At 73.0% G+C, this 57671-nt stretch carries 43 protein-coding genes (1 of these 43 cut by a window edge); 14 read left to right on the forward strand and 29 right to left on the reverse strand.

Features of this window, described 5'->3' with window-relative positions; all coding sequences use genetic code 11:
* From ACH4D3_RS18270 to ACH4D3_RS18350, 17 genes are all read right to left on the reverse strand, one after another.
* Positions 1 to 953, reverse strand: the 5' portion of a protein-coding gene (locus ACH4D3_RS18270) for an NAD-dependent epimerase/dehydratase family protein (RefSeq protein WP_398323171.1). 73 nt of this gene lie to the left of the window's left edge; only the first 953 of its 1026 coding nucleotides appear in the window; the start codon lies at positions 951 to 953; its stop codon lies beyond the left edge, outside the window.
* A gap of 3 nt (positions 954 to 956) precedes the next feature.
* A complete protein-coding gene (locus tag ACH4D3_RS18275; protein ID WP_398323609.1) occupies positions 957 to 1604 on the reverse strand; it encodes a PIG-L deacetylase family protein in 648 nt (215 codons plus the stop codon).
* Positions 1601 to 2410, reverse strand: a complete 810-nt coding sequence (locus tag ACH4D3_RS18280; protein ID WP_398323173.1) for a glucose-1-phosphate cytidylyltransferase — start codon at positions 2408 to 2410, stop codon at positions 1601 to 1603. Before ACH4D3_RS18280 ends, ACH4D3_RS18275 begins: the two co-directional genes overlap by 4 nt.
* Positions 2407 to 3657 (reverse strand): methyltransferase domain-containing protein, encoded by a 1251-nt coding sequence (locus ACH4D3_RS18285; RefSeq protein ID WP_398323175.1) that lies wholly within the window; start codon positions 3655 to 3657, stop codon positions 2407 to 2409. The genes ACH4D3_RS18280 and ACH4D3_RS18285 overlap by 4 nt, the downstream gene beginning before the upstream one ends.
* A complete protein-coding gene (locus ACH4D3_RS18290) occupies positions 3654 to 4895 on the reverse strand; it encodes a glycosyltransferase (protein WP_398323176.1) in 1242 nt (413 codons plus the stop codon). Before ACH4D3_RS18290 ends, ACH4D3_RS18285 begins: the two co-directional genes overlap by 4 nt.
* Positions 4896 to 4897: 2 nt before the next feature.
* Positions 4898 to 6130 (reverse strand): O-antigen ligase domain-containing protein, encoded by a 1233-nt coding sequence (locus ACH4D3_RS18295; RefSeq protein ID WP_398323178.1) that lies wholly within the window; start codon positions 6128 to 6130, stop codon positions 4898 to 4900.
* 1 nt (position 6131) lies between these two features.
* A complete protein-coding gene (locus ACH4D3_RS18300; protein WP_398323180.1) occupies positions 6132 to 7676 on the reverse strand; it encodes a right-handed parallel beta-helix repeat-containing protein in 1545 nt (514 codons plus the stop codon).
* A 21-nt stretch (positions 7677 to 7697) separates the two neighbouring features.
* Positions 7698 to 9665, reverse strand: coding sequence for an alginate lyase family protein (locus ACH4D3_RS18305; protein ID WP_398323182.1), 1968 nt, complete (start codon positions 9663 to 9665; stop codon positions 7698 to 7700).
* Positions 9662 to 11857 carry a bi-domain-containing oxidoreductase gene (locus ACH4D3_RS18310; RefSeq protein WP_398323184.1) on the reverse strand — a complete coding sequence of 732 codons (2196 nt, stop codon included), beginning with the start codon at positions 11855 to 11857 and terminating at the stop codon, positions 9662 to 9664. Before ACH4D3_RS18310 ends, ACH4D3_RS18305 begins: the two co-directional genes overlap by 4 nt.
* Positions 11854 to 13791, reverse strand: a complete 1938-nt coding sequence (gene asnB, locus ACH4D3_RS18315; RefSeq protein WP_398323186.1) for an asparagine synthase (glutamine-hydrolyzing) — start codon at positions 13789 to 13791, stop codon at positions 11854 to 11856. Before asnB ends, ACH4D3_RS18310 begins: the two co-directional genes overlap by 4 nt.
* A gap of 3 nt (positions 13792 to 13794) precedes the next feature.
* Complete coding sequence (locus tag ACH4D3_RS18320) at positions 13795 to 15357, reverse strand: Wzz/FepE/Etk N-terminal domain-containing protein (RefSeq protein WP_398323188.1); 1563 nt, start codon at positions 15355 to 15357, stop codon at positions 13795 to 13797.
* Positions 15354 to 16721: a Wzz/FepE/Etk N-terminal domain-containing protein gene (locus tag ACH4D3_RS18325; protein ID WP_398323190.1), complete on the reverse strand. Its 1368-nt coding sequence runs from the start codon at positions 16719 to 16721 to the stop codon at positions 15354 to 15356. The genes ACH4D3_RS18320 and ACH4D3_RS18325 overlap by 4 nt, the downstream gene beginning before the upstream one ends.
* Positions 16718 to 18022, reverse strand: a complete 1305-nt coding sequence (locus ACH4D3_RS18330) for a glycosyltransferase family 4 protein (protein ID WP_398323191.1) — start codon at positions 18020 to 18022, stop codon at positions 16718 to 16720. Before ACH4D3_RS18330 ends, ACH4D3_RS18325 begins: the two co-directional genes overlap by 4 nt.
* Positions 18012 to 19337, reverse strand: a complete 1326-nt coding sequence (locus ACH4D3_RS18335) for a nucleotide sugar dehydrogenase (RefSeq protein ID WP_398323193.1) — start codon at positions 19335 to 19337, stop codon at positions 18012 to 18014. The genes ACH4D3_RS18330 and ACH4D3_RS18335 overlap by 11 nt, the downstream gene beginning before the upstream one ends.
* A 70-nt stretch (positions 19338 to 19407) precedes the next feature.
* Positions 19408 to 20883 (reverse strand): sugar transferase, encoded by a 1476-nt coding sequence (locus tag ACH4D3_RS18340; RefSeq protein WP_398323195.1) that lies wholly within the window; start codon positions 20881 to 20883, stop codon positions 19408 to 19410.
* 488 nt (positions 20884 to 21371) lie between these two features.
* The gene (locus tag ACH4D3_RS18345; protein ID WP_398323197.1) at positions 21372 to 21767 is read right to left on the reverse strand and encodes an ankyrin repeat domain-containing protein; all 396 of its coding nucleotides are present in this window, start codon (positions 21765 to 21767) and stop codon (positions 21372 to 21374) included.
* Between the two features lie 103 nt (positions 21768 to 21870).
* Positions 21871 to 23334 carry a catalase gene (locus ACH4D3_RS18350; protein WP_398323199.1) on the reverse strand — a complete coding sequence of 488 codons (1464 nt, stop codon included), beginning with the start codon at positions 23332 to 23334 and terminating at the stop codon, positions 21871 to 21873.
* A 307-nt stretch (positions 23335 to 23641) separates the two neighbouring features.
* Between ACH4D3_RS18350 and ACH4D3_RS18355 the strand changes: the two genes are divergently transcribed.
* Positions 23642 to 24370, forward strand: coding sequence for an SDR family oxidoreductase (locus ACH4D3_RS18355; RefSeq protein WP_398323611.1), 729 nt, complete (start codon positions 23642 to 23644; stop codon positions 24368 to 24370).
* Positions 24371 to 24904 carry a hypothetical protein gene (locus tag ACH4D3_RS18360; protein ID WP_398323200.1) on the forward strand — a complete coding sequence of 178 codons (534 nt, stop codon included), beginning with the start codon at positions 24371 to 24373 and terminating at the stop codon, positions 24902 to 24904.
* A gap of 48 nt (positions 24905 to 24952) precedes the next feature.
* Here the strand turns inward: ACH4D3_RS18360 and ACH4D3_RS18365 are convergent, their stop codons facing one another.
* A complete protein-coding gene (locus tag ACH4D3_RS18365; RefSeq protein WP_398323613.1) occupies positions 24953 to 25555 on the reverse strand; it encodes a helix-turn-helix domain-containing protein in 603 nt (200 codons plus the stop codon).
* Between the two features lie 109 nt (positions 25556 to 25664).
* Here ACH4D3_RS18365 and ACH4D3_RS18370 point away from each other — a divergent pair, with 109 nt between their 5' ends.
* Entirely contained in the window at positions 25665 to 27257 is a 1593-nt protein-coding gene (locus ACH4D3_RS18370) for an MFS transporter (RefSeq protein WP_398323202.1), read from the forward strand.
* 11 nt (positions 27258 to 27268) lie between these two features.
* On the opposite strand, the gene ACH4D3_RS18375 is transcribed toward ACH4D3_RS18370, so the two are convergent.
* Complete coding sequence (locus tag ACH4D3_RS18375; RefSeq protein ID WP_398323204.1) at positions 27269 to 29158, reverse strand: ABC transporter ATP-binding protein; 1890 nt, start codon at positions 29156 to 29158, stop codon at positions 27269 to 27271.
* Between the two features lie 429 nt (positions 29159 to 29587).
* Between ACH4D3_RS18375 and ACH4D3_RS18380 the strand changes: the two genes are divergently transcribed.
* The 3 genes from ACH4D3_RS18380 to ACH4D3_RS18390 all read left to right on the forward strand — a co-directional run bounded on the left by ACH4D3_RS18380 (position 29588) and on the right by ACH4D3_RS18390 (position 32219).
* Positions 29588 to 30760: a fumarylacetoacetate hydrolase family protein gene (locus ACH4D3_RS18380; RefSeq protein ID WP_398323206.1), complete on the forward strand. Its 1173-nt coding sequence runs from the start codon at positions 29588 to 29590 to the stop codon at positions 30758 to 30760.
* A 76-nt stretch (positions 30761 to 30836) separates the two neighbouring features.
* Positions 30837 to 31412 carry a FadR/GntR family transcriptional regulator gene (locus ACH4D3_RS18385; protein WP_398323208.1) on the forward strand — a complete coding sequence of 192 codons (576 nt, stop codon included), beginning with the start codon at positions 30837 to 30839 and terminating at the stop codon, positions 31410 to 31412.
* Between the two features lie 228 nt (positions 31413 to 31640).
* Positions 31641 to 32219 (forward strand): hypothetical protein, encoded by a 579-nt coding sequence (locus ACH4D3_RS18390; protein WP_398323210.1) that lies wholly within the window; start codon positions 31641 to 31643, stop codon positions 32217 to 32219.
* Positions 32220 to 32270: 51 nt separating this feature from the next.
* Here the strand turns inward: ACH4D3_RS18390 and ACH4D3_RS18395 are convergent, their stop codons facing one another.
* The 5 genes from ACH4D3_RS18395 to ACH4D3_RS18415 all read right to left on the reverse strand — a co-directional run bounded on the left by ACH4D3_RS18395 (position 32271) and on the right by ACH4D3_RS18415 (position 40913).
* Positions 32271 to 35420 carry a discoidin domain-containing protein gene (locus ACH4D3_RS18395; RefSeq protein ID WP_398323212.1) on the reverse strand — a complete coding sequence of 1050 codons (3150 nt, stop codon included), beginning with the start codon at positions 35418 to 35420 and terminating at the stop codon, positions 32271 to 32273.
* Between the two features lie 78 nt (positions 35421 to 35498).
* Entirely contained in the window at positions 35499 to 37817 is a 2319-nt protein-coding gene (locus ACH4D3_RS18400; protein WP_398323214.1) for a beta-L-arabinofuranosidase domain-containing protein, read from the reverse strand.
* A gap of 185 nt (positions 37818 to 38002) precedes the next feature.
* Positions 38003 to 39118, reverse strand: a complete 1116-nt coding sequence (locus ACH4D3_RS18405; RefSeq protein ID WP_398323216.1) for a serine hydrolase domain-containing protein — start codon at positions 39116 to 39118, stop codon at positions 38003 to 38005.
* Between the two features lie 41 nt (positions 39119 to 39159).
* Positions 39160 to 40128: a DUF3500 domain-containing protein gene (locus ACH4D3_RS18410; protein ID WP_398323218.1), complete on the reverse strand. Its 969-nt coding sequence runs from the start codon at positions 40126 to 40128 to the stop codon at positions 39160 to 39162.
* Positions 40129 to 40178: 50 nt separating this feature from the next.
* Positions 40179 to 40913, reverse strand: coding sequence for a translation initiation factor IF-2 (locus tag ACH4D3_RS18415; protein WP_398323220.1), 735 nt, complete (start codon positions 40911 to 40913; stop codon positions 40179 to 40181).
* Between the two features lie 329 nt (positions 40914 to 41242).
* Between ACH4D3_RS18415 and ACH4D3_RS18420 the strand changes: the two genes are divergently transcribed.
* The gene (locus ACH4D3_RS18420; protein WP_398323222.1) at positions 41243 to 43627 is read left to right on the forward strand and encodes an esterase-like activity of phytase family protein; all 2385 of its coding nucleotides are present in this window, start codon (positions 41243 to 41245) and stop codon (positions 43625 to 43627) included.
* 121 nt (positions 43628 to 43748) lie between these two features.
* Here ACH4D3_RS18420 and ACH4D3_RS18425 read toward each other — a convergent pair whose 3' ends face one another.
* A complete protein-coding gene (locus tag ACH4D3_RS18425; RefSeq protein WP_398323224.1) occupies positions 43749 to 44036 on the reverse strand; it encodes a DUF6355 family natural product biosynthesis protein in 288 nt (95 codons plus the stop codon).
* 391 nt (positions 44037 to 44427) lie between these two features.
* Here ACH4D3_RS18425 and ACH4D3_RS18430 point away from each other — a divergent pair, with 391 nt between their 5' ends.
* Positions 44428 to 46083 (forward strand): TlrC/CarA/OleB/SrmB family ABC-F type ribosomal protection protein, encoded by a 1656-nt coding sequence (locus tag ACH4D3_RS18430; protein ID WP_398323225.1) that lies wholly within the window; start codon positions 44428 to 44430, stop codon positions 46081 to 46083.
* Here ACH4D3_RS18430 and ACH4D3_RS18435 read toward each other — a convergent pair.
* Together ACH4D3_RS18435 and ACH4D3_RS18440 are read right to left on the reverse strand one after the other, a co-directional pair.
* Positions 45995 to 46333, reverse strand: a complete 339-nt coding sequence (locus tag ACH4D3_RS18435) for a carboxylesterase family protein (protein ID WP_398323227.1) — start codon at positions 46331 to 46333, stop codon at positions 45995 to 45997. The genes ACH4D3_RS18430 and ACH4D3_RS18435 overlap by 89 nt on opposite strands.
* 97 nt (positions 46334 to 46430) lie before the next feature.
* The gene (locus ACH4D3_RS18440) at positions 46431 to 47402 is read right to left on the reverse strand and encodes a zinc-binding dehydrogenase (RefSeq protein WP_398323229.1); all 972 of its coding nucleotides are present in this window, start codon (positions 47400 to 47402) and stop codon (positions 46431 to 46433) included.
* A gap of 251 nt (positions 47403 to 47653) precedes the next feature.
* Here ACH4D3_RS18440 and ACH4D3_RS18445 point away from each other — a divergent pair, with 251 nt between their 5' ends.
* The 4 genes from ACH4D3_RS18445 (at position 47654) to ACH4D3_RS18460 (ending at position 53338) form a co-directional block, all read left to right on the forward strand.
* Complete coding sequence (locus ACH4D3_RS18445) at positions 47654 to 48610, forward strand: SDR family NAD(P)-dependent oxidoreductase (RefSeq protein WP_398323231.1); 957 nt, start codon at positions 47654 to 47656, stop codon at positions 48608 to 48610.
* 144 nt (positions 48611 to 48754) lie between these two features.
* Positions 48755 to 50038, forward strand: a complete 1284-nt coding sequence (locus ACH4D3_RS18450; RefSeq protein WP_398323233.1) for an MFS transporter — start codon at positions 48755 to 48757, stop codon at positions 50036 to 50038.
* A 73-nt stretch (positions 50039 to 50111) separates the two neighbouring features.
* On the forward strand, positions 50112 to 51779 hold the full coding sequence (locus ACH4D3_RS18455) for a PucR family transcriptional regulator (protein WP_398323235.1): 1668 nt from the start codon (positions 50112 to 50114) through the stop codon (positions 51777 to 51779).
* 197 nt (positions 51780 to 51976) lie between these two features.
* Positions 51977 to 53338: a diaminopimelate decarboxylase gene (locus ACH4D3_RS18460; RefSeq protein WP_398323237.1), complete on the forward strand. Its 1362-nt coding sequence runs from the start codon at positions 51977 to 51979 to the stop codon at positions 53336 to 53338.
* Here ACH4D3_RS18460 and ACH4D3_RS18465 read toward each other — a convergent pair.
* Both ACH4D3_RS18465 and ACH4D3_RS18470 read right to left on the reverse strand, forming a co-directional pair.
* Positions 53318 to 54646, reverse strand: a complete 1329-nt coding sequence (locus ACH4D3_RS18465; RefSeq protein WP_398323239.1) for a hypothetical protein — start codon at positions 54644 to 54646, stop codon at positions 53318 to 53320. The genes ACH4D3_RS18460 and ACH4D3_RS18465 overlap by 21 nt on opposite strands.
* Positions 54647 to 54775: 129 nt before the next feature.
* On the reverse strand, positions 54776 to 55606 hold the full coding sequence (locus tag ACH4D3_RS18470) for a helix-turn-helix domain-containing protein (protein WP_398323241.1): 831 nt from the start codon (positions 55604 to 55606) through the stop codon (positions 54776 to 54778).
* 90 nt (positions 55607 to 55696) lie between these two features.
* On the opposite strand from ACH4D3_RS18470, the gene ACH4D3_RS18475 reads away from it, so the two are divergent.
* Positions 55697 to 56638 carry an alpha/beta hydrolase gene (locus tag ACH4D3_RS18475; RefSeq protein ID WP_398323243.1) on the forward strand — a complete coding sequence of 314 codons (942 nt, stop codon included), beginning with the start codon at positions 55697 to 55699 and terminating at the stop codon, positions 56636 to 56638.
* 226 nt (positions 56639 to 56864) lie between these two features.
* Positions 56865 to 57635 carry a DUF2637 domain-containing protein gene (locus ACH4D3_RS18480; protein ID WP_398323245.1) on the forward strand — a complete coding sequence of 257 codons (771 nt, stop codon included), beginning with the start codon at positions 56865 to 56867 and terminating at the stop codon, positions 57633 to 57635.
* Positions 57636 to 57671 lie beyond the last annotated feature (36 nt).

Below are 57671 nucleotides of genomic sequence, written 5' to 3' on the forward strand. Positions count from 1 at the left end.
AAGCGCTGCTCGAAGTCCTCCCGGGTCAGCCCGTGCTTGCGGTAGGCCTCGGCGAGTTCGAGTGCGCCCTGCTGCACCGTCCACTCGCACTCGAAGCCCGGGACGGCGGCGCGGAAGCGGGAGAAGTCGACCCGGTAGGAGCGCGGATCGGCGCCGGTCTCCCCGGTGATGACCACCTTCGAGCCGGTCACCGCCGCGGCCACCTCCTCGGCGATCTCGGCGACTGTGACGTTGTTGACCTCGCTGCCGATGTTGAACGCCCGGTCGTGCACCGCCTCCCGCGGCGCCACCAGCGCGGCCGCGAAGGCCCGGGCGATGTCGGCGGCGTGCACCAGCGGGCGCCACGGGGTGCCGTCGGAGAGCACCAGCACCTCGCCGGACAGCAGCGCGTGGCCCACCAGGTTGTTCAGCACGATGTCCGCGCGCAGCCGGGGCGAGAAGCCGAAGGCGGTGGCGTTGCGCATGTACACCGGGCTGAAGTCGCCGTCGGACAGCGCGTGCAGGTCGTCCTCCACCCGCACCTTGGACTCCGCGTACGGCGTCACCGGCCGCAGCGGCGCGTCCTCGGTCACCAGCTCGCCACCGCCCGCGGCGCCGTAGACCGAGCAGGTGGACGCGTACAGGAAGCGCTGCACCCCGGCGTCGCGCGCCAGCCGGGCCAGCCGCACCGACGCGTGGTGGTTGATGTCGTAGGTCAGCTCCGGCGCCAGCGAGCCCAGCGGGTCGTTGGAGAGCGCGGCCAGGTGGATCACCGCGTCCACCCCCGCCACGTGCTCGGCCGTGAGGTCGCGCAGGTCGACCCGCTGCCCCGGCGGGTCGTCGGGCGCCGGACCCAGGACGCAGTCGGCGAACAGGCCGGCGTCGAGGCCGACGACCTCGTGTCCGGCGGCCGTGAGGACCGGGGCCATCACGGTGCCCAGGTAGCCCTGGTGTCCGGTGAGCAGTACGCGCAAGGTTCAACCCCCCAGGTTGAGAGTGAGTTTGGCGACGTCGAACGCCTCGGCGTAGCGGGCGTGGCATTCGATGCCGCGGATCCGGGCGAGGCCGAGGAAGGCCTCCCGGTCGTACCAGGGGCGGTGCCGCTGCGAGGGGTAGTGCTCCTGCAGCAGCCGCACCTTCTCTTCGGCGACGTCCTCCGACAGCGGCTGGTAGGCCGTCGGGCGGCCCAGGTCGCCGTCCCACTTGACGATCTCGTAGCGCAGCACCAGGTGGTCACGGAACGCGGTGGTCATCAGCTTCGCCAGACCGCGGTGGTCCTGGTGCGCGTCGTCGGTGCGCGGGGACAGCACGAGCTCCGGCTCGGTCCGCCCGCGCAGTTCCTCGACCGCGGCCTTGGCCTCCTCCCAGTGCGCCGGTATCCGGCCGTCCGGCAGCTTGAGCACCGTCAGCCGCAGGTCGGCGCCCGGGCAGAAGGCGGCGAGGGCGGCCCGCTCCTCCCGCTCCCGCTCGCCGCCGCCCCCGGAGAGCACCAGCGCGTCGACGCGCACCCCCGGCCGCGCCAGGCACACCGTCAGCAGCGTGCCGCCGGCGCCGATGGCGATGTCGTCGCAGTGCGCGCCCACCGCGACGATCCGGTCCGGGCGTCCGGCGCCCAGCGGCATCACGCGGTCCTCACCCCGGCCCTCGACGGTGCGCCGTCCCGTTCCCACACGGCCCACGGGCGCTCCCCCCGGGTGTAGGCGGCGTCGAGCGCGGCGCGCTCCTTCACCGTGTCGGTCGGCTTCCAGAAGCCCCGGTGCTGGTGCGCCACCAGCCGCCCCCGCTTGGCCAGTTGGGTGCATCCGTCGGCCACCAGGTCCCCGTTCTCCGGGATGTGGTCGAAGACCTCCTGGCGGAGCACGAAGTAGCCGCCGTTCTCCCACAGCGGCAGGTCGCTCACCGCGGTGATGCCGCCCACCAGACCGTCCTCGCCCAGGTCCACGCAGTGGAACGAGGACTGCGGCGGCACCACCATCATCGAGGCGCCGGCGTCCCGCCGGGCGAAGGAGTCGATCATCTCGGGCAGCGGCGCGTCGGTGAGCACGTCCGCGTAGTTGGCGAGGAACATCTCGTCGCCGTCCAGGTGGTGCCGCACCCGGCGCAGGCGCTCCCCGATCGGCGACTCGATCCCGGTCTGCGCGAACGTGACCGTCCAGTCGGCGATGTCGGTGGAGAGCAGCTCGGTCCGCCCGCCGCGCAGCACGAAGTCGTTGGAGGTCGTCTCCTCGTAGTTGAGGAAGAAGTCCTTGATGTGGTGGGCCCCGTAGCCGAGGCACAGGATGAACTCCTTGTGCCCGAAGTGCGCGTAGTAGCGCATGACGTGCCAGATCAGCGGCCGCGGGCCGACCATCGCCATGGGTTTGGGCACGTCGTCCAAGGCGCCCTCGCGCATCCGCATGCCGTAACCGCCGCAGAACAGTACGACCTTCATGCTGTGCCCTTCTCGGACGCGGGCTCGACCACGCTCAGTTCCGGTATGGGAAAGACCAGGCGGCCGCCCCACTCGTGCACGAAGGAGAGCTGCTCGACCAGCTCGTCGCGCAGGTTCCACGGCAGGACCAGGACGTAGTCCGGCCGGTCGGCGGCGATCCGCTCGGGCGACAGGATCGGAACGCGGGTGCCCGGGGTGAACCTGCCGTGCTTGTAGGGATTGCGGTCGACCGTGTACGCGAGCAGGTCGGGCCGGATGCCGCAGTGGTTGAGCAGCGTGTTGCCCTTGCCCGGGGCGCCGTAGCCGACCACCGTGTCGCCGCGCTCGGCCGCCTCGATCAGGAACCGCAGCAGGTCCCGGCGCACCTTGGCGACCCGGGCCGAGAACTCGGTGTACCCGGACAGCTCCCGCAGCCCGGCCGCCTTCTCCCGGTCCAGCACGTCGCTCACCCGCCGGCCCGGCTCACCCGCCACCTCGGCGGGCCGCGCCCACAGCCGGATCGAACCCCCGTGCGTGGGCAGCAGCTCGACGTCCACCAGCGTGAGGCCGCCGCTCGCCAGCGCCCGGATCGCGGACGCGACCGTGTAGTACTGGAAGTGCTCGTGGTAGATCGTGTCGTACTGGTTCTCCTCGATCAGCGTCAGCAGGTGCTGCACCTCGATCGAGACCCAGCCGTCGTCGGCGACCAGGGCACGCAGCCCCCGGGTGAAGCCGACCACGTCCGGGATGTGCGCGTACACGTTGTTGGCCACCACCAGGTCCGCCGGGCCGTGCTCGGCGGACACGGCCGCGCCGGTGTCCGGACTCAGAAACTCCGTGAGCGTGGGCACCCCCGCCTCCCGCGCCGCCGCACCGACGTTCACCGACGGCTCCACGCCCAGGCAGCGGATCCCGCGGTCCACCAGGTGCCTGAGCAGGTACCCGTCGTTGCTCGCCACCTCGACCACGAAGGAGTCCGGGCCGAGGCCCAGCCGCTCCACGGCGCCGGAGACGAACGTCCGCGCGTGCTCCACCCAGGAGGTCGAGTACGAGGAGAAGTACGCGTACTGCGTGAACGTCTCCTCGGGCGTGATCAGCGCGGGGATCTGCGCGAGCCAGCAGTCCGTGCACACCCGCAGGTGCAGCGGGTACGCCGGCTCCGGCCGGTCCAGTTGGTCCGCGGCGAGGAAACTCTCGCACGGCGGAGTCGCTCCGAGATCGACGACGCTCTCCATCGCCGCCGAACCGCAGAGTCGGCATCGTGTCATCTACTGCCCCCATCCCCCCTGCCCGCGCGGACGTCCCCGCCGCGAGCCAGTGCCGACCGCCCCGCGATCGCGGTGCGGTACCCCTCCAGCAGGCGCTCCAGGCCGACGGCCGGGCTGAAGCCCTGCTCGTACCGGCGCCGGGCCGCCCGGCCCATCTCCTGGTTGCGCTCCGGCTCCGCCACGACGGCGCGGATGCGGGACGCGAGCGATGCGACCTCGCCCGGCCGGTGCAGCAGCCCGGTCACCCCGTCGTCGACGAGCTCGGCGAAGGCGCCGTGCCCGGCGGCGACGGCCGGTACCCCCGCCGCCATCGCCTCCACGACCACCAGGCCGAACGCCTCCAGCCAGGTCGAGGGAGCCACCACGGCCACCGAGCGGGCAAGGGCCCGCCTGCACTGCTCCGGGTCGTACAGGCCGACGTAGCGCACGTCGTCCCGGCCCGCCGCCCAGGCGGTCACCTCGCCCTCCAGCGGCCCCGTACCGGCGACGACGAGCGGGACGCCCACCCCGCCGTCCGCGGCCAGCTCGTCCCACGCCTTCATGAGCAGCCGTACGCCCTTGGCCTCCGCGAGGCGGCCGAGGTACAGCAGGTGCTCGCCGGGGCCGGTACGGCGCGCCTTCGGGTCGGGCACGAAATTGTGCTTCACCGCCAGCCGTTCGGCCGGCAGCCCCGCCCCCACCAGGACCTCGCGCTGCGCCGCCGAGATGCAGAAGAACCGCTCCACACCGGACCACCAGCGCCGCCGGTTCACCGACAGGCCGACCGCGAGCGGCACCGTCGCCAGCCGCGAGTTCCGGTAGCAGCCGTGCCGCACGGCGGGCAGCGGCGCCGCCCCGACGCACTCGGTGCACGGCCGGCCGTCGCGCTGGAGCGTGCCGGGCGGGCAGACCTGCGTGTAGTTGTGCAGCGTGGCGACGGCCGGGACCCCGGCGTCGGCGCAGGCCGCCAGCACCGCCGGGGACAGGAGCGGGAAGACATTGTGCACGTGCACCACGTCCGGTCGCTCGGTGCGCAGCCGGTCGGCCAGCTCCCTGCGCACCGCCGGGTTCCACGGCACGAGGAGCGGCACGGCGACCTTGCCGAGCAGGGACCGCGAGGCGATGTCGTCGCTGCGCCGCTCGAACCGGCCCACCCGGTGTCCGGCCGCGCGCAGCAGCTCCACCTCCTGGTCGACGACGTTGTTCTCGCCGCTCGGCTGGGCCGAGTTGTAGCGGTTGTGCACCACGAGGACGTGCATGCTCAGGTCACCTCCGGGGTGCGGGCCCAGCGCGGCACGCGTCGGCGCGGGGGTTCGGGCGTCGCGAGGGGCGTGGCCGCGGCGGGCGAGGCCAGCAGCGAGGCGGCCACGGCGAGGTGCAGCAGATACGGCGAGGCGTCGCCCAGACCCGCCTCGGTGTACGACGCGAGGGCGCAGTAGCTGATCAGGAAGATCGCGCAGGCCCGCGCCGGGGACGGCGGCCGCAGCAACGCGACACCGCCCAGCACGAGGAGGACCGCCGCCACCAGGGCGACGCCGATCAGCCCCTGCTCGTGGTAGACGGCCAGCCAGCTGTTGTCGATCGGCAGCCCGTCGAACGACTTGTCGCCCAGGCCGATGCCGAACACCTTCTCACCGGCCGTCCTGGGGGCCGCCAGCAGGGCGTCCCAGACCTTGGCCCGGCCGGTGAGATTGCTGAAGTTCTCCTCGCTCTGGCCGCGCAGGAACCACGCGTGCAGCGCGGAGGCGAACGCCACCGCGGCCACCGCGGCGCACAGCACCGCCCAGGAGAAGAATCGGCGGGCGGCGGCGCTGGTGAGGGCGAGCGAACCGATCGCGAGCGTCAGGCCGACGAGCAGACCGAGGGTGGCCGTGCGGGTATGGGTCAGCACGAGCAGCAGCAGGGACGGAACGATCACCATCGCCGCGCTGCGCCGGTCGGTCTGGCGGCTCAGCACGAGCAGCAGCGAAAGACCGATGATCACCGCGGCATACTGGCCGATCTGGGGCGGGGTGAGCGGCCACAGGGCGCCGACCAGCCGCCCGCCGTACAGGTCGGGCATGGCCGCACCCGGCGAGACGAGCGCGCCCGCGGCCACCGTGCAGAGCACCACGAAGTACATCCGGATGTGGTGCCGGACAAACGTCGGGCCGCCGTCCCACCAGCGGCTGAGCAGCCACAGGGTGCCCACGAAGAGGGCCAGCCGGGCACAGCGGAACAGCGCGCCGAACCCGGACTCCAGGTCCACGCTGGAGATCACGCTCGGTACCAGCAGCAGGGTGAGCAGACACAGGAAGGCGCTGGCGCGCACGCGCAGCCGGAGATTGAGCGCGAGCGCCAGCGAGAACGCGACGGCCAGCGCTCCCATGGTGACCATCTGGATGAGCGAGCGGGGCAGCGGGACGACGGTCTCGGCCCCCGTGGAGCCGAGCGTGTTGAGGACCAGCAGCCCCCAGACCGTCCCGACCAGCTTCGGCGTGCGCCCGGTCTCCACCTCAATCACCGTCCCGGGCACGCAGGGTGCTGTCCGCGTCCTGCCGGTAGGGCGCGCCCCGCCACTGCGCGAAGTCCAGCACCCGGCTCGGGTCGTGGGCGACGAACTTCCACGGTCCGACGTAGACGTTGTCGTGCCAGCGGTTGTGCTGGCGGAGCGTGACGGCCTCGGCCACCCGCTCGCCCTGGTACGGCGACCAGTCCGGATAGGTGCCGTAGTTGGCCAGCAGCGCCATGCGGTCGCACTTGTCCGTGCACTCGACGACCGTCTTGTCCAGGGTGAAGCGGTTGTCGTGGATGTCCACCCGCTGGGTCTTCCACCGGCAGTCCGCGTACAGCGGCGCCTTCGCGATCGCCGGGCGCGCACAGCGCTCGACGTCCTCCACCAGCAACGTGCAGTCGCCGGACGAGGTGTTGGCCGGGCTGTTGCAGAACCGGTCCGCGTTCTCCCACAGGGTGATGCCGGACCAGTTGTCCTCCAGCACGTTCCGGTAGATCTCGATCTTGTCCGTGCGCGCCTCGACCCGAGGTTCGCCGCCCGACTCGGAGATGTACACGGTGGCGTACGGGAAGTCGTCGCCGCCCTCGGTGTTCTCGCGGCCCTCCACCCAGTTGTTGCGCCGGATGATGTTGTCCCGGACGACCGCGTTGTAGCTGGTCTCGTAGATCAGCGCGGCACCGTCGTTGCCCTCCAGCACGTTGTCCTCGATGAGGAAGTCGTTGTTGTTGGTGTCCGCCCACAGGCCGGTCCCGCGGTTGTGGTGCACCCAGTTGCCGCGCACGTCCGCGCCCTGGACGGCCCAGAACTTGACACCCCCCGTGCAGCCGCAGCCCGGCCGCTTGCGCTCCCAGTCCCCGGTGTTGTTGCCCGTGATCTCGTTGCCCTCGACCACGAGGTCGTTGATGACGCCGTTGCCCTTGTACGCGTTGATGCCGTACTGGCCGTTGTCGCGCAGACAGCTGGCGCGGACCTGCTGGCGGTCACCGGCCATCAGTCCGGCGCCGGAGTTCCGCCGGATCGTGGCGTGCTCGATCACCCAGCCGTCGGCCGAGTCGTGGTTGACCACACCCTCGTCGTGGGGCGCGACGAAACCCTGCACGGTGAGATGGCTGATGGTGACGTCCGGCGCGGTGCCGCCGAACGCGTACTGGTTGGTCTTCCGGCCGTCGAGCACCGCGCCCGGCGCGCCGAGGTAGCGGTTCCCCTCCTTGGGGACGACCTGGGAGTAGCGGTCGGACGCCAGCCGGTGCTTGCCCGGCCGGAGCCAGAAAGTCGTGCGGGCGGGGCTGTTCCGGGTCTTGTCGGCCAAGTCGCCGACCACCGCCGGATCGACGGTCACCGCACCCGCCGGCGCCTTCGCCGGACCGGCGGCGGGCTTCTCGCACACCCGGGCCACGTCCGGCGCCCCGGACGGGGAGGACGGCGCGGTCGGCGCGTTCGGCTTGGGTGCCTTGGCGTCCGGCGTACCGACACAGCCGGCCGCCAGCAGTGCCAGCGCCAGCGACGCCGCGGCCGACACGGCCCCGCCCCGGAACCTGATCCCCATGCGTCCTCCCTCCTTCCCCGCCTAGCCGTGAAAGCCGAGTACGGTCGTGAACTCCCGCACGCCGTCGGTGACACCGGTGCCGACCAGGGTGGTGGCCGGTTCCTTGCGCCCGAAGCCGGGGGAGTACCAGCCCAGCGGCGGGTCGGTCTCCCCGCGATGCGCCCGCCAGGACAGCGCGCCGGGCAGTTCGAGCACCGCGGAGCGTTCCTCGCCGTCCCGGGTCCAGGTGAGGGCGGCGCGGCTGCCCACCAGGTCCGCGGCGACCGCCGGGCCCAGGTGGAACGCCAGGCGTACGGACCGGCGCGGGCCGCGCACCTCGTCCACCACCCGCAGCTCCCGGCTCGCGGCCGTCAGCTCCACCCGGCGGCGGTGCACGGAGTCCCCGTACCCGTCGTGCTCGGCGCACCAGCGGGACACCTGCTCGTCGGAGGTGTCCACGGCCAGGACCCGGCTGCGGGCGTGCCGGGTCCACAGGAACGGGCCGCCGGAGACGGACTGGTCGGAGCCGTCCAGCTCCAGGGTGTTGTGACCGAGCGTCGAGCGGAAGTACCCCCGCCACGCGGGCTGCCCGTGGTAGCAGTACGTCCCCGGGTCACTGAGCACGTCGACCCCGTCGTGCCGGACCTCCACCGACAGCGCGTCCGCGTGGGCGTGCGCGGCGATGGACAGGAAGCCGTGCGGACCGCCGTCGCAGCGGCACCAGATCCCGCCGGGGCCGCGCAGCACCGTGAGCCCCGCGTCCGCGAAGTGGGCCGGCCTGCGCGCCGGGCGGGTCACGCCCCGGCCCGCGCCGTCCCCGCCGTACGGCCGGACCAGCGCCGCCAGCAGCGGGGTGCGCACATCCGTGCCGGTCACCGTCGGCCACCAGGGAAGCGACCCGAACACGGCGTCCCCGGTGGCGAGCAGCGAGCCCCAGCGGTCGGTGCCCGGGCCGTCCACCACCAGGCCGTGGCCGTCGTCCGCGTCCCCCTGCCGCGGCGGCCGCAGCCGGTCGTCCACGACGGCGGCGAGCGCGTCCGTCATCCGCAGCAGCACCAGCCGGACCGTCGGGGGAACCGGCACCCCGGCGGCGTCCGCCTCCGCCACCGCGGCCAGGCCGAGTTCCAGCACCAGCCCGTGGTACTCGGTGGCCAGCTCCCGGTTGAGGCCGGAGAGGAACGTGTTGCCGCGCAGATGCCGCTCCAGCGACCGCAGCGCGTCCTTGCGCCACCGTGCCGACTCGGGGAACCACCCGAAGGCGCAGGCCCCGGCCAACTGCCCCGCGGCCTCCGCCACGACGTGGTTGTTCGCCGACGAACCCCGGCTGGGGAAGGCGGCCAGCCAGCGCTGGTGGTGCCAGATCTGCTGCAGCGCCGCCGGGTTCTCCTCGAACAGCTCGGCCGCGCCCGGCCAGCCGTCGAGCAGCCGGCGGACCCACACCCAGGACAGCAGCCGGATCCCCAGCTCGATGCCGCTGACCCAGTGCACCCCGCGCAGCGGCGCGTTGGACGCCCACCACGACCGCAGGTGCCCGGCCACGCGCTCGGCGTACCGCTCGTCGCCGGTGACCGCGTAGGCGGCGGCGAGCACGGTGAGGTACTGGTGCCGGGACGGCTCCCAGATCTGCTTGATGTCCCCGACCGCGTCCTCGTCCCGGTAGGGCACGTCGAAGGCGTAGCCCCACGGCGCCCGGCGCCCGGTCTTCGGGTCGAAGCACCAGTCCGGATCGGCCAGGTCGTCGCGGAGCACGCCGAAGTACTCGACATGCCCGGCCAGCAGGCGGTCCGCCTCGGCGACGAGGCGCTTCGCGGCGTCCGGCGGCACCGCGGCGACCGTCCCGGCGGGCAGGACCGCGGTGAACCGGGCGCCGGTCACGCCCGGGGCGTTCGGCCGCACCGACCGCCACCGCCGCCTGCGCACGGTGTCGCCCACCCGGCCGGCCACCTCGCGCGGCCCCATCCGGGACAGCCGCCGCAGGTACCAGCCCGCACTCCCCGGGGTCCCGGTCATCGCGCCTCCGCCAGACCCACCGGAGCGCCGGCGGCCAGAGCGGTCCGCACGGCGAGGGTGGCCGTCGTGGTGGCGACCAGCGACTCCAGCGGCACCGGCATCGGCCCGCCGGTCCGCACCGCCCGGACGAACGCGGCCAGTTCGGCCGACTGGCCCTTGTCCCGGGCCTTGGGCAGCCGCGAACTGACCCACCGCTTGCGGCCGTCGTAGACCGAGCTGCGGACGAAGTCGTCGAGCTGCAGCACCTTGCCGTCCGCGACCAGGTCCAGCGTCTCCTTGGGGAAACCGGCCGCGCCGGTGGTGACATAGCTGAGGGTGGCGGTGGAGCCGTCCGGGTAGCCCAGCACGACCTGCAGGTCCTCGTTGCCCGCCGGGGCGAGCGCGTACACCGAGACCGGGTCGGCCCCGAGCAGCCAGCTCGCCGTGTCGACGAAGTGCCCGCCCTCACCGGCGAACCGCGAGCCCTCGGTGCCCTGCTGGAGGTACCAGCTGCCGTGGTCGAGCCGCCCCGCGTTGACGAGGTAGCGCAGGCTCGCCGGCCCGGTGCGGGCGCCGAACCGCTTCCTGGCCTCCTGGAGCAGCGGCGCGAACCGGCGGTTGAAGCCCACCTGCACCCGGTCGTTGCCGGACTCCTCCACCGCCGCGAGCACTCCGGTCAGCTCGTCCTCGGTCAGCGCCAGCGGCTTCTCCACGAACACGGCCTTGCCGGCCAGCAGCGCCCTGCGGGTCAGTTCGGCGTGCGAGCTGTGCCGGGTGACCACGAACACCGCGTCCACGGACGCGTCGCCGAGCACGGCGTCCAGATCCGTGGTCGCCTCCCCGAACCCGAACTTCCGCTGCGCGTTGGCCGCGGACAGCGCGGTCGTGGTGACCACCGTCGACAACTCGACGCCCTCGCGCCGGGCCAGGTGCGGCAGCAGCATCGACGTCGCGTAGTTCCCCGCACCGACGAAGGCCAGCCGCACGGGCTTCCGGGCGGCCCGCGCCGGGGCGGAGGCGCTGCCGCCGCGCCGTACCGCGGGCACGGTCACCGCCGGTGCCTCGGCCGGTGCCTCCGCGTCCGACGCCTGCCCGGGGTACCGGAACAGCACGGCGACGGCCTTGAGGGCGCCGTCCTGCAGACTCCGGTACGTGTCGACCGCGTCGTCGAAGTCGGCGGTACGGGTGATCAGCGGCGCCACGTCGACCCGGCCCCGGGCGACGAGGTCGAGGAAGCAGGCCAGATTGCGCCGCTCGGTCCAGCGCACGTAGCCGATCGGGTAGTCCCGCCCCTCCAGCTCGTACTCCGGGTCGTAGCGACCGGGGCCGTAGGAGCGGGAGAACCGGACGTCCAGCTCCTTCTCGTAGTACGCGTTCCACGGCAGGTCCAGGCGGCACTTGCCGATGTCGACGACCCGGCCGCGGTCCCGGCACAGCCGCGCGGCCAGCTCGACGGGCTGGTTGCTGCCGCCGCCGGCGGCCAGGTACGCCTGGTCCACGCCGTGGCCGTCGGTGAGTTCGGCGACGGCGCTCTCCACGGCCGGGGACCCGGGATCGCCGCAGGCGGCGGCGCCCAGCCGCTCGGCCAGCTCGCAGCGTTCCGCGTCGGGGTCGGCGCCGACCACCCGGACGCCCGAGGCGACGAGCAGCTGCACCACCAGCTGGCCGATCAGCCCGAGACCGATGACCAGCGCCGTCTCGCCGAGCCGCGACTCGCCCTGGCGGACGCCCTGCAGCGCGATCGAACCGACGGTGCCGAAGGCCGCGTCCCGCGGCGCGAGACCGTCCGGGACCGGGGCGTAGAGGTTCCGCGGCACCCAGTTCAACTCGGCGTGCAGCGCGTGCTCGTTGCCGGCGCAGGCCACCAGGTCGCCGGCCTTCACGTCGTCGATCCCCTCGCCGACCTGCTCGACCACCCCGCACAGCGAGTAGCCGAGCGGTGTGTAGGAGTCCAGCTTGCCCATCACCTTGCGATAGGTGGCGGGCACCCCGTTGGTGGCCACGCTCTGCACGACCTTGGCCACCTGGTCCGGCCGGGACCTTGCCTTGCCCAGCATCGACATGCCGGCCTCGGACACCTTCATCAGCTCGGTGCCGGTGGAGATCAGCGAGTAGGCGGTCCGCACCAGCACTCCGCCCGGCTTGCAGCCCGGCACCGGCACGTCGAGCAGCGCCAGCTCGCCGCTCTTGTAGTTCTGCACAACCTGTTTCACCGAAGGTCCTCTTGTCTCTCTGCCGGTCGTGGTGCGGTCGCGTCGCGGTACCAGTACTCGAGGGTCAGCACGTGCCACAGGTGTTTGGAGAAGTCCCGCTGCCCCGCGGCGTCTTCGGCGACGAGCCGCCGCAGTGCGTCCCGGCGCAGGAACCCGGACCGGACGAGTTCGCCGTCGTTCACCACATCGCGCACCAGCGGCGCCAGGTCCCGGCTCATCCAGGCCCGCAGCGGGGCGCTGAACAGGCCCTTGGGCCGGTACACGATCTCCCGGGGCAGCACCGAGGTGGCCGCCTCCTTCAGGACGGCCTTGCCCTGCCGCCCGACGATCTTGCGTTCACCGGGCACGGCGAACGCCGCCTTCACCACCTCGACGTCCACGTACGGCACCCGCACCTCGGTCGACGCGGCCATGCTGGAGCGGTCCGTGTAGGCGAGGTTCAGGCCCGGCAGGAACATCCGGGCGTCGGCCAGGCACATGCGGTTCACGAAGTCGTCGAGGTCGTTGTCCTCGTAGACGTCCGCATGCTCGGTCAGCACGTCCTCGACCGTGCCCGCCAGGTCCGGATCGATCAGGCCGAGCAGCTCCTGACGGTCGTACATCGTGTAGCTGCGCCGGAAGGCGGTCTCCGGCGGCAGATCGGCGAAGGACAGGAACCGCTTCGCGAAGCGCACCGACCGGTACCCCCGGCGGCTCGACGCGACCGGCAGCCGGCCCACGGCCGCGGACACCCCGCGCCGCAGCGGCCGCGGGACGCGCTGGTAGCGCAGCGCCAGCACGTTGGCCAGGTGCTTGCGGTAGCCGGCGAACAGCTCGTCGGCGCCCATCCCCGAGAGCATCACCTTGACCCCGGCCTCCCGGGCGGCCGAGCAGATCAGGAAGGTGTTGATCGCGGCGGGGTCACCGATCGGCTCGTCCAGGTGGTATGTCATCCGCGGCAGCAGGTCGAGCACGTCCGGAGCGATCTCGATCTCGTGCAGGTCGACGCCGAACCGCTCGGCCACCTGCCGGGCGTAGCGCAGGTCGTCGGGCATCGCTTCGAACCTGGCGTCCTCGGCGCGGAACCCGATCGTGTAGGCGGAGATCCCGGGCCGGTCGCGGGCCGCCAGCGCGGTCAGATAGCTGGAGTCCAGCCCGCCGGAGAGGAACGTCGCCACCGGCACGTCGGAGAGCAGGTGGCGCCGGGTCGACTCCTCGACGACGGCGGCGAGGTCCGGCCGCTCGCCGGCAAGGGCCCGCTCCCGGCCCTCGGCGGCGACGTCCCGCAGGTTCCAGAACCGGCCGCGCTCCACCCGGCCGTCGGGCCGGCACCGCAGCCAGCTGCCCGGCGGGAGCTTCTCCGCCTCGCGGAACGCGCAGCGCGAGTCCGGCACCCAGTAGTACAGCAGCGAGGCCACCAGCGCCGCGTGGTCCACCTCCAGCTTTCCGCCGGTCGCGGCGGCGAGCGCCTTGAGCTCGGAGGCGAACACCAGGCCCGCGCCGCGCCGGAGCAGGAACAGCGGCTTGATGCCGAGCTGGTCGCGGGCGAGCACCAGTTCACCGGTGCGCTCGTCGAAGACCGCGAACGCGAACATGCCGCGCAGCCGCGGCAGACAGTCCGTGCCCCAGCGCCGCCAGGCCTCCAGGACCACCTCCGTGTCCGAGGTGCCGCGGAAGCGGGCCCCGGCCGACTCCAGCTCGGTGCGCAGCTCGGGCGCGTTGTACAGCTCGCCGTTGTACGACAGGGCGAGCCCGTCCGAGACCATCGGCTGGGCGCCGGTCGTGGACAGGTCGATGATGGCCAGCCGACGGTGCCCGAGGTGCACCTCGCCCACGCCGGCCGGATGGCTGTAGCGGCCCGCCCCGTCCGGACCGCGGTGGGCGAGGACGTCGGTGAGCCGGTCGGTCACGGCCTTGCCGTCCGGCCAGTGGTACGTGCCTGCGATGCCGCACATGTGCTACCGCGCCTCCTGATCGCTGTCCGGGACCGTCGCGGCCGGCATCGACGGCCGTTCCGCCCGGAGGCGGCCTTCCCCCACTGCCTGGACGGCGTGGGAGGCACCCGCACCGTTGTGCCGCTTCGCCCGTTCGCCGGGGACGCGCCGCGCCGGGTGCGGACCGTCCCACAGGGTGCCGTCGGTCCGGTCACGCGGATCGGGGTCGATCAGGACCACGCCGATCACCGCGATGCGCTGGTCCGCGAGCTGCCGCGCCACGGTGTGCAGCCACGCGGTGCTGCCGTGCCCGGCCCGCACGACGAGCACCGTCCGGCTGCCGAGGTACCGCAGGTCGGTCCACGCCGTGCCGGGCGCCACCGAGCCGACGCCGAGCCTGCGCCCCTGGTGCCCTTCGGCCGTGGCCCGTTCGCCGCTCAGCACGGTCGGGCCGCCGGGCTTTCGGTGGGCGCCCGCGAGCCGCGTGCCGGGCAGAGCGTCGACGACGGCCACGGGCCCGTCCGCCTCCAGTGCCCCGGCGACGTCCAGGGCGATCAGACCGGTGCCGCGCGCACAGCCCAGTTCCAGCAGCGACACCGGTTCCGCGGAGCCGCGCACGAGGCGGGTCAGGGTGGTGGTGAGCCGTTCACGTGCCGCCCGGGTCCGCCGGCGCCGCCACGACCGGGCCGACCGGCGCGGCGCGCGGCGCAGCTCCGCGAGGACGGAGGCACCCAGGTTCGCCGCGATCTCCCGCCGCAGCACCGGGCGGTCCGCGACCACGGCGCCCACCGCGGAGAGCGCGAGCCCGAGGACGAGCCCGAGGGCGAGTCCGATGGCGGCGTCCATGCCCACGGCCCTGGGCAGCGAGTGCTCCACCGCGTGCGGGGCGTCCACGATCTGCGTGCCCGCGACGACCTCGGGCGTGCCGGTGAGTGCTTCCGCGGCCCGCTGGTCGAACTCGGCGATCCGCGAGTCGAGTTCGGCCCGGCGGGCGAACAGCGACTCGATGCTCGCCGACGCCTTCGGTTCGTCGTCCGGTGAGCGGTCCCCGATCGCGCTGTTGACCTCGGCGAGCTCCTCGCGCATACGGTCCCGCTGGTCCAGCAGGGACTTGGACTCGGCCTCGGCGGCCTCCCGCATCCGCCGCACGTGGTCCGCGACGAACGCGTCGGCCAGTGCCTTGGCCCGGGCGACCGCTTCCGCGTCGCTGTCGGCCGCCACGTCGATCTGCAGCAGGTTGTTGGTCAGCCCGGTGCCCCGGTAGTCCCGCATGAAGTCCTCCGGGTTCTCCCCGGAACCGAGGGACCGCAACGCGGCGGCGGCGATCCGCGTGGTGTCCAGCAGTTCGACATCCGTGCGGATCAGTGTCCCGGTGTCATTGGGCTGGTCGTCCTTGTGCGCGACCAGCACCTTGGTCACCGCGCTCGGCCGGGGCGGCAGCAGGACCGCCACCGCGGCGCCGAGCAGCAGGCCCAGCAGGGCCAGGCAGCCCCACAGGCGCCGCCGTCTGCGCACCGCCACGACCAGTGCCTGCAGGTCCAGCAGGGGAGCGGAGCCGGACGGCTGTGCAGCCGTGCCCGTCGTCATGCGACACCTCCCGTCGCGTGGTCGTGCACCGCAGCCCCTGCGGCGGTGTTCGCCCCGGACCCGCCGGCCGACGCCGTCGCACGGTCCCGGACCGCGCCGGCGACGACGACGCCGACGACCTCGTGCCCGCCGTCCGCGCACGCCTCGGCGACACCGGCGAGTTCCTCGGCGGTCCGGGCGCCCGCGCTGAGCACCACCAGGGCCCCGGACTCGGTGTCGCGGTCGGGCACCATCGGCCGGGCCACCGAGACCTCCACCACCCGCAGCCCCGGATCGTCCTCGGTGTCGGCGGCGAGCTGTCCGGCCGCCCGGCGGGCCACCTCGTCGTCGTCCGGCACGACGACCAGCAGCCGCCGGGCCGTGGGCACCCGCTCCCGCAGGCGGGCCCGGACCCGCCGGTAGCGGAGCCGCCGGCCGGCCTCGTCGACGGAGGACCGCGGGGTCGGCAGGTCCCACCGCACGTCGATGCCCAGCAGCCGCCGGAACCGTGCCCGCGCGCCGCGCGCCTTCGGCCGGTGGGCGCGCCGGTCACCGGGGACGTCCACGGTCCCCAGCAGCGCCGTTCCCAGCGCCGCGGCGATCTCGGGTTCGGAGCGCAGCCGCCGGTTCACCCGCGCCGCGGTGAGATGACCGACGACGGCGAGCACGAAGAACAGCAGCGCGCCGCCACCGATCAGCTGCAGCCGCGTCGGCGGAGCCTCGCCGTCCGGCCGGGCCGCCGGACCCATGACGACCATGCCGGCCCGGTTGTTCGCCGGGTCGGCCTCCTCCAGCTTCTGCATGGCGTCCTGCAGCGCGCTGCGCAGCTTCTCCAGCTCGGTGCGGGCCTGGACGCTCTCCACGGTCTGCCCCGGATCGGCCGCGTTGGCCAGGTCGGTGATGCGGCGGTTGGTCCGTGTCACCTGCTTGCGCAGTTCCTCCGGCCCGGCGGCCTCGTCGCCACCGGTGGTGCCGCTCGCGATCCGCGCCGCGTACGTCACGAACTGCTGGGCCACCTCGTCGGAGAGCCGCTGCGCACGCTCCGGGGTTTCGGCCGTCCCCGAGATCTTGACGATGTTCCCGTCGGCGGTCTCGGCACTCACCCGCTGGCGCAGCTCGCTCTTGCCCACCCCGTTCCAGCGCAGCTCGTCGGCCGCCCGGTCGACCACCGCCGAGCTGGTCGCGATCTCCACCTGGGTGACCAGCTCGCGCTGCTCCCACTGCCCCGGCAGCAGGACCGAGGCCGATGCCGTGTAGCGCGGCGGGAACAGCACCGAGACGCCGTAGCCGACGAGCGCGCCCAGCACGACGAGGACGGCGAGCAGCCGCCGGCGCCGCCGGAGAATTCGCCCGACCGTGACCAGGCGTATCGTGTCATCGCTCAACTGCGCGGCCTTCTCCCTGCCTTGAACCCTGTTCGGACCGGGGTGCCCGCCGACACCGGAGTGCGGTCACGGCAGGCCGCGGCGTACGCGGCCAGCAGCGCCGCCTGCGAGTTGCGCCAGGAGAGATGTCCGGTGACCCGCTCCTGGCCGATCTTGCCCATCCGGGCGCGCTCGTCCGGATCGTCCAGTAACCGTGCGACGAGCCGGGCGAACGCCGCCTCGTCGTTGGCGGGTGCGTAGAGGGCGGCCTCTCCGGCGGAGACCCGCGCCTCGCGGAGGTCGAACGAGACGATCGGCCGGCCCATCGCCATGTACTCCAGGACCTTGTTCATCGTCGACACGTCGTTGAGGGGATTGCGGGGGTCGGGGGAGAGGCACACGTCCGCGGTGGACAGGTGGCGCACCAGGTCGGCGTCCGGAATGCGCCCGGTGAACCGCACCTGCTCGCCGAGCCCCAGCGACCGGGACAGCGCCACCATCGCGTCGAAGGCGTCGCCGGAGCCGACGAACACCGCGTGCCAGTCGGTCCGCCCGACCTCGTCGCGCAGCTTCGCGAGCGCCCGCAGGGCGTAGTCGACGCCGTCCTGGGGGCCCATGACGCCCAGGTAGCACAGCAGATGGGGCTTGCCCCGCTTCAACTCCGGTTCGGGCGGCACCGGCTGGAAGCGGTCGGTCGCGGGTGCGCTGCGCACCACGAAGACGTCGTCGGGGCGGCGGCCGCCCCGGCGTATCGCGACGTCCTTGTAGCTCTCGTTCGTGGCGAGCACGACGTCCGCGGCCCGGTAGGTCCACCGTTCCAGCGCGCACACGGCGCGGTAGAGCAGGTCCTTGCCACGGCCGAACCGGGACAGGTACAGCTCGGGTATCAGGTCGTGCTGGTCGAAGACGAACCGCGCCCCGCGTCTCTTCAGCCACAGTGCCGGCAGGAACAGCAGGTCCGGCGGGTTGCAGGCGTGGACCACGTCGACCGGGCCGACCCGGCGGGCCAGCCGGGCCGTGTGCCAGAGCGCTGCCCCGTACTCACGCAGGTAGCCGGCCGGTCCTCCGGTCGCGGCGCGCAGCGGATAGCGGTGGATGTGCACCCCGTCGACCACGGCTTCCGGCTCCGTGTCCCGCTTGCCGCCCCGGGGGCAGATGACGTGCACGTCCCAGCCCGCGTCGCGCAGCGTCGTGGCCTCCTGCCACACCCGCCGGTCGAAGGGCACCGACAGGTTCTCCACCAGGATCAGGGCGCGCCGCCCCGGCCGGTCGCCGGCTGTGCCGCCGAACGGCGTTCCACCAGACGTCGTGTCACCAAGCAAGGCCCATGTACCCCGGTTCGGTCCGGCGCGTGTCGGCGTCGGGAAGATGGATGAGGTCGATCAGCAGCGGCCCGCCGCCGTGCGGCAGCGCCGACAGCACGGCCGGGTCCCGGGTCCCGACCAGGCACACCTCGGCGTGGTCGAGGACCTCGTCGACGGAGTCCGCGAGCAGTTGGGCCAGGTGCGGCAGCCGGGTCTCGACGTACTCCCGGTTCGCGCCGAGCAGCCGGGACAGGCTCACGTTGGCGTCGTGGATCCTGAGGTCGTAGCCCTTGCCGAAGAGGCGCTCCGCCAGCTCGACGAGCGGACTCTCGCGGAGGTCGTCGGTGCCGGGTTTGAAGGACAGCCCGAACATCCCCACCCGGCGCTTCCCGGTGCGCTCCACCAGCTCGACCGCGCGCTCCAGGTGCGCGGAGTTGGAGGGCAGCACGTGGGAGAGGATGGGCACCGACACGTCGGCCCGCTGTGCCGCGTGGACCAGGCTCCGCAGGTCCTTGGGCAGGCAGGAGCCGCCGAAGGCGAAGCCGGGCCGCAGGTAGGCGGGGCTGATGTTCAGCTTGCGGTCGGCCAGGAACACGTCCATCACCTGGTGCGAGTCCACCCCGAGCGCCTGGTACACCGCGCCCAGCTCGTTCGCGAAGCCGATCTTGAGGCCGTGGAAGGCGTTGTCGGCGTACTTGATCGCCTCGGCCGTCGCGACCGGCACCCGGAACACCTCGCCGGGCAGGCTGTCGTACAGGCCCAGCACCGCGTCGCCGCTGGCCGGGTCGAGCTCGCCGACGACGGTCTTGGGCGGGTCGAAGAAGTCCCGCACGCTGGTGCCCTCGCGCAGGAACTCCGGGTTGACCGCGACCCCGAAGTCCACCCCGGCGGTGCCGCCGACGTACTTCTCCAGGATCGGCACCAGCAGGTTCGTGCAGGTGCCGGGGAGCATGGTGCTGCGGAACACCACGGTGTGCCGCCCGCTGTGCCCGTCACGGTCCGCCAGCGCGGCGCCGATCTCCTCGGTGACCCGTTCCAGGTAGGTGGTGCACAGGCTGCCGTTGGGCTCCGACGGGGTGCCCACGCAGATCAGGGATATCTCGCTCTCCATGATCGCCTCGCGGACGTCACCGGTGGCGCGCAACGCCCCGCTGTCCACGACCTCGGCGATCAGCTCGCCGATCCGCTCCTCGACCACCGGGGCCTTGCCGTCGTTGACCAGGTCGACCTTCACCTGGTTCACGTCCACCCCGACGACCTGGTGCCCCATGCCGGCCAGGCACGCGGCCGACACGCAGCCCACGTAGCCGAGGCCGAAAACGCTGACCCTCATGACCCGTTCCTCCCCCCAGGCAGGCCGTGACGGCCTGCGGTCCGCGCGACGGGCCGGCGGCCCCCGCGCATCAGTACGCCCCCTGTCCGTGGACCACCGCACGCAGCGTCTTCCACAGGATCACCGTGTCCAGGGCGAGCGACCAGTCCTCCACGTACCGCAGGTCCAGCCGGACGGCCTCATCCCACGGCAGGTCGCTGCGTCCGCTGATCTGCCACAGGCCGGTGAGTCCGGGCTTGACCAGCAGCCGTCTTCGGATGTCCGGGCCGTACGCGGCCGACTCCTCGGGCAGCGGCGGCCGCGGTCCGACGAGCGACATCGATCCGGTGAGCACGTTGAAGAGCTGCGGCAGTTCGTCGACCGAGTACCGGCGCAGCACCGCGCCGACCCGGGTGACCCGCGGGTCCCGGCGGAGTTTGAACAGCAGGCCCGCGCCCTCGTTGCGGTCGGCCAGCGCGGCACGTGCCCCGTCGGCCCCCGCGACCATGGTGCGGAACTTGAGAATGGTGAACTCGCGGCCGTCCTTGCCGACCCGGCGCTGGCGGTAGAACGCCCCGCCCCGGCTGTCCATCAGCACGAGCAGCGCGACGAACACCATCAGGGGCGCGAACAGGGTCAGCAGAACCGCCGCGCCCAACCGGTCGACGACCGCCTTGACCGCTCGGCGGCCCCCGGTGAAGGTCGGCATGCTGACCCGCAGCAGCGGGATCCCGAGCACCGCGTCGACGTGCAGCCGCGGGCCGGCCACCTCCATCAGGACGGGCGCGACGACCATCTCCGCGTCGCTGCCCTCCAGGTTCCAGGCCAGCCGTTGCAGGCGGTGCGGTGACCAGTGCGGGTCCGGGGTGACCGCGACCACCCGGTAGCCGTCGCGGCTGACGTGGTGGGCGACGTGCTCCAGCGGGCCGACGACCGGCACTCCGTCCAGCTGGTCACCCTCCAGCCCGTCGTCCGTCGTGCACACCGCGTCCACGCGCCAGCCGAGGTGCGGGAACCGACGGGTCCGGGCGATCAGATCGCGCACCGTGGCCGGACTTCCGGCGGCCAGCACGGGTCTGAGGCAGCGCCCCTGCTTGCGCTGTCTGTGCAGCCGGACGCGCAGCGCATAGCGCGCGACCATGGTGAAGATCGCTATCGCGGGGACGGCGACGAAGATCCAGAGTTTGATGTTGCGCGAGGTGAGGGCGATTCCGCCGAGCGCCAGCACGACGGTCGCCATGAACAGTGAGCGGCCGAGCCGGCGGAATTCCTCGGCGCCCTGGCCGAGTACGGCCGGTGACCACGACCGGCTCACCGCGAGGGCGCCCAGGACCAGCAGCCAGGTGCCGAACGCGAGAATTCCCCATTTCTCGTGCCAGTTGGCCGCGTCCCGGACTCCGAAGAAATTGCCGATCCCCGCCACCACGAAAGCGGTGGTCGCGGTATCGCTGGTGATCACGGTACGGCGGTACCGGTGCTCCCAGTCGCTCGCGAGCCGGCTGGTTGCCCCGCCCGCCAACTGCCCGCGCGCAGACGGAAACGGGCTGACCAATCCCCCTTGCCGCACAGAACCCCCCAGGTTCCCAGTGGTTCGACGTGTTCGCCTAGCACTGTTCCTCCCCCTCGGGAGGCCCCCGCCTCCCGCGCCGCGCTGTTCCTCCCCACGGACGGCCCCCCGGCCTGTCCGCGCACAACGTTCCGGCTAAGTCGCATCAATACGAGCAATGCGCAGTGACAGCAGCAGACCCCCCTGCCCCGGACCTAAAGATCATTACCGGTCGCCTCGTGCCTGAACAGCTGAAGCACGGTCAATCTAGACCATCGGGGCCACTGTGTAGAGGGGATGTGTGTAATTCGTGGTCACGCTTTGGGAGTTGATCAAGCAACCTGTGAATGTCCACCGATGCCTTCACGCCACCGCGTAATGCGGGGTGCCGAGTCCGACGGCCATTCTTCCGCTTCCGGTGCACGCCCGCACCGATGGTTCACGCCAGACGCCGTCAAGGCGTGACGGGAGCGATTGCTGTCGTGGGAGAGGAGCGAACCGATCGCGGTTCAGTCCGCGAGGAGGTGGTCCCGGCCGAACATGGCCGCGGCGGCCCGCGCGGTCGGCGTTCCGGAGTCCAGGTCCGCGCCGGCCCGACGCAGTACGGCTACGACGTCGTCGGCGCCTTTGAACAGGGCGCCGGCGATGGGGGACTGGTCGCGGTCGTTGCGGAGGTCCGGGTCGGCGCCGTGCCGGATCAGGGCCTGCACGGTGTCGGCGTGACCGTGGTAGGAGGCGAGCATGAGGAGGGAGTTGCCCGCGGGGTCCCGTACGTCCACCGGCAGCCCGTGCTGTACGAACTCCACCAGTCGCCCGGTGCCGCCCTCGCGGGCCAGATCCATGGCGATGGCGACCACGCGCTCGGTCTGCTCGGGAGTCAGGCCACCGCTGTTGTGCGTGTTCATGAAGTAGATCTCCGTGGCGGTACGCCCGCACCGGCGCGGGCACCTCGGGGGTGCCCGCGCCGGTGCGGTGCGGATGTACCGCGTGTGTTGCTGACCTGCGGGATCAGAGGTTGCCGGCGGCCAGGGCCTCGATCGCCTTGCGGACGCCCGCGCCGTAGGCCGGGTCGGCCTGGGTGCAGTTGCCGATGTGGCGCTCGACGGTCTGCTCCGAGGCGCCGTCGATGGCGCGTGCCGTGTTCTCGAACAGGACCTGCTGCTGCTCCGGGGTCATCTGCCGGAACAGGTTGCCGGGCTGCTCGAAGTAGTTGTCGTCGTCCTCGCGGTAGTTGAACCGGTCGGCGACGGCGCCCACGGCCTGGGCCGGGTCGCGGTAGGCCGGCTGCTCCTGCCAGCGCCCGTAGGAGTTGGGCTCGATGCCCGGGGTGGCTCCCTGGTTGCCGTCGACGCGCATGGCGCCGTCGCGGTGGTAGGAGTTCACCGGGTTCCTCGGGGCGTTGACCGGGATCTGGTGGTGGTTGACGCCGAGGCGGTAGCGCTGGGCGTCGCCGTAGGAGAAGAGGCGGCCCTGCAGCATCCGGTCGGGGGAGAAGCTGATGCCCGGGACCACGTTGGCCGGGCTGAAAGCGGCCTGCTCGACGTCCGCGAAGTAGTTCTCGGGGTTGCGGTTGAGCTCCCACTCGCCGACCTCGATCAGCGGGTAGTCCTTCTTCGACCAGACCTTGGTGAGGTCGAAGGGGTGGAATCGGTAGTTCTCGGCGTCGGCCTCCGGCATGACCTGGATGAACAGCTTCCACTTCGGGAAGTCGCCGTCCTCGATCGCGTCGAAGAGGTCGCGCTGGTGGGACTCGCGGTCCTTGCCGACCAGGGCCTCGGCCTCGGCGTCGGTCAGGTTCTTGATGCCCTGCTGCGTGCGGTGGTGGAACTTGACCCAGAACCGCTCGCCCTCGGCGTTGATGAAGCTGTACGTGTGCGAGCCGAACCCGTGCATGTGCCGGTAGGAGGCCGGGATGCCGCGCTCCGACATCACGATCGTGACCTGGTGCAGGGCCTCGGGGAGGTTGGTCCAGAAGTCCCAGTTGTTCTCGGCGTTGCGCAGGTTGGTGCGCGGGTCGCGCTTCACCGCGTGGTTGAGGTCCGGGAACTTCAGCGGGTCGCGGAAGAAGAAGACCGGGGTGTTGTTCCCGACCAGGTCCCAGTTGCCCTCGTCCGTGTAGAACTTCACGGCGAAGCCGCGGATGTCGCGCTCGGCGTCGGCGGCGCCGCGCTCACCGGCGACGGTGGAGAACCGGGTGAACAGCGGGGTCTTCTTGCCGATCTCGGAGAAGATCTTCGCGCTGGTGTACCGGGTGATGTCGTGGGTGACCGTGAAGGTGCCGAAGGCGCCCGAGCCCTTGGCGTGCATCCGGCGCTCCGGGATGACCTCCCGGTCGAAGTGCGCGAGCTTCTCCAGGAACCACACGTCCTGCAGGAGCATCGGACCGCGCGGGCCGGAGGTCAGGGAGTTCTGGTTGTCGGGAACCGGTGCACCGGCAACCGTGGTCAGCGGCTTCTGGTTGTTCTCAGGCAAGGCATGCTCCTCGGTGTGGTTCTTCGCAGCCACCACCCTACCTTGGACAGGATCTAAGGCAAGGCGACATCTAGAGCCATATTCGCTCTTGATTTGACGCCGAAGCCTGCTAGGGTGCCGCGCGCCCTGCCGGGGCGGCAGCCCTGCCGGTGGGAGCGGGAGCCGACAGTCTCGGCCACTTCGGCGTTCCGGCACCCCGGACCCGGTCCGCTCTCATCCCTTCGGGGCGCTCAGGGCGCCGTCCTGCGCGCACACCGACACAGTGGTTCCTGAGCCACACGGCTCCGGAAGGAAGAGAGGCGTGCGCATGAAGATCGCGGTCATCGGAGGGACGGGGCTGATCGGCTCGCAGGTCGTCAAGGACCTGAACGCGGCCGGGCACCAGGCGGTGCCCCACTCCCAGTCCACCGGCGTCGACGTCGTCAGCGGCAAGGGGGTGGACGAGGCGGTCGAGGGAGCCGAGGTCGTGGTCAACCTGACGAACTCCCCCACCTTCGACGACGCCTCACCGGCCTTCTTCCGGGCGTCGATGGACAACCTGCTGGCCGCCGCGCAGCGGGCCGGGACGGGGCACTTCGTGATCCTCTCCATCGTCGGCGTCGACCGGGTGCCGGGGCTGGACTACTACCGCGCGAAGGTGCTCCAGGAGGACGTCCTCAGGGACGGCCCCGTCCCGTACTCGATCGTGCGCGCCACCCAGTTCATGGAGTTCATGGAGGCGGTCCTGTCCTGGACCGCCTCGGACGACTCCGTCCGGCTGCCCGCCACGCCGATCCAGCCGATCGCGGCGAAGGACGTGGCGGCCGCGGTCGCGGACGTCGCCGTGGGCGCTCCGCTGAACGGCATCCGCAACATCGGCGGACCGGAAGTGTTCCCCCTGGACGAGCTGGGCCGCCTGACCCTGGCCCACAAGGGCGACGCGCGAACGGTCGTCACCGACCCGGGCGCCGGCATGTTCGCGGCGGTCGAGGGAGACGTCCTGACCGACCTGGACGCCCACCTGGCCCCCACCCGGTACGCCGACGGGCTCTCCTGAATGCCCGAGCGCGCCGGCCGCGACCCCGCAGGCGTCGTCGCGCCGAGGGGAATCCTGCGGCGCCGGCCGGAGCGGTGGCTGTTCAAGGGGATCTACGGCCTGGTCCTGGCCAGCGCGCTGGTCGCGGCGCTGGACGTGCCGGGCGAAGAGGCCGACCCCGGCCAGGACGCGCTGTGGATCCTGCTCACGGCGCTGACGTCGGGCGCCGCCCACGGGTACGCGCATGTCATCGCCCGGCGTGCGTCCGGCGACGGGACGGCCGGACCGAGCAGACTGCGCGCGGTGCTCGCCGAGTGGCCGCTGGCCGCCGCCGTGCTGCCGACCGTGGTGATGCTGCTCGCCGCCGCGGCCGGGTGGTGGGCCGAGGAAACGGCGGCCGACACCGCCCTGGTGCTCAACACCGTCCTGCTCTTCGCCCTGGGCACCTCGGCGGCCCGCACCGCCGGGCTCGGCCGGCTGTCCTCCTGCCGGGCCGGGGCCCTGGACATGCTGATCGGCCTGGTGATCATCGTCGCGGACGCCCTGATCGAGTAGCGGGCGTGCCCCGCCCTTCCTGCCGCGGCCTGACGCCCCGCGCAGCCGTCACCCGGCCGTGTCCCGGGCCTCGGGGTCGCCGCCCTCGCGCTGGTGGCCGCGGCGGGCGTCGCGGTCGAAGATGCCCAGGATCTCGCAGGGGCCACCGGCGGTGCCGATCGCGTGCGGCATCATCGTGGGGAACTCGGCTGCCTGGTGGGTCTCGACGCGGAAACGGCGGTGGCCGAGCATGAGGACCGCCGTGCCGGACAGGACCACGAGCCATTCGCGCCCGGGGTGGGCACGCATGCGTGCCGGATTCTCGGGCGGCGGCTGGGTCATGCGCTGACGCACCACGGTCATGCCGGGATCGCCCTTCACCGGCCAGCGCATCAGGGCGTGAGCGCTGTCGATCATCGGACTGGTGATGACGTCGTCGTCGGCCGTCTCCACGAGCTGGTCCAACGTGGTGTCCAGGGCTCGGGCGAGAGTGACCAGCTGATCCAGGGCCAGGCGGCGCCGGCCGTTCTCGATGCGGCTCAGCGAGGACTGGCTGAGATTGGCACGCCCGGCCAGTTCCTCCAGGGACCAGCCCTGCGCGACCCGCAGGGCGCGGATGCGTTTGCGTACGAGGCTGTCCAGGTCTCCGTCTTCTTGCGTCATGGGCAACATCATATGCCTGGAACGCAATGCGGGCTTAGCTTCGGACGCAGTCGAGCCGCGCCTCCCCGACACCCCCCGGCACCCCGTCGGGCGGCGGCATGCCCTGCGAAAGGAACCCATGAGCACCAGCCCACCCGTACGGGCCCCGGAAACCGGCGGCGGGAACGCCCCCGACGCCCGTCAGCTGCGCACGATCCTGATCGCCGTCTCCGTCGCCCTGATGGCCGTCATCGCCTCGGTGTCCGGTCTGAACGTCGCACAGACCCACATGGCCGTCGAGTTCGGCGCCTCCCAGAACACGGTCCTGTGGATCATCAACATCTACCCGCTCGCCCTGGCCGCGCTGCTGCTCCCGCTCGGGGCCGTCGGCGACCGACTGGGCCGCAAGCCCGTGCTCGTCGCCGGTCTGGGTGTCTTCGGGGCGGCGAGCGTCCTGGCCGGACTGGCCCCCTCGGCCGAGGTCATGCTCGCCGCCCGCGTGGCCGGCGGTGCCGGCGCCGCGATGATCATGCCCGTCACCCTTGCCGTCATCACCTCCACCTTCCCCGAGGAGCAGCGCGGCAAGGCGATCGGGGTGTGGACCGGCGTCGCCGGAGGCGGCGGCATCCTGGGCATGTTCCTCTCCGCCCTCCTCGTCGACGTCGCCGACTGGCGTCTGCTGTTCGTCCTCCCGGTGGTCCTGGTCCTCGTGGCCCTGGCCATGGCGCTGAAGTCGGTCCCCAACTCCCGCGAGATCCCGGCCCACCGGTTCGACACGGCCGGAGCGCTGATCTCCACCGTCGCCGTGACCGGCCTCATCTTCGTCCTCCAGGAAGGCCCCGAGCGCGGCTGGACCGCCCCGCTGACGCTGACCGGCCTCGTCGTCGGCATCACCGCCGCCGTCGGCTTCGTCGCCTGGGAACTGCGCCGCCGAGACGCCGCGCTGCTGGACGTGCGCCTGTTCCGCGAGCGCGCCCTGGCGGGCGGCTCGATCACGCTCCTGGTGGTCTTCGGCGTCCAGGCGGGCATCGCCGTGGTCCTCTTCCCGTACTTCCAGGCCGTGCTCGGCTGGTCGGGCCTGCTCTCCACGGTGGCGCTGATGCCCATGGCCGTCATGATGATGGCGACCTCCGGCCTGGCCCCCGGGCTCGCCGCACGGGTCGGCTCCCGTACGACCATGGCGGCGGGCATCGCCCTGGCCGGCGTCGGCCTCGCGCTCATGGCCCTGTTCGTCTCCGTGGACGACGGATACCTGACCATCCTGCCCGGCATGGTGGCCATGGGCATCGGCATGGGCCTGTCGATGACCCCGTCCACCGAGGCCATCACCGGCTCCCTGCCGCGAGGGAAGCAGGGCGTCGCTTCCGCACTCAACGACGTCACCCGCGAGTTCGGCACCGCACTCGGTGTCGCCCTGCTCGGGGCCCTGCTGGCGGGCGGCTACCGCGGTGCCATCGACGGACGGCTGGACGGCATCCCCCAGGGCCCCGCGGACGAGGCCCGCGAGGGTGTGGCCAACGCGGTCGAGGCCGCGGGCGGCGCCGGACCGCACGGCCCGGACCTGCTGCACGCCGCCCGGCAGTCCTTCGTCGACGGCTGGCAGCAGGCCATGTGGGCGGGCGTCGCCGTCATGGGCGTGCTGTTCGTCCACATCGCGTTGCGGGGGCCCGGCAGGACGGCCCCCGCGGTCGCGGACGAACCGGAGGCCACCGAGGTACTCGGCGCCCCCTGACCACGGGCGAGTCAGCGGTCCTGGGAGAGCGCGAGGAGTTCGGCGAAGGTGCCGCCGGCGTGGACCAGGTCGTCGTAGCGGCCCTGCTCGGTGATCCGGCCGTGCTCCATGACCACGATGTGATCCGCGATCCTCGTGTTCTCCAGGCGGTGGGTGACCACGATGGTGATGCGCTCGGTGGCGATCCTCTTGATCTGCTCGAAGATCTGGTGCTCACCGCGCGGGTCCATCTGGGACGTCGGCTCGTCCAGGATCAGCAGCCCCGGGCGGCGGTACAGGGCCCTGGAGCACGCCACGCGCTGCCACTGGCCGCCCGAGAGCTCGGTGCCTCCGAAGACGTCACGGGACAGCAGGGTGTCCAGGCCCGCCGGGAGACCGTCGACCGCTTCGCGCAGACCCGCCGCCTCCAGGGCCTCCCACACCGCGGCGTCGTCGTGGGCGCGGGGCTGGCCGAGAGTGACGTTCTCGCGGACCGGCATCGGCCACTGGGCGAAGATCTGCGGCACCAGGCCGATGTGCGCCCACACGGTCGCGGGGTCCAGGTCGGCGAGGTCGGTGCCGTTCCAGGTGACCCGTCCCTTGTCCGGAAGGTGGATGCCGGTCAGCAGCCGGGTCAGGGTGGACTTGCCCGAGCCGTTCGCCCCGACGATCGCGAGGATCCGACCGCGCTCCAGGGTGAGGGAGACCCCGTCGACGGCGGGCCTGTCCTTGCCCGGGTACTGGTAGACGACCTCCTCCAGCCGGATCTGCTCGGTCGGCGCACGGTGACCGCCGGGCCCGCGCTTCGGGACGCGGGCCGCGGCGTCGTCGAGGAAGGCCTGCATGTCGCTCAGGTAGAGGCTGGTGTGGAAGACCGCGGCGCCGTTGACCACCACCTGGGAGAGCGCGGCCAGCGTGGTCTGCACGGCGATGACGGCCGTGGCCGCGACCGCGAGTCCGATCCGGCCCGAGACCGCAAGCCAGGCGAGCACCCCCCAGGTCACGACGAGGAAGACGCCGCCGGCCGACGCGGACAGCACCGCGATCCGCAGCGTACGCGGCGCGGCGGCCAGGGTGCGCCGGTCGCACCGGTCGGACAGGGTCCGGTACCAGTGGACGAGGTAGTCGGTCATGGAGTTGGCGCGGACCTCGTCGGCGTACTTCGACGTGGTCGCCCACCAGCGCATCATGCCGCGCACGTTGCGGTCGGCGATGTTGGCGTAGTGGACCTCGTAGTCGACCCGGGCGGTGAGGACCGCGCCCGCACCGGCCGGCAGCACGGCGAGCAGGAGCAGCGGCAGCATCACGGGGTTGAGTACCGACAGCACGCCGCCGGCCGTGACCATCCGGATCAGCGCGGACAGGAACCGCTGGGCGTCGGTGACCATCACCTGGGTGCGGATCACCCCCATCTCGGCGGCCTCGTGCCGGTCCGAGAAGCCCTCCTGCGCGTAGGCGGACGCCTCCACCCGGACGACGGCCTCGACCAGGGCACTGTCCGTCTCCGTCGTCAGCCGGGGCGTGATCCGCCGCTCGGCGTAGGTGGCCACCGCCGTCGCACCCCGGCCCAGCGCGGCGGCGAGCGCGACCACCACCAGGGCCGGCGCCGCTCCGTGCAGCCGGTCGCCGGCCGAGCCGTCGCCGAGCACGGGCTCCATGGCGCGGGCGGTGGCGGTCAGCAGCACGGCGGCCGAGACACCGGTGACCACCTGGCACCCCAACAGCATGTGCACGGCCCGCCGGTCGGTCCGCCACGCCAGTCGTGCGATCCGGCCCAGCACGGCCGGGATCTGCGCGCACATCCGCCCGAAGGAGACCTCGGCGAGTGGATTGACGGAATACCGCCCGCTGTAGGTGATCTCCGCGGGCGGCGGTGGCGGTGGCGTGGGGGTCTGCGGTCCGTTCGCGGCGGTCGAGGTCAATGGGTTCCCCTTGACGGTCGTTCGAGCGTGGTCGTGAAGCTCAACGACCGGACCGAGGTATCGAACACATGTATTTCGGTCGGGGCCGGAACCCCGGAACACCGCGCGTGTCGGTGCGTGGCGGATGCACGGACCCGGTCGCCCCAACAGGGGCGCGGAGCAGGGAGGTTGGCCGAATCGCCGGTGGTGTCCTCCCGCTCCTCACCGGGGGCCAGGAAGGTCATGGGCCCGTCCCCGCCGCAGCGCACCGCCGTCGCAGGTCTGGAACGCGCCGCAGCGCGAGCGGATGCAGACGTGGGCGTGCGGTTCGGCGGAGCGGGTCTGGGGTAGTCCGCCGCATGGCCCCCGACTTCGCCTGCAACCAACGTCCCTGCCCCGACCACGTCGCGCGGTTTCGGACGGGACCGGGGCAGCAACGAAGGGAATCCGATGAACCAGTGGCCCGACGCCGCGACCACCCTGCCCGCCGACGGAACCGGGGGCGCGCTCGTCGGCCGCGTCTGGCGTCCCGGCCTCGGGCCGTCCGTCGTGGCCGTCCGCGAAGACGGCCTGCACGACATCACCGCGGTCTTCCCGACCGTGCGCGACCTGTGCGAGACACCGGATCCCGCCGCCCGCCTGCGGGCCGCCCGCGGCGAGCGGATCGCCGGGCTCGACGAGGTACTGGCCAACACGCCCGTCGACACCCGGGACCCGCGACGGCCGTGGCTGCTCGCGCCGGTCGATCTGCAGGCCGTCAAGGCCGCCGGGGTCACCTTCGTCGTCTCGATGCTGGAGCGGGTGATCGAGGAACGCGTCCGCGGCGACGCCGCGGGTGCCGCCGAGGCCCGGGAGCAGATCCGCCGGCTCGTCGGCGACGACATGGCCGCCCTGCGGCCCGGCTCGGACGAGGCCGCCGCGCTCAAGGAGCTCCTGGTCGCGCAGGGGGCGTGGAGCCAGTACCTGGAGGTCGGCATCGGCCCCGACGCCGAGATCTTCACCAAGGCGCCCGTGCTGGCCGCCGTGGGCAGCGGCGCCGACGCCGGGGTGCACGCCGCCTCGCGCTGGAACAACCCGGAGCCCGAGGTGGTGCTGGCCGTCTCCTCCACCGGGGCCGTGGTCGGCGCGACACTGGGCAACGACGTCAACCTCCGCGACGTCGAAGGCCGTTCCGCACTGCTGCTGCCCCAGGCCAAGGACAACAACGCCTCGGCCGCCCTCGGCCCGTTCCTGCGGCTGTTCGAGCCGGGCTTCCGCATGGACGACGTACGGCGGGCCACGGTGACCCTGACCGTCGAGGGTGCCGACGGCTACCGGCTGGACGCCGAGTCCTCGATGGCCGCCATCAGCCGCGACCCCCTGGACCTCGTGGCGCAGTTGCTGGGCCCGCACCACCAGTACCCCGACGGCGCGGTGCTCTACCTCGGCACCATGTTCGCGCCCGTCGAGGACCGCGACGCGCCCGGACAGGGGTTCACGCATCACGACGGCGACCTCGTCGCCGTCGCCACGCCGACGCTCGGCACGCTCGCCAACCGGATCCGGCCCAGCGACGCGTGCGTGCCCTGGACGTTCGGCATCGCGGACCTGATGAGGGCGCTGGTGGCGCGGGGAGCACTGTGACGCCCGACATCGGTCCCGGCGTGACCCGGCCGCCGGCAACCCGGCCTCGAACCGCAGCCACACGGTCGCCGCCCTGGTGCCGCCGCTCGCCGCGGCCATCGTCCAGAGCCTAGCGACGGCCATCGTGCTCGGGGAGTACCCGCCGGGCACCGCACTGCCGTCGGCCGGTGAGCTCTGCGAGGAGTACGAGGCGAGCCGGACCGTCATCCGGGAGGCGACGACGACGCTCGCCGAGAAGCGCCTGGTGGCGACCCGTCAGGGCTGGGGGCCCGTCGTCCTGGGCCAGGACCGGTGGAGCCTGCTCGACCCGCTGGTCCTCGACGCGCTGTTCCAGCGCGAGGACCGCCTGGTCCATCTGGACAACCTGATCGAGATCAGGACCACCCTGGAGTGCGCGATGGCCGCCCGCGCCGCCGGGCGCATCGACGAGGAACAGTCGGCGGCGCTCTCGGCCAAGCTCGACGAACTCGCGGGCCTGATCGACGATCCCGAGGCCTACTCGCGGGCGGACATCGAGCTCACGCACGAGGCGCACGCCCGGGTCGCCGCCGCGGTGCTCGCCGGGGACGGCGACGCGGCCGCCGAGGCGATGCGCGAGCACATCACGTCGTCCTGGGCCCGACGGCGTCCGGCCGAGGTGCCGGACGCGTAGGAAGCACGGCGAAACGGCCGTTCCGGTTCCACTGCGCGATCCACGCGGCCCCGTACGCCCGGGCCACCGCACCGGAGCGGGGCCGACGGCTGCGGCTTCACCTTCGAGGACATCGAGGTCGGCAGGACCACCGACCAGTCCTACCGGAGCTACCAGTGACCGGTCGCTGAACGCGAGCCCGCCCGTGCCGAGAGAACGGAGCATCCGCGGACCGTGTTGGATGGGCGCATGAGCCAGACAGCTGCTGCCCTGCGCCTGCGGCGGGCGATCGCCAGGACCCGGCATGCGACGCGGGAACGCCCTCCCGCGGGGCGCCGCCCGGAGGAGGCCGACGACGTGCTGGGCACCTTCGCCACGGACGGGGCGCTTGGCTTCGACCCCTTCCCCTTCCTCCGGGCGCTCCACGACGCCGGCTCCCACGCGGTGGTCATCGGCCAGGTCGCCGGCATCATGCACGGCTCCACCGAACTGACCGGAGACCTGGACCTGTTGTGGGACGGCACCCCCGCCGAGGCGCGCGCCCTGCGTGCCGCCCTCGCCGCGTGCGGCTGCGCCGAACCGCCGGACCTGGACCGCGAACAGGCGGCATACGAGGTCACCGGGGCCGCCGGGGACCTGTGCACCCCCCGGCTGTCCTGGGGGGACATGGACGTGGCGCCCTGCCTGGCCCGGGCCGAGACCACCCACGACCCGTCGGGATTCACCGTCCGCTACACCGCACTCGACGATCTGATCCGCATGCGCCGTGCCCTTGGGCGGCCGAAGGACCAGCGCCGCGCGGACGAACTCACCCGCCTGTTCCCCTGATCGCCCCCGCCCCGCCCCCGCCGCCGTCCCGTGCGGGGCCGGGCGGCGGCCTCAGCCCACGGAGAGCCGGACCAGCCCCTCGTGAGCGTGCGGCGCACCCTGCACCGTCACCGCGACGTACCGGGCCGAGCCCGCTCGGGTGAGCCGCCGTACGCGGCCACGGCCGTCCAGGGTGCCGACCCGCTGGTAGCGCACCCCGTCGGTGCTGAACTCCACGCGGGCCGCCGGTGCCGCGCCGGTCCTCCAGCGCGCCTCCACCCACCGCACCCCGGTGCTTGTCCCCAGATCGACCACCATGCGGCCGTCGCGACCCGGGCGCCAGGCCGTGTCCGGGTCGCCGTCCACGGCGGCACCGGGGCCGGACATCCCCGGCGGCAGCGGATTGGTCGGGAAGGTGTTCCGGCCCAGGGCGTGGTCGTGGTGCGGGAAGGCCTGTGCCCCGCGCAGCGTCACCCGCGTCTCGCGTCCGCCCCGCACGGTCGCCTCGGTGCGGCGGCCCTGGGCCTCGATCCGCAGCCGGCAGTGGGCGCCGGACAGGACCAGGGTCGCCCCGTCGGCCACCCGGACCCGCAGCCCGGAGGGCAGGGACCGGCCGGACAGTGCGCTGAGGGTGAAGCGCGGCGCGAGCAGCGAGGCCGACGCCGCGTCCAGCCGCGCACCGTAGTCGATGCCCTCCCGGGTCACCGTCTGCTCACCCTCGTAGACCTCCCGGCCGCCGCCCTGCTGCGGCACCGCGATCCGGGTCTCCACCTCGTCCGCCGACAGGTTGAACAGGCTCAGGTACCCGTCCACCCGCGCCGCGCGCACCCGGTCGTCCCCGGCGGTGGGCGCGGCACGACGGGCCAGTACGCCCAGGTCCCCGGCGGACACACCGCAGTGCCCCTCGATCACCAGCGGCTCCCGGGCCCCTTCGGCCGGGACGATCGTGTCGCCGTACACCGCCAGCGTGTGCCCGCTCCCGCCGCGGACGACGAGCCCGGCACGGCCGTCGACGTCGAGCCAGCCGCCGCCGCTGCGCAGCGAGGGGGCCGGGCCGGTCGCCAGGTCGGTCCACCGCTCGCCGTCCGCCGAACCCTGCATCCGGTAGGAACGGCCGGCGGCCGCCTCCCAGCGCAGCGTGACCCGGTCCAGCGTGCGCTCGGCGCCGAGATCGACGGCCCACCAGCTGTCCGCCCGCCTGCGGTCCTCGCGCGAGACCGCCCAGCGGCTTGCGCCGTCGCCGTCCACCGCCAGCTCCGGCCCCATGCCGGCCGACTGCGAGGAGGCCGTGGCCGTGCCGCCCCGCGCGAGGTCGGGCCCCTCGGCCCCGTCCCGCGCCTCGACCGCGTACAGCGAGTACCCGTACGTCGGGTCGGGCCGGACGCCCAGCATGCGCAGGTGCCGCACCGTCGTGCCGGGGAAGGTCAGTTCGTCGACGCGCCCCGCGGCCGAGGGCGTGGTGTCCTGCGCGCGGACCGTGGCCGAGCCCTCCGCGAACCGGTAGGTGCGGCTGCCGTCGAGGCCCGCCACCCCGGGCATGGTCAGGTTGTGCACCTCCAGCCGCGAAGCGGCCGCGTCCGGCCCCTCGCAGGCGTAGACGACGGCGCCCGTCGGGAGTGTCGCGTACCCGGCGAAGCCCTCGCCGAGGCGCAGCACCGTGGCGCTGCCGTCGAAGCCGTCGCGCAGCGCCGTGTGCACGCGCACGGTCCTGCCGGTGACCTCCGCGGCGGTCGAGGGCAGGAACATCGGGGTGGCACCGCCGAGCCGGAACAGCCAGTCGTCGTGCGCCGGCTGCCAGGCGAACTTCACGAACCCGGGCTTCGTCACCGCACCCGCCCAGGCCGCCGCAGACTGGTGGGACACCAGGCCGGGGCCAGTCCCGAAGTCGGTGACCCCCGACGCGTGGGCGAACAACTCCTCGCGCGACAGGGGACGTACCCGCGGCCCCGCCTGCGGCCACACGTGCAGCAGATAGCTGATGGCCAGTTCCGCGCGCGCCTCCGGCTCGTACTTGGGCTCGCCCGAGAACTTCGCCAGCCGGTACTCGGGCGGGTACGCCTGGTACGCCTCCAGGCGTGCGGCCAGCTCCGTCTCCGCGCGGGCCGCCGCCCGGTCTCCCGCGACCCGGGACAGGAAGGCCAGCGGTATGACGTCCCTGCCGTACAGGTGCTCGCGGTCGTCCACCATCGGCATCAGCGGCTCGCCCGCGTCCGACATGACTCCCAGCAGGGTCCGCCACAGCGGCTCCGCGTTGGGCTGTCTCGTCAGGACCTCGGGCAGCGGCTGCCCCGCGGCGAGGAAGTGTGCCGCGTTGCGCCCGGAGGTGCGCCACATCTCCTCCTGGTAGTGCGGGCCGAAGGAGCCGTGGTTCTCCACGATGAAGGTGTCGTACGCGTTGTGCGCGGTGTTGTGCGAGACCGGCACCCCGTCCACCCGCGCGGGGTTGGCCAGGTCGGCGGGCGGCAGGCCGCCCTCGTTGCGCGACCAGGTGCCGTAGTCGGCCGCCCACTCGGAGCGGCGCCGGTCGTCCGGGGCCCAGGCCAGCGCCGGAGCGAGGGTCTGCGCGTAGAGCCCCATCTCCTCCAGCTTGGTGTCACCGACGTAGCCGCCCGAGAGCCCGTTCGGCGTCCAGGAGCCGGAGTACGGGTCGTCGCCCGTACCCAAGGAGTGCGTGTACGCCGCCTGTTCGCGGGTGATGGTGTCGACCGCGGAGCGGGTGGCCGAGTCGAGCTCTTCCCACAGCAGGTGCGCGGCGAGGACGAAGTACGACTGGAACGTGGTGTCGAAGAACAGGGTGCGGCCCCACTGGGTGCCGCCGGTCAGCCGGTTGGAGGCGGCGTAGTGGCGCAGGGTCGCCAGGGTGCGGCGCCTGAGCGTCTCCCGGTCGATGCCGGCCGCGTCCTCGTCGAAGGTCCCGTGCGTCAGCAGCACGGCATGCCCGAGGACGACGGCGAACCCGAAGTTCCGGTCGCTGTAGGCCCCCTTGGCCTCGTCCCACTGCGTCTCGGACCAGCGGGTGTGCCGCAGCAGCACGCGGTGGTACGTGGCGGCGACGTCGTCCGGCGGGTCGACGCTCCGGGCGGCCCCGGAAGCGGCTCCGGAAGGGGCCGCGGCGGCCGAAGCGGACGACCCCAGCGCCGGCTGGAGGGCGGCCGCGGCGCCGGTCGCGCCGAGGAGTTGCAGGAGAAGCCTGCGGCCTACAGGGAGGGAAACGGGGCCCATGATGGTCCTCTTCACCAGGCGACAACGTTGTCAACGAGGTCATACTTGAACGCCCCGGCCGCGCGTGTCAATGGCCGTTCAGCGCAGGATGCGCCAGCGGTTGTCGGCCGTACCGTCGTCCGCGTCCTGTACGACGAAGGCGCCGACGGCGGTTGAGCCGTCCCGGACGGCGAGCAGTTTCCCGCTGTGGAAGTTGCGGATCGTGCAGGTGCCGTCGCCCTGGTCCAGGAGCGTCCAACGGTGGTCCGCGGTACCGTTGTCCGCCCACTGCAGCACGGTGGCGCCGTCGGCCGTGGACATGTCGAGCACGCCGAGCACCTTGCCGCTGTGGACGTTGCGCAGGCGGTGGGTGCCGCCCGCGTCGGGCACCAACTCCCAGTCGTGGTCGGCGGTCCCGGAGTCGGTCCAGAGCAGGGCGCGGCCGCCGTCGGCGGTCGACATGTCCTGGATGCCCAGCACCAGGGCCCCGGCCGCGTTGGCGATGCGGACCGGGGCGAGGCCGCTGGTGTTCCAGTAGACGGTGTAGTTGTGCCCGTGGGCGTCGTGGAACGGGCCGAGGTCCACGGTGGCACCGTTCGCGGTGGCGGTGAAGGCCAGGGCGGTGGGGCTGGTCCGCCTGACGGAACCGACGTCAAGGGCCGGGAGGGCGGACAGGGCGGTGTCACCGTAGTTCCCGGACAGGACGACCGGGCCGTGCGTGACGGCACCGACGGCCGGGTTGTCGTTGGCGGGCCGTACGACGGTGCGCATGGGCAGGCGGACGGTGACGGTGTCCCCGGAGGTCCAGGCGCGATCGACGGTCGCGTAGGTGCCGGGGTCGGTGGTGATGTCCTGCGGGACGCCGTTGACCTGGATGGTGGCACCGGTGGTCCAGCCGGGGATGCGCACGCGCATGGCCCAGTTGCCGCCGGCGTCGCCGGTGACCCGCAGCGTCGTGGTGTCGCTCGCCGGGTAGGAGGTGGTCTGCGTGACGGTGATGCCGCGCTCGGCCCAGGTGAGGACCGAGGGGACGAACAGGTTCACGGTCAGGGTGGTGCCGCCGTCGTGGAAGTAGACGGACTCCATCAGCCGTGTGTGGATCTCCAGACCGGTGCCCTGGCAGCACCAGAAGGTGGTGTAGTCGGTGCTCCACGTACCGCCGCCCCACGCCGGGCCCACCCCGCGCCGGCCGCCGGGCCTGAGCGGGGTGAAGTAGGTGACGTGACCGTGCGGGTCGGCCGGGTTCTGCTGGCCGATCACGTGGTTCAGCCACGCCCGCTCGTAGTAGTCGAACAACTCGGCCCGGTCCGGAGTCAGCGCGAACAACTCACGGGTGAGACCGAGCATGTTGACGGTGTTGCAGCTCTCGCAGGTGTCGTTCGCCAGGTGCGCGGCGATCGCGTTCGGGGCGCGGAAGTGTTCCGCCTGGCTGTTGCCGCCGATGGCGTAGGTGTGCGTGGTGACGCACATGTTCCACGCGTTGGTGGCGATGTCACGGTAGCGCGTCGTCCCGGTGGCCTTGTACTCGCGCACGGCCCCGATCCACTTCGGCACCTGCGTGTTGGCGTGCAGCCCGGCCAGCCGGTCCTGGCCCGCCGCCAACGGGTCGAACACCGCGGCGTGGTCGAACCGCTGGGCGACGGCGAGCCATCGGGTGTCGCCTGTCTGCTGGCAGAGGTCGGTCAGGACGGCGTTCATGCCGCCGAACTCGGTGCCCAGCACGGCCTGCATCCGCGTGCCGCTCAGCCGGCCGGTGCGCCGGTCGACCCAGCCGGCCAGGGCGAGCAGTACGTCGCGGGCCTGGTCGCTGCCGAGGTGCCGCCACACGTCCAGCAGGCCGGTGAGGGTCTTGTGGATCGTGTAGTACGGCACGTTGCCGTTGGTCAGCGTTCCGGACTCCAGGGCGGCGAAGTCAGACTCGGGGTAGCCGGAGAGATACCCGGCGCCGAAGCCCGCGGCGACGTTGTTGGCCTGGCACTTGGCCAGCTCGGCCACCATGTACCGGGCCTTGTCCCGGCAGACCGTGTCCCCGGTCACGGCGTACACCTGCGCCCACGCGGTGAGGAAGTGGCCCTGCACGTGGCTGCGGAAGGGGAAGCCGGGCGCCTCCCAGCCGCCGGTCGCGGCGGCGCCGTTCGTGGACAGGCGGTGGTTGGCGCGGAAGTTGTACAGCAGCCGGTCGACGTCGACGAACCGCAGATAGCTCCGGGTGCGGTCCTGGTTGTCCAGCCACCTGCTCGCGGTCGGCCTGACCCGGTCGAGGCCGAAGGGGAACGCCAGCGCTCCGATGTCGGCCCGGGCCGGAGGGCGGACCGCTCCGTGGGCGGGGGAGCCGCCGGCGAGCGGACCGACGGCGGCCGCAGCGGCCGTCGTCCCGGCGATCTGGAGCATGCGCCTTCTGCTGAGGGGCGTGGGCATGGAACCACCTTTTCGTTCGCCGTGCGGAGCCTGGATGTACGGGAGACGTGGGGTTCGCTATTTCGAACACTGTTCGTGAAATCGTCGAGACGATAGTTCCGGCGCCGACGGGCTGTCAACGGCCCCGCCGAAGGGACGATGGCCCCGAGGCGCGGTGAGAGCGGGACGACCCCGTTCCGCCCGGGCTACGTCCGGTCGGCGAGCTCTGCCGCGGTCAGGTCCGCGAGTCGTTGCGCGGTGTCGAAGTGAGGGGTGAGGCGGGTCTTGGTCAGGGCGAAGGCGGTGCCGGTGGCGGTGTCGGCGTAGACGTAGCTGCCGCCACCACCGACCCAGCCGAACGTGGTGGGGGCCTCTTCGGGCCGCGTGCCGATGCGGCCCAGCGGATAGCCCAGGCCCAGTCGGGCGTGATGGCCGAAGACCTGGTCGGTGCCCTCGAAGGCCACCGCCGTCACCTGCGCGAGGTGGTGCGGGTCGATGAGCCGGCCGTCGAGGACCGCGGCGTTCATGGCGGCGATTCCCCGCGCGGTGAAGGTGCCCACCGACGGGATGTCCGCCCGGAGGATCTCGCGGCTGTTTCCCAGGGCCGCGGCGGGTCTCATCTCCCAGGGCGCGAGGACGGCCTCGACGTCGGGCGGGTCGGCAGGGGGCGGTGCCGCGTCCTCAAGGCGGGCCAGCCGGGCCAGGTCCGTTGGGGGCACACCGAAGTACAGGTCGCCGTCGAGCCCCAGCGGCCCGGCGATCCACTCGCGCAGGAGCTGCCGCATCGGCTTTCCCGTCGCCCGGCGTGCGACCTCGCCGACGAGGAAGCCGTAGGTGAACGAGTGGTATCCCGTCCTGGTCCCGGGGTGCCACCGCGGTTCGGCGTCGGCCAGCGCCGTGCACACCCGCGACCAGTCGGCCAGGTCGCCGGGGCCGACGTCACGGGGCATGGCCGGCACGCCGGCCGAGTGGGTGAGCACGTGCCGCAGCGTCGTGGTCTCCTTGCCGTGGGTGCCGAACCGCGGCCACAGCTCGGCCACCGGCGTGTCGTACCCGACCCGGCCGCTCTTGACGAGCAGGTGGGCGAGGAGCGACGTCATGACCTTGCCGGCGGAGAAGCCGAAGAACGGGGTCCCAGGAGTCACCCCGCGCCCGGTCCTGCTGTCGGCGACACCGGCCACGGCGTCGACGACGAGAGCACCGTGGTGGTACACGGCGACCTGCAAGCCCGTTTCGGCCCCCGTACCGACGAGTTCGTCGAGCACGCCCTGGACCTTGTGCTGCAGCGAGGGGCCCGGCACGGCGTCCGGTTCACTTCCCAACGTGTCACATCCTCCGTCCGCGCCCGTACCGGTGACGGTCTCTAGAAGTGCTGCTCCGTGTAGTGCCCGCGGAGCAGGTCGGTTCCCCAGTCGTGGCGGACGTGCCGCCAGACGGAGTGGGCGTGGTTGCCGTCGTCCTGCGTGTTGTCGTACTCGATCAGGAAGTCCGGGGCGCGGACGCAGTAGTAGTGCCGGTCTCCCGCGGCGAGGCCGCCGGCCCAGGCGAAGGACAGGGAGCCCAGCCCGCGGTGCACGGCCTCGGACCAGCACTCCCGCGCGTACGCCTCGGGAGCACGGTGGAGATAACGGCGCACCAGGCGCTCCAGAAGGCGCTGTTGCTCCGGCGCCAGCCGGTCGTACGGCAGGCCCTCCGGAAGGAGACCCGGATCGGCGAACGGGTCGGCCCGGGTCAGGATGTCGTCCGGCGGTGTCGCGGCGAAGAGCGCCGACGCCCGCGCGGTGCCGCGCAGGCTCGTGACCAGCTCCCTGGCCAGGTCCTCCTCCGGGCCCAGAGGCCGCAGGCCGGTCCGTGGGCCGGTTCCGGTGCGAGCCGGTTCCGCGCCGACGAAGTGCGGGGTCACCCGGATCCCGGCCCCCGTGACCAGTACGTGCACGGCCAGGTGGTGGCCGTTCAGCCGCCAGCCCCACGGTTCGTCACCGCCCGGGTCGCCGAGTAGCCGCACCCAGTAGCGGTCCGGCCCCGAGTGTCCCGCCCCGGCGCGGCGGTGCCGCTCCACCTCGATCGCCCCGCGCACCAGCTCCGCTCCCGCCGCGCTGTGCGCCGTGGTCAGGAGGGCGTCGACCACCTCGCGCTGCCGGCCGTCGAGCCCTTCGGTGGAAAGCCCGGGGCGCGCGCCGGGCAGATACGTCCACTCGCGCAGCTCGGGCGCGTCCAGCCGGTCGGGCACGGCGCGCAGCTCACGCACCTGCTCCGGCTCCAGGACGGCGAGCAGGGCACGCGCCGCCTCCCGCATCCCGGAGGCGACGCCCTTCGAGGGAACCCCGGCCACGCTTCTCCTTCCACCGACGTAGTCCATTGTGCGCGGTGGGCGGAGCGCTGTCAGTGCGGTGCCGGTGCCGGGTCCAGGGCGTTGGCGACGCTGCACCCGCCCTCTCCGGGCATCCGCTGGATGCGGGGCGGCACCCAGACCTCGGTCGCGCCGGGGACGACGCGGGCGAGCAGACAGTCCTGCGGGTCGAAGTGGTCGCCCTGCACCGACAGGAGGACGCCGACCCGGCCGCCGTCCGCCTCCACCTCGGTCCGGACCCGCGGATCGAGGTCGAGCGCGGCGAGCGTACGGCGAACCTCGGTCTCGTCCACCCGGCCGCCCGCCGGGACCCGGGGAAGCTTCGCCCGAAGCTCCTCGGTGGGCAGCCCGGGCGGCTCGGGCGGCGGGGCGAAGACCGGCGCGGGGCCTTCCGGGCAGTCCACGTCCTGCGGGTCCTCGCGCCACCGCGACCTGGGGGACACCCGTACGGTGAAACAGCTGCGGACGGTGACCTCCTCGAGGTCGACCCACGAGTTGTACGCCGAGCCGGACGTGCGGACGACCACGTCGACGCCGTCCCCCTCGTGTGTGGAGGTGCCCGTCACCCGCAGCACCTCCACCCCGTCCATCTGCGAGGCGGCCCGCCCGACCTCCTCCGCCGTGCGGGGGCGCTGGCCGTACAGCCGCTCGCCCACCGTCCTGGCGGCCTCCCGTGCGGCATCGGTCGCCTCGCTCCGGGAGGACTGGGTCAGTCCGCAGCCGGAAGCGAGCAGCAGCAGCGGGGCGAGCAGCAGTATTCGGCGCACGCGTGCGTCCTTCCTGGGCCCACGCCCACCGCGTCGACGAGCAGGACCGGGTGACCGCGGCACCGGTCCGCTCCGTCATGACACAGCACCCCGCTGTCCGAAGAGAGGCGCTCCGTACGACGTACGGTAGCGGCCGGCCGCCCACCACCGGTCCGTCGGCGGCAAGTTGGTCCCGGCCGGGGACGGCTCGGCCCGCGGCGCGTCGCGCACCGTACGAGCCGGAGCCGCGGCGGCCTCCCGGACTTCGCCCGCCGTTCACCCGCCGTCCCCGTGGCACTCGCCCTCGGCTGAAAACGTTCGGCGACGGAGTGGACCGGACCGGAGGAAAGATGTCCCCCAAGAGCAAGAGAACCCGCGCCGCGCTGGCCGCCCTGGTCGTGGCCGCCGGCAGCCTGGCGACCGCGGGAGCCGCGCGGGCGGAGCAGCCGCACCACGGGCAGCAGTACGGCGGGCAGCGGCACGGCGGTCAGCAGGCCCAGCAGCACGGGCAGGGGCGGCCGAGCCTGTTCGAGCGCACCGCCACCTACCCGGTCTTCCACAACCGTCCGGCCGGCGAGGACCCGGCGGCCGGGACCGTCGCGGAGATCTCCGCGGTCAGCGAGGACGGCCGCACCCTGGTGCACACCGACGCGGTGGCCCGGCGGATCGGCTTCCTGGACATCTCCGACCCCGGCCACCCGCGCGGCCTCGGCACCCTGTCGCTGGCCCGGCTCGGCGACGCCGAGGACGAGCCGACCTCGGTGACCGTGGTCGGCCAGTACGTGCTGGTCGTCGTCAACACCAGCGCGAGCCACGCACGGCCCTCCGGACGGCTCGACGTCGTCTCACTGCGCGACCGCGAGCGGGTGGCGAGCTTCGACCTCGGTGGGCAGCCCGACTCCATCGCCCTCAGCGAGGACAAGCGGTACGCCGCCGTCGCGGTCGAGAACGAGCGCGACGAGGAGGCGACCCCGCCCGGCCGCGACGAGGGCGACCTGCCGCAGGCACCGGCCGGCTTCGTCCAGATCGTCGACCTGGGCCGGGGCGCAGCCCCCGCACACTGGCGGACCCGGGCGGTTGCGCTGACCCGGGCCGACGGCCGGGCGCTGCCCGTGCTGGCCGAGGCCGAAATCGCCGAACCGACGGACCCGGAGCCGGAGTACGTCTCCGTCAACAGCCGCAACCAGCTCGCGGTGACGCTCCAGGAGAACAACGGCGTCGTCCTGATCGACCTGCCGACCGGCCGGATCACCAAGGCGTTCGGCGCGGGCACGGCATCGGTGCACGGCATCGACACCGAATCCGACGGCAGGATCGACCAGACCGGCTCCATCGAGGACCTCCCGCGCGAGCCCGACGCCGTCGGCTGGATCGACGACCGCTACCTCGCCACCGCCAACGAGGGCGACTGGCGCGGCGGTACCCGCGGCTGGTCCGTGTTCGACAGCCGCACCGGCAAGCCGGTCTGGGACGCGGGCAACAGCTTCGAACGGCTCGCCGTACGCCACGGCCTGCACAACGAGGGCCGGTCGGGGAAGAAGGGCGCCGAGCCGGAAGGCATCGCGATCGCCCGATACGACGGCGTGCCCTACGCCTTCGTCGGCTCGGAGCGCGACAACTTCGTCGCGGTCTACGACGTCAGCCGCCCCACCCGGCCGGTCTTCCGCCAGTTGCTGCCCGCCACCAACGGCCCCGAGGGCCTGCTGCCGATCCCCTCGCGCGGACTGCTCGCGGTCTCCAGCGAGGAGGACGACGCCGAGGCGGGCGTGCGCGCGTCCGTGAGCCTGTTCCGGCTGGGGCGGGGCACCGCGCACGCCCCCTCGTTCCCGGGCATCGTCTCGGCCGACGACGACCGGGGCGCCCCGATCGGCTGGGGAGCGCTCGGCGCGCTGTCCGCGGCGCCGGGCCGGCCGCACCGGCTCTACACGGTCACCGACGCGGCGTACTCCACCACCCGCATCCTCACCGTCGAAACGGCCCGCCGCCCCGCCGTCATCACCCGGGAACTGACCGTCAAGGACGCCGAGGGGCGCCCCGTGGGTTATGACGCCGAGGGCATCCACGCCCGGCCGCAGGGCGGCTTCTGGCTCGCCGTCGAGGGCGGTACGGGCGCGGGCAACAAGCTCGTCCGGCTCGACGCGCGGGGCGTGACCCGGCAGGTCGTCCCGCTGCCGGCCGACGTCGCCGCGGGCCTCGGCAAGCAGGGCTTCGAGGGAGTCACGGCCACCACGGACCGGCGCGGGCACGAGATCGTGTGGGCCGCGCTCCAGCGCGAGACCGCGGACGACCCGGCGGGTGTCGTGCGGCTGGGACGCTACGACGTGGCGGCCGGCACCTGGAGCTGGTACGGCTACCGGCTCGAATCCACCGGCACGGCCGGTGACTGGATGGGGCTCTCCGAGATCACCGTGGTCGGGGACCGGCTCGCGGTGATCGAGCGCGACAAGCTCAACGGCCCCGCCGCCGAGGTCAAGCGGATCTACACCGTGGACCTGCCGAAGTCGGCGGCGCCCTCGGGAGCCCTGCGGGTCCTGCCGAAGAGGCTCGCGCACGACGTGCTGCCGGACCTGCGGGCCACCAACGGGTGGACGCAGGAGAAGCTGGAGGGTCTGACCGTGGGCGGTGACGGCCGCGTCTACGCCGTCACCGACAACGACGCCCTCGACGACGCCACCGGGGAGACCGTCTTCCTGGACCTCGGCACGGCCCGGCAGGTCTTCGGCCGCCGGGGCTGACGTACCTGGCGCAGTCCCCGGGCGCGGACTGGATCGATGTCGACCGGCCGGACGGGTCCGGCCGGTCGAAGCCCACGGGCTCCTGGTGGTGGGTGGGGGCGGCCGGGGCCCGCCGCGGGGCTCAGCAGGTGCGGCCGGTGTACCAGGCGCCGTCGATGTCGGAGCTGGAGCCGATCCAGGTCACGCCGGGCACCACACACCGTTCGCTGTTGGGCCCCCAGTCGTCGATCTCGATGACGATGTGCGAGCCGTCCGAGGTGCAGTGGTTGTAGTAGGCGCCGGAGGCGGTCTCGTAGAAGCCGCAGGGGTTCGCTGCGGCCGGGCCGGCGCTCAGGGTGACGGCGCCGGCGGAGGCGAGCGCCAGAGCGAGGGAGGCGAGGGCGCTGGTCACGATACGACGAAGGGGCAAGGAGAACTCCAGACGGTAGGGGATCGCCGGGCGGGACTGCCGCTGTTTGCCGATCCGTTGTCGATGCGACGCCCAGACTCACAGCATCGGCGCGGGCGCTCTCGTCAATGGCGGCACCGTTCACCCGGCGTAACGATTCACTGCTGCGCCGATCAGTTGATCTTCGCTTGTTCACGGTGCGCCGCGCCCGGGTCCGCGTGGCCAAGTGAGGCGAGACGTATCGTCTTGCCAACGCGTGCGCCGTGGCGTACCGTCCTTCGCATGGGTTCCCTGTGAGATCACCGGCGCCGACGGCGTAGAGCACCGCTCCGCCGTCACCGCGCCTCGCCGTGCCGTCCATCCACCCCGATCCGGCCCGGGCTGATCCCGTGCGGCCAGGAGGGACCCGATCTTGCACACCTCACAACTCACCCTGTCCCATGTCACCAAGCGCTACCCCGGCCGCACCGTTCTGGACCAGGTCTCCCTCACGCTGAAGCCGGGCGAGAAGGCCGGACTGATCGGTGACAACGGCGCCGGCAAGTCCACCCTCCTCAGGATCGTCGCGGGCCGGGAGCGCCCGGACAGCGGCGAGGCGACCGTGACCGCCGCCGGCGGCATCGGCTTTCTTCCGCAGTCCATCCCCCTGCCTGCGACCGCCACCGTCCAGGACGCCGTCGACCTGTCCCTCGCGGACCTGCGTGCCCTGGAGGACGAGCTGCGCCGGGCCGAGCGGGCGCTCGGTGCCGGTGAGGATCCCCAGGCGCTCGCCGCCTACACCGTGCTCGTCGAGCGCTACGAGGCCCGAGGCGGCCGCGACGCAGACCGCCGGGTGGACATCGCGCTGCACCACCTCGGCCTGCCGGGGCTCCGCCGCGAGCGCCGGCTCGGCACCCTCTCCGGAGGCGAGCGCTCCCGTCTTGCCCTGGCCGGCGTCCTCGCGGGCCGCCCGGAGGTCCTCCTGCTGGACGAGCCGACCAACGACCTGGACGATCAGGCCGTGGAATGGCTGGAGACACAACTGCGGGCGCACAGCGGCACGGTGCTCGCGGTGACTCACGACCGCGTCTTCCTGGAGCGCCTGACCAGCACGATTCTGGAGGCCGAGGGAGGAAAGGTCACCCGCTACGGCGACGGCTACACCGGCTACCGTACGGCGAAGGCCGCGGAGCGCCGCCGCCGGCTCCAGGAATACGAGGAGTGGCGGTCGGAGCTGGCTCGCAACGAGCGGCTGGCCGTGGGCCACGCCGACCGCCTCGGCGCCATCCCGCGCAAGGCCTCCCTGGCCAACTTCGGCCACGGTGGCTTCCGGGCCCGTGGCCGTGCCCACGGCGCCATGTCGCGCATCCGCAACGCCCGCGAGCGCGTCGAGCGCCTGACCGAGAACCCGGTGGCACCACCGCCGGACGCGCTGGCCTTCACCGCGCGCATCGGAACGGCAGCGGAGGAGGGAAGGGGCACCGGGGCCCCTTCTGCGACGCTCCCCGCCGTACAGCTGTCGGACGTGCGCGTGGGCGACCGCCTGCACCTGGGCTCCCTCAGTCTCGGCCGCCGCGACCGGCTGCTCGTCACCGGCCCCAACGGCGCGGGCAAGACGACCCTGTTGAAGGTGCTCGCCGGTGAACTGCGGCCGGACGAGGGGTCGGTACGGGTGCGGGGCCGGGTAGGGCATCTGTGCCAGGAGGAGGCGCCGTGGCCGCCGGACCTGCGGGTCGTCGAGGCGTTCGGGCTGGGCCGAGTGGGGGCCGTCGACGAGCACGCCGACACCCTGCTCGCCCTCGGCCTCTTCCGCCCGGCGGAACTGCGCTTGCGCATGGGCGAGTTGTCGTACGGCCAGCGCCGTCGCGTGGAGCTGGCCCGCCTGGTCTCCGAGCCCGCCGACCTTCTCCTGCTCGACGAGCCGACGAACCACCTGTCACCGGCGCTGGTCGAGGAACTGGAAGAGGCGCTGACCGGTTTCTCGGGGGCGATCGTGCTGGTCACACACGATCGCGCGCTGCGCGGGCGGTTCCGGGGCAGGCGTCTGACACTGTGTCGGCGGCGTGATGGTCGGCAGTCCACACCTTGACGTCGGTGACCTCGGTGGTGGAGTCACGGACAGGCGGCCAGCCCGGGCTTCCGGTGGCGGCGAAGTCGGCCCAGGCGGGCGCCGGGGCCGGAGCGCGGAACCGGTGGGCGTCGAACGGCGCGGCGGCATACGGAACACCGAGGACGGTGATGACGTCGCCGGAGGTCCGAAAGCCCCGGACCGAACCGTGCTGGGTCTTGAACACGTCCACCGGGACCGCCTCTCGCCGCACGCCTGTGGGACGGGGCACAGCATGGCACCGGCCGGCCGGTCGGGACCAACACCAAGATCGTCAGGATTGACGCTCCGGTGTTGTCAATCCCTTGGTGTCGCCGGCCGGCGCGGGCCTACTCACCGCCCATCAGGAGCAGTGACTTGCCCACCGTCGTACGCGCGGCCAGAGCGCGGTGGGCGTCCGCGGCCCGTGCCAGCGGGTAGGTGGCGCCGATGGCCGGGCGCAGGCGTCCCTCGGCGGCGCTCTCCAGCGCCAGGCCCAGCAGTTCCCGGGCGGTCTCCCGGTCCGGAGGTCCGTCCATGAGCGGCATGAACAGCCGGATGCCTCGGCGCGCGGCGGATTCCCGGTCCGGGGCGGCGAGTCCGTCGGCACTCCCGTAGGTGACGAAGCGCCCACCGTCCGCGAGCGCGTCGACGCTGGACGCACCGAGCGCCCCGCCCGCGCCGTCGTAGACCAGCGCGGCGCCGCCACCGGTCGCCTCGCGCACCCGCTCGACCCAGTCCGCCCGCGTGTAGTCGACGACGGCCTCGGCGCCCAGATCGCGGGCCAGGGCCAGCTTGGCATCACTGGACGCGGCGGCCACCACCCGGGCCCCCGCGGCGACCGCCAACTGCACCAGCAGCGTGCCCGCCCCACCGGCCGCCGCCGAGACCAGGACCCATTCCCCCTTCTGCGGCGCCCCCAGCCGGTGGAAGCCGAGAGCGGTCACGCCGTCGTGCACCAGTGCGGCCGCCGTCAGGGTGGCCAGCCCGTCCGGAACCGGCATGATCTCCGCCTCGCCCGCGACGACCCGTTCGGCGTATCCGGTCTCGGTCCGTACGACCACGCTCCGGCCGATCCAGCCCGGATCCACTCCGTCACCGACTGCCAGCACCTCGCCCGCTCCGCCGCCACCCGGCACGTACGGCAGCGTTCGCGGGAAGAAGTCCTGACCCCAGCCGCCGCGCAGCAGCGTGTCCAGGAAGATGACGTCGGCCGCGACCATGCCGACGACGACCTGGCCGGGGCCGGGCACGGGATCGGGCAGGTCGACCAGGGTCAGCACGTCCGGCGCACCGAACGAGGCCACGTGGATCGCACGCATGAGCAGCACCCTTCGTTGGAGGAAACATCCCGCTCAGCCTCCAACCTCAAGTCCGGTCGAGGTCAAGACTCGGCCGTCGGCCGAGGCGGAGTCGGGCGGGTCGGCGAGGGCGGGGTGCGGGGGGTGTGGGTGTGTCGGTCGTCTGTCGGCGGTGCATGCGAACTGTCGGCGATCTGTCGGCCGGGGGAGCGACCTTGGGCGGGTCGGTGCTCTTCACGAGCACGCTGCCCAAGCACAAGGAGTCTGTCATCGTGTCTTCCGCATCCCAGAGCCGACCGTGGGACGTACACCGGCTGCCGTCTGCCGAGGGACGGAACTTCCTCGTCACCGGCGGGAACGCCGGGATCGGCTACTTCGCCGCGGAGCAGCTCGCCGCCACCGGCGCCCTCGTCGTCATCGGCAGCAGGAACCCCGGGAAGGCCGAGGCCGCCCTTGCCTCGATCCGCTCGCGCGTCCCGGGCGCGCGGGTGCGGCACCTGCACCTGGACCTCGCCGACCTGTCCACCCTGAAAGCCGCCGTGGAGGGTCTGGCGCCGGACCTCGGCCGTCTCGACGCGGTGGTCCACAACGCGGGGGTCGCGCTCGACGACCCGCCCCGTCGGGAGACGGCGGACGGCCACGAGCTGATGTTCGGCACCAACCACCTCGGCCACTACGCGCTGACACGGTGGCTGGCCCCCCTTCTGTCCGCGGCGCCGGCGGGCCGCATCGTGACGGTGGGAAGCTTCGCGGCGCGATCCGAGCGGCTGGACCTGGACGACCTGCAGTCCACCCGGGACTACCGGCCCAAGCGCACCTACGGCCGGTCGAAACTCGCGCAGATGTGCTTCGGCTTCGAACTCGACCGTCGGCTGCGTGCCGTCGGCAGCACGGTGCTCAGTGTGGTGGCCCACCCCGGTGGTGCCCTGGACTCCCTCACCCCGCCCCGCCCGCCGGTCAGCACGTCGACCCCCGGCGAGCGACTGCGCGGTCTGCCCGCAGCGCTCATGGTGCAGGGCAAGGACGCCGGGGCATGGCCGGTCGTCCGTGCCGTCCTCGACTCCGACGTACAAGGAGGCCAGCTGTGGGGGCCGAGGGTCTTCGGCCTGCGCGGCCAACCGCGACGTGAGCCGGTTCCGGCACACATGGCGGACCCGGCCGTCGCCGCTCGCCTGTGGGCCGCGAGCGCGGAACTGACCGGTAGCGCCCCGCACCTCGGCTTCCGGTAGCAGCGGGCGGGCTTCGCAGCCGCCACCACGGCCCGAAGGCGCACTGCGGTGCTCCAGGGTGATCCCCTACTGTCACCTTCACTGTCACCTTCACCGCCACTGCCAGTGGAACGACTGCTCGGAGATCAAGGACCATCGAAAGCCATGTCTGAACGAGCGACGGAATCCGTCCTGCGGTCCCCGGGCATACCCCACCTCCTGACGGTGGGGGCCTTCTGCTTCGCGGGACTGGCCCTGCTGCTCCCCGTCTCACCGGCGTGGGCCGTCGCCGGGGGCGCCGACGAGTTCGGTGCCGGACTCGTCACGGCCGTCCTGATGGCCGCCACCGTCCTGGCCCAGCTCTGTGTCAGAACGGCGCTGCGCACCATCGGCTGGCCCCGCACGCTGGCCCTCGGCGCCCTCCTGCTCGGCCTGCCCGCCCTCCTGCAGAGCCTCAGCGACCACCTGGTGCCCATCCTGGCGACGACCGCCCTGCGCGGAGCGGGCTTCGGCATCGTCACCGTCTGCGGCGCCACCGCCGCGGCCGCCCTGGCCCCGCGCGGTCGCCAAGGGGCGGCCATTGGCCTCTACGGCCTCGCCGTAGCGCTGCCCCAGGTCGTCCTCACCCCCGCGGCACCCTGGCTGATGGGTACGTTCGCCCTCCCCGCGATCGTCGCCTGCGGTGTTCTCCCCGTCCTCGCGCTGCCCTGGACCCGGGCCCTCGGCCGCGCGGTCGAGGCCCGCACGGACGACCCGCCCACCCAGGACGGTCGCCCGACCACCCAGGACGGCCGTACCGGGCACCCCGCCCCCGCCGCCACGGTGCTCCGGCGCATCCTGCTCCCGCTCACCGTCCTGCTCCTGGTCACGGCGGCGGGCGGAGCGGTGCTCACCTTCGCCCCGCAGTTCACGAGCACCCCCGCGCTCGCCGCCACGGGTCTGCTCGCCCTCACCGCCACGGCCGCCCCGGCCCGCTGGGGCTGCGGAGAACTGGCCGACAGGATCGCCCTGCGCCCGATCACCGCCCTCCTCGCCTCGACCGCCTGCGCGGGACTGGCGCTGATCGCCCTGGCCGTGGGCTCGGACGGCGAACCCGTCCTCCCCCTGCTCGCCGGACTGCTCCTGCTGGGAGCCGCGTACGGAGGGCTCCAGAGCCTCACGCTGGTGCAGGCCTTCGACCTCGCCGGCGCGGAGAACCGGCACGTGACCTCCGTCGCCTGGAACATCGGCTACGACGCCGGCACCGGGCTCGGATCCCTCGCGCTGGGCCTGGCGGCGCAGGCGGCCACCTTCTCCGCCGGTTTCACCGTCATGTCCGCGGTGATGGCAGCGGTGGTCCTGGTGGTCGTCCTCACCCCCGGGCGGCCGGCCGGGAGCACCGCCGCAGGCCGGCCGCGCACGCGCAGCAGCACCCGTCGCTCACCCACCCGGCCCCGGAAGCTGCCGTAGCGACATGCCGTTCCGCCGACGGGGGACAGCCGCCCGTGAGAAGGCGGGCCGCTCGGCCGACCATGATGGAGGCATGGCAGCAAGGGAACCGGACCGGCACGACGGCAGGCCGTCGCTCGAGCAGATCCTCGGTCTGATCGCCCCCGGAATGCTGGATGTCGTCGTGGCGCCGCGCGGAACCGGTGTGCCGGTGGCCGACGTGGTGCTGCACGACCCGGGTGAGGAGCGGGACGACGGCACCTGGGCGGCGTCCGGACTGATCCTGCTCGCGGTCGGGGTGGATGTCGCCGCGCCGGAGGCGATCGACGTGCTGCGCGGTGCGGAGCGGGCCGGAGCCGTAGCCGTGGTGCTGAGGCGGGGGGCCCGCGGGCCCCGGGAGGCGCTCCTGGAGGCGGCCGCCGCGGGGCGCACCGCGCTGCTCACCCGGCGGCCGGGGCAGGGGTGGACCGAGGTGCTCGGGCAGTTGCGCACCGCTGTGGCCCACAGCGCCCCGACCGGAGGGACCGGGGTGGAAGGGCTGCGGCTCGGCGATCTGCCGGAGCTCGCCAACGCGGTGGCGACCCTGGTCGGGGGCGCCATCACGATCGAGGACCCGCAGTCGCGGGTGCTCGCCTACTCGCGGATGGACCACGAGCCCGACCCGATGCGCAGGCTGACGATCCTCGGACAGGAGGTGCCGCGCTGGCGGGTGGACGAACTGCGTGAGAGCGGCTTCTTCCAGGCCCTGTGGAACACCGACGGCGTCGTACGTCTGCCCGCCGACGACCGGTACGCGGAACGGCTGGCCGTCGCGGTGCGCCACGGGTCGGAGATCCTCGGGTCCCTCTGGGCCGCCGCCGACGGCCGGCCGCTGGCCGAGGACGCGGCGGCGGCGCTGCACACGGCGGCGCGGGCCGCCGTGCCGCACCTCGCCCACCACCAGACGTGGGGCCTGGCCGCGGCCCGGGCCCGGGAGGGCGCGGTGCACGCACTGCTCGACGGCAGCGGCCGGGCGGCCGGTGTCGCGCACGACGCCGGTGTCGCGCCGGACCGGCCGTACACGGTGCTGGTCGCGGAGGCGTACGACAGCCGGGACCTGACGGTCGGGCCCGCCCCGGCCACCGGGGGCGCCGCCGAGCAGCGGATGCTGGACGTGCTCGCGCTGCGGGCCGAGGCGTACCGGCCGGGCTGCGTGACCGCGCGGTCCGGGCGGCGGCTGTACGTCCTGCTTCCGGCGGCGGACGGTGAGCCGGACCCGGCGCGTGCCCTGGCGGCGACGGCGCGGTCGGTGCCGCGCGGTGTGGTGTTCGCCGGCGTCGGCCCGGTCGCGGCGGACCTGTCGGGGCTGCCCGCCTCGCGCGAGGCCGCGGAGCTGGTGGTGCGGGTGCTGCGGGAGCGGGCCGCGCGGCGGCCGGCCGCGGACGTGGTCTCCGCCGTGGCCGGGTTCGGCGAAGTCGTTCCCGAGGTGTCCGCGCTGCGCGTGCTCGACCTGATCGCGCCGTTGTGGGAGGGCCTGTCGGGCCCCGTGCACGCGATGGTCGAGCACGACCGGGCGCACGGCTCGGAGTACGGCGCGTCGGTCGGCGCCTACATCGACGCCTTCGGTGACACGGGCACGGCAGCTCAGCGTCTCAACGTGCATCCGAACACCCTGCGCTACCGGCTGCGGCGGGCTCGGGAGCTGTTCGGTGTCGACCTGGCCGACCCCACCCTGCGGCTCCTGGCGGACGTCGGACTGCGGCTGGCGCGGCGCACGGAGTGAGGCCCCGGTTCAGCGGAGTCGTGGCGGTCACCCGAGCTTCTTGATCGTTCAGCTGTCCTTCCGTACAAGAAAGCGCCCCGACCGTGGTCGTGTGGCACGAAGACGCGCCGGGCTCGGCGGAGCGAAGCTGTACGAGACAGAGCGGCAAGGCCGACCCGCGAGCGCCGTGCGCGACCGACATCCTGGAGTGTGGTGCAGTGACTTCCGGTTCCCTCCACCGACGCGGCAGCGCCCGTGAGGCCGCGCTCGCACGGGCGGTCGAGGACGGCCTGCTGGGCCCGCGAGCGCCCCTGGTCGGTCTCCTCGACGTCGACGGTGTGCTGGCCGCCGTCGACGCGCTGAACGAGGCGTTCGAGGGACCTGCCCCGGTGCAGCACACGTTCGCGGCGAAGGCGTGCGGGCTGGTGCCCGTGCTGCGGCTGCTCGCGGAGGCGGGCATGGGCTGCGAAGTGGCCTCGCCCGGGGAACTGGAGCAGGCGCTGGCGGCCGGATTCCCCTACGACCGGCTGGTGTTCGACAGCCCCGCCAAGACCGTCGAGGAGCTGGAGTTCGCCCTCGCCCACGGCATCGCGATCAACCTGGACAACTTCCAGGAGATGGCCCGCGTCGACCGCCTGCTGGCCGGCCGGGAGGCCTCCGGGCCCATCGGACTGCGGGTGAACCCGCAGGTCGGGGCGGGAGCCATCGGTGCGATGAGCACCGCCACCGCGACCTCCAAGTTCGGCGTCGCGCTGCGCGACGAGGGCGCCGTCGACGCGGTGATCGAGGCCTTCGCGGGCCGGCCCTGGCTGAACCGGCTGCACGCCCACGTCGGCTCCCAGGGCTGCCCGCTGCCGCTCATCGCCGAAGGGGTGCGGGTGGCGTACGAACTGGCCGAGCGCATCAACAAGGAGCTGGGACGCGCCCAGATCACCGGGCTGGACATCGGCGGCGGCCTGCCCGTCAACTTCGACACCGACGACGACCGTCCGACGTACGCGGACCACGTCGCCGAGCTGCGCTCCGCCGCACCCGGGCTGTTCGACGGACGCTACGCCCTGATCACCGAGTTCGGCCGTTCCCTGCTCGCCAAGAGCGGCACCATCGGCTCGATCGTCGAGTACACCAAGTCGGCCGGCGGCCGCAGGATCGCGGTCACGCACGCCGGCGCGCAGGTGGCCACCCGCACGGTCTTCATGCCGGACGCCTGGCCGCTGCGCGTCGGGGTGTTCGACGCCGCGGGGCGGCCCAAGCGGGGCCCCGCCGAGGTCGTCGACATCGCGGGCCCGTGCTGTTTCGCCGGTGACCTGACCGCGACCGGGCGCGAGCTGCCGGCCGTCGAACCGGGCGACGTGGTGGCTCTGTACGACACCGGGGCGTACTACTTCTCTTCGCACTTCTCCTACAATTCCCTGCCGCGTCCCGCTGTCTACGGATACCGGACGGATTCCCGCGGGCAGATCGCCTTCGCACTCGTGCGCGAGGCCCAGAGCGTGCGCAGCGTCGTAGAGGAGAGCGGACTCGCCCAGGCGGACGCCCTGGTGGCATGGCGGCCGGCGTCACCGCCCGGGCCGCCGTGACCGCCCGAGCCAGGAACGCCAGGAACGCCACGAACGCCGGGCTCGTCGCTCGGACGTGACGGCGTCCGGGGCGGGCAACCGCAGCGATATCCGGCGGCGTGCGAGCAGACCGACCACGATCAGCAGCAGGAACGGCGACCACGCGATCGCGTACGCGACACCGTAATGGTGGAAGTCCAGGATCGACCGGCTCGGGTCCAGGTCGCTGCTGTTGACGCCGAAGTACGCGAGGAGCAGCGCGGGCGGGAGCGCGATGAGCGAACCGACGGCGATCACCGCCGCCAGCACCCGGTCCCGGTCCTCGGCGTACTGCTGCGCTGCCGATTCGAGGCCGACGCGGCGCGTCGCGAGGACGGCGTTCACTCGCTCGACGATGCGGGAGGTGTTGGCCAGCGCGTCCGCCAGTGACGAGACGTCGCGCAGTGACGCGTGGAAGCTCTCGACCAGCAGCTCCGGTACGAGGATCGTGTCGGCGTACACCTCGACGCTGAAGCTCAGGTCGAGCTGGAGATCATTGAGCCGGTGCGAGAGCTGCGCGACCAGGGCACGGGCATCGTCCGTCGTCTCCACCGCGGCCGCCCGGTCCAGCTCCAGCGCCTCGAACGCCTGGCGTCGGATGCGGTGCACGGCCGCGACCGCGGTGAGGATGCCGGCGGCGGCCAGCCCGAACGCGTTCTCCACCGGCGGTGCGTAGCCGACGATCAACGACACGCCTCTGCCGTGCGCGACCATGGTCTGGCCGGCGTTGTTCAGCGTCTCGGGCCGTCGAATGCCCAGGGTGGCGCCGGTACCGCTGTCCAGCGTGCCGCGCAGCACGATGGTCACCACGTCCTGGCCGACCGCGTCGCCGGGCACGTGCTCCGCCAACAGCCTTCCCGCCAGGGCCGCTCCGGGAAAGACGCTCTGGTGGACGTTCCGGCCGAACCCGAGAGCCGGCCGGTCCGCGGTCCGGTCCGTGATGCCGTACGCCCGTAAGCGCTCGTCGAGCCATGCGGTCAGCGGCACCCCGCCGACGCGGGTGGCGGTGCGGTCCTGCCAGGTGGCGTAGAGGGTTTCGGCGATCGTGTCCGAGTCGCCCGCCTCGTCCGGGACTTCGACGTCCACGAAGAGCAGCGGGTCCTGGCGAGGGGTGACGGCCAGGGCGATGTCCGCACCGTCGACCCGGGCCGCGTTCGGCGGCAGCGTGATCTCGGAGACGCGCTCGTGCAGCACCAGCCGGGGCAGCAGCAGTCCGGCGGCTTCGACGTGGGCGGTGAACCGGCCGAGACCGAAGGCCTCGGACAGTGGACGGAGCCTGTCGTCGGGCACGTGCACCTGTGGCGTGAGGTGGTACATCAAAAGCAGCCGGGTACGAACCCTGACCGCTGCGTCGGACCGTGGCACAAGGCCCCCCTCCGGCTGACACCCGTGTGGTGCAGCAGCCTAGGGGGCCGCGGATCATTGCGCCGAGACGGCACCCGGGGCGCGCAGGGCGCGCAGGCCGTCGTGGGAGGGGGTGCCGGGCGCGGCGGTCAGGGCGATGAGCTGCTGGTCCGGGTCGGCCGTGTCGGTGAGTGTGGACCAGTCGAGGGTGAGTTCACCGACCACCGGGTGGCGCAGGTCTTTGGTCCCCGCGCTGCGGACGGCCACGCGATGGTCCTGCCACCAGGTCCGGAAGTCCGGGTCCTGCGCGGACAGCTCTGCCACCAGCGCCGACAGACGCGGATCGTGCGGATCCTGGGCGGCCTCCATGCGTAGCTGCGCCACGCAGGCCCGCGCCATGTAGGGCCAGTCCGTGTACAGGGCCCGCACCGCCGGGTCGCGGAAGACCAGACGGACGAAGTTGCGTTCGTCCCGCGGCAGCAGCGCGAAGTCGGTGAACAGCGCGGCGGCCGGCTGATTCCACGCCAGGATGTCGGTGCACCGGCCGAGGACGAGGGCCGGAGTGTGGGCGAGATCGTCGAGCAGGCGCCGCAACTGCGGCCGGACCTGCTGGCCGGGCCGCCGCAGCGGTCGGCCGGCGTCCTTGCCCGAGAGCTCGAACAGGTAGGCACGCTCGTCCGCGCTGAGCCGCAGCGCGCGGGCCAGCGCGTCCAGCACCGGTTCGGAGGCCCGGCGCCGTCCCTGTTCCAGACGGGTGTAGTAGCCGGGGCTGATGGACGCGAGCACGGCGACCTCCTCCCGGCGCAGGCCCGGGACCCGTCGGCGCCCGGCGTCGGGGAGCCCGGCCGTCGGGGGGCTCAGCTCCCTGCGCCGTGCCTTGAGGAAGTCACCCAGTTCGCTGCTCATGTGATCGAGTCTCGCACCGCGGGCCGGCCCGTTGAGGGGGCCGGCCCTGGCCCATTGTCCCGGCGTGCGGCACCCGTCAGGGTCGAGGGCATGAAGACCGACGTCACCTTCCGCAGCAGCCGTCTCACGCTCGCCGGCACCCTCTTCCTGCCCGGCACACCGACCGCCGGTCGGCTCCCGGCCGTCGTCATCGGCCATCCCGGCGGCGGGGTCAAGGAGCAGACCGCGAGCGTCTACGCGGAGCGCCTGGCCCGTGAAGGCTTCGCCGCACTGGTCTTCGACGCCGCCTACCAGGGCGAGAGCGAAGGGGAGCCGCGCGGCCTGGAGAACCCCTTCCAGCGCGCGGAGGACGTCAAGTCGGCCGTGAGCTTCCTGGCCACCCGCGACGAGGTCGACCCGGACCGGATCGGCGCCGTGGGCATCTGCGCCTCCGGCGGCTACGTCCCCTACGCCGCCCAGACCGACGTGCGCATCAAGGCGGTCGCCACGGTCAGCGCGGTGGACCTGGGTTCGGTGATGCGCGACGGTTCCGGCCACGCCCGGGATCCACGAGCCCTGCGCTCCATGCTCGAACGCGCGAGCGCCGCACGCACCGCGGAGGCACGCGGCGAGCCCGTCCCCCGGCAGGAGTGGATCACCGAGGCCGTGGACGCCGAGACCCGCGAGTACTACCGCACCCCACGCGGCCACCACCCCGGCGCGGTCCGGCCCTGGCCGGTCCGCAGCCTCGACCAGATCATCCAGTACGACTCCTACGCCCTGATCCACCTCATCGCGCCCCGCCCGCTCCTGATGATCGTCGGTTCCCAGGCCGACACGGCGCACTTCAGCCGCGATGCCATCGAGAAGGCGGCCGAGCCGAAGGAACTCTTCGTGATCGACGGCGGCACCCACGTCTCCCTCTACGACCGGGACGAGCACGTCACCCCGGCCGTCGCCAAGCTCACCGCCTTCCTCGGCACCCACCTCCGGCACGGCGCTCCGCGCGTCCCTCAGCGGCAGGGATCCATCACGTCCAGGTCCTTCAGGTGACGGTCCCGTTCCCGGGCAGGCAGGGGCCGGCTCACCCGACCGCCCGCTTCCCGCGCGCCGTTCACCCGATTGCCGCACACCCGCCGAGGCGCAGAACCGTTACTCCGGGCATGACCAAGAACACAGGGGACGGGGTCCTCCGGCCACCGGGGGACAGCGAGACCGACCGGCACCGGCCACGACCGGTCGGCACAGGCCGGGAGACGGTCAGGTAACCCACGGCCTCATGCACCACGAACGCGGCACACACGACACACACCACCCGAACCACCCTCCGTACTCCGGCCCTCTGACGTCGCCGGACGCCGACTGGGATCCCGCGGCCGAACTGGCCTTCATGCTCCAGGACGCGGAGGAGGGGTGGCAGCCCACCGAGTTCCACGAAGAGGAGACTTCCCCGCAGCCCCCGGCGGTCGGGACACCGCAGGAAAGCCCGTACCAGGCCGCGGCGCCGCCCGGACGCCGGCGCCGTCCGCGTCGCAGAGCGCGCCGTCGACCCGACATCGGCCCATTGCGCGCCGCCAGCCTGACGGCCGCCGCGCTGGCCGCGGTCGTCGCCTCGTCGGTGAGCCTGCTCGGCGGGCTGGCGTCCTACGAACCCCTGCGGCTGACGGCCGCCGCCCAAGCCACCGACGGTGTGGTGTCCTGGTGGCCGATGCTGGTGTACGGCCCCTGGCTGGTGGCGTCGCTGGCCGTGCTCCGCGCCGCGCTGCACCGGCGCCGTGCCGTGCACTCGTGGGCCGTGGTCCTGCTGTTCTCGGTCATCGCGATGCTGTTGTGCGTCTTGCAGGCGCCCAGAACCCCAAAGGACGCCGCGGCCGCGTCGCTGCCCGCTCTGGCCTCGCTGGTCTGCTTCCAACAAGTCGTCCGGCAGATCACGTTGAGCCGGCCACCCCGGCGAGCCGCGCCCCGGCACCACCCCCGCGCCCGGGATGCCCGGCGCGGTGCAAGGCCGCTTTCGGCGTTGTCCGGGCCCGGCACCCGGATTCACCGATGAGTTCAGCCTCCTCGAACGGTCTCACCCGGCAACACG

The sequence above is a fragment of the Streptomyces sp. NPDC018026 genome, from assembly GCF_044327745.1.
Taxonomy (GTDB): Bacteria; Actinomycetota; Actinomycetes; order Streptomycetales; family Streptomycetaceae; genus Streptomyces; species Streptomyces rubrogriseus.

What these genes read in the sequence shown, in the direction of transcription:
- ACH4D3_RS18280 (WP_398323173.1), bottom strand. Translation starts at nt 2,410, where the DNA reads ATGAAGGTCGTACTGTTCTGCGGCGGTTACGGCATGCGGATGCGCGAG.
- ACH4D3_RS18285 (WP_398323175.1), bottom strand. Translation starts at nt 3,657, where the DNA reads ATGACACGATGCCGACTCTGCGGTTCGGCGGCGATGGAGAGCGTCGTC.
- ACH4D3_RS18290 (WP_398323176.1), bottom strand. Translation starts at nt 4,895, where the DNA reads ATGCACGTCCTCGTGGTGCACAACCGCTACAACTCGGCCCAGCCGAGC.
- ACH4D3_RS18300 (WP_398323180.1), bottom strand. Translation starts at nt 7,676, where the DNA reads ATGGGGATCAGGTTCCGGGGCGGGGCCGTGTCGGCCGCGGCGTCGCTG.
- ACH4D3_RS18305 (WP_398323182.1), bottom strand. Translation starts at nt 9,665, where the DNA reads ATGACCGGGACCCCGGGGAGTGCGGGCTGGTACCTGCGGCGGCTGTCC.
- asnB (WP_398323186.1), bottom strand. Translation starts at nt 13,791, where the DNA reads ATGTGCGGCATCGCAGGCACGTACCACTGGCCGGACGGCAAGGCCGTG.
- ACH4D3_RS18320 (WP_398323188.1), bottom strand. Translation starts at nt 15,357, where the DNA reads ATGACGACGGGCACGGCTGCACAGCCGTCCGGCTCCGCTCCCCTGCTG.
- ACH4D3_RS18335 (WP_398323193.1), bottom strand. Translation starts at nt 19,337, where the DNA reads ATGAGGGTCAGCGTTTTCGGCCTCGGCTACGTGGGCTGCGTGTCGGCC.
- ACH4D3_RS18345 (WP_398323197.1), bottom strand. Translation starts at nt 21,767, where the DNA reads ATGAACACGCACAACAGCGGTGGCCTGACTCCCGAGCAGACCGAGCGC.
- ACH4D3_RS18355 (WP_398323611.1), top strand. Translation starts at nt 23,642, where the DNA reads ATGAAGATCGCGGTCATCGGAGGGACGGGGCTGATCGGCTCGCAGGTC.
- ACH4D3_RS18360 (WP_398323200.1), top strand. Translation starts at nt 24,371, where the DNA reads ATGCCCGAGCGCGCCGGCCGCGACCCCGCAGGCGTCGTCGCGCCGAGG.
- ACH4D3_RS18365 (WP_398323613.1), bottom strand. Translation starts at nt 25,555, where the DNA reads ATGTTGCCCATGACGCAAGAAGACGGAGACCTGGACAGCCTCGTACGC.
- ACH4D3_RS18370 (WP_398323202.1), top strand. Translation starts at nt 25,665, where the DNA reads ATGAGCACCAGCCCACCCGTACGGGCCCCGGAAACCGGCGGCGGGAAC.
- ACH4D3_RS18380 (WP_398323206.1), top strand. Translation starts at nt 29,588, where the DNA reads ATGAACCAGTGGCCCGACGCCGCGACCACCCTGCCCGCCGACGGAACC.
- ACH4D3_RS18390 (WP_398323210.1), top strand. Translation starts at nt 31,641, where the DNA reads ATGAGCCAGACAGCTGCTGCCCTGCGCCTGCGGCGGGCGATCGCCAGG.
- ACH4D3_RS18395 (WP_398323212.1), bottom strand. Translation starts at nt 35,420, where the DNA reads ATGGGCCCCGTTTCCCTCCCTGTAGGCCGCAGGCTTCTCCTGCAACTC.
- ACH4D3_RS18400 (WP_398323214.1), bottom strand. Translation starts at nt 37,817, where the DNA reads ATGCCCACGCCCCTCAGCAGAAGGCGCATGCTCCAGATCGCCGGGACG.
- ACH4D3_RS18420 (WP_398323222.1), top strand. Translation starts at nt 41,243, where the DNA reads ATGTCCCCCAAGAGCAAGAGAACCCGCGCCGCGCTGGCCGCCCTGGTC.
- ACH4D3_RS18440 (WP_398323229.1), bottom strand. Translation starts at nt 47,402, where the DNA reads ATGCGTGCGATCCACGTGGCCTCGTTCGGTGCGCCGGACGTGCTGACC.
- ACH4D3_RS18450 (WP_398323233.1), top strand. Translation starts at nt 48,755, where the DNA reads ATGTCTGAACGAGCGACGGAATCCGTCCTGCGGTCCCCGGGCATACCC.
- ACH4D3_RS18455 (WP_398323235.1), top strand. Translation starts at nt 50,112, where the DNA reads ATGGCAGCAAGGGAACCGGACCGGCACGACGGCAGGCCGTCGCTCGAG.
- ACH4D3_RS18470 (WP_398323241.1), bottom strand. Translation starts at nt 55,606, where the DNA reads ATGAGCAGCGAACTGGGTGACTTCCTCAAGGCACGGCGCAGGGAGCTG.
- ACH4D3_RS18475 (WP_398323243.1), top strand. Translation starts at nt 55,697, where the DNA reads ATGAAGACCGACGTCACCTTCCGCAGCAGCCGTCTCACGCTCGCCGGC.
- ACH4D3_RS18480 (WP_398323245.1), top strand. Translation starts at nt 56,865, where the DNA reads ATGCACCACGAACGCGGCACACACGACACACACCACCCGAACCACCCT.